Raw genomic sequence first — 57671 nt, 5'->3', positions numbered from 1 at the left:
GAACTAGAGTTCGACGTAGTGACCTCACGCATTGACGCAATGCCTGACCTACCGCTGAAAGTCATGATGAACGTGGGTAACCCCGATCGCGCATTTGATTTTGCTCGCTTGCCAAACGCAGGTGTTGGTCTTGCGCGTCTTGAGTTTATTATCAACCGCATGATTGGTGTGCACCCTAAAGCACTACTTAATTTCGACAGCCAGCCTGAAGAGTTGAAAGAAGAAATTAGCGATATGATTGCAGGCTACGAGTCGCCTACGGAATACTACATCGAGAAATTGGTGGAAGGTATTTCAACCATTGGCGCTGCATTCTCGCCAGAGAAAGTTATTGTTCGTATGTCAGATTTCAAATCGAACGAATACTTCAACTTAGTGGGCGGTTATCAATACGAGCCAGACGAAGAAAACCCAATGTTGGGTTTCCGTGGTGCAAGCCGCTACATCTCTGAAGATTTCCGCGATTGTTTTGCCCTTGAATGTGAAGCCATAAAGCGCGTTCGCAACAAAATGGGCTTGACCAATGTTGAGATCATGATCCCGTTTGTTCGTACATTAGAAGAAGGTCGTCAAGTTATCGAGCTTCTTGAAGAGCAGGGACTTAAGAAAGGTGAAAATGGCCTTCGCGTTATCATGATGTGTGAACTGCCATCAAACGCTTTGCTTGCTGATAAGTTCCTAGACATTTTCGACGGTTTCTCTATTGGGTCTAACGACTTAACGCAGTTAACCCTAGGTCTAGATCGCGACAGTGGTCTTATCGCGCACTTGTTTGATGAACGTGATGAAGCGGTCAAAGCATTGTTGTCAATGGCAATTCAGGCAGCGAAGAAGCGTGAAAAATACGTAGGCATTTGTGGTCAAGGTCCATCAGATCACGAAGACTTCGCCGCGTGGCTGGTACAAGAAGGGATTGATTCGGTATCACTTAATCCTGATACCGTGGTTGAAACCTGGCTTTACCTTGCTGAAAAGCACGGTTAATCACGCAGTTCGGATGTGAAGGCTAGAAAGCTTAAAGGCTATCTAGTTTTCCATCTAACGTCATGTTATTTCACGACGTTATCGCTTTGATATTATTGAAAAAGAGACCATAAGGTCTCTTTTTTTGTTAGGCAACTTAAAGTGATGGCCACTCATCTAGAAACAAATTTTTGCTCAAGTTTCATTCCTTAAAAAAACTGTGGTTATTTAGCAAAACTATGTATTTTTGCGTGTTGATAACATGACTTTTTGTAATTAAAAATGTAATATTACAAAGTGACTTTCACTTTGAATCTTTGATTAATAATTAACTTGGTTGAATTCTCATGGCACATAATGACAGCGCAGTTTCAGTAAATACTTCCGAAGAAAACGTTATGCAATCACGCTCTGTGGTAGAGCAGTTGGCGGAAGCGCAGAAAGAAATTAACGAGCTTAAAATGCAGTTAATGTGGATGGAACGCAACTACGAGTAAGAATAACCTATTAGAATAAGGCGGGAATTAACCGTCCAACAATGAAAGTATTTTCCTTTTAATTGAAAGGTTACAGGTTAATTTACAGTTTGGCTAAAAGGAGGTCATGTTGGCCTCCTTTTTTGTCTCTAATGGTTGTCTGCTGCTCTTAAGCAATGGCTTAGTTAGTTGGAAATGGTGAATATGCTAATGACTAGGTTTTTTCGCCTTTTTGATGTGCAACAAAGCTCAAGACCTTCTTATATTACTTGGTTAAATTATGTCCGGTTGGATTAGTGTGCTATTGTAAATAGCGTTAGGCTAGCAGTATGGATGAGGCAGGGGAGGGAAACTAAGATGGCTTATAAATTTAAGTTTTTTGCACAACCTGTAATCAGTAACATCAGAACGTTCTGTGAAGCTGCGCTGGTTGAATTCACTATTGGTCTGATATGTGCAGTTTTCGCCTATGCAAGTTATGGTGTTTTTATTCACCTTTTTGTTGCTTGCGTTGTTATCTCGATAGCGTGTTTTTGCCTAAGTATCTATAACTTATATAGTCTTTTCTATTGAACTAATCCGCGAAGATAATTGCCCCGCCACTATTGAGACACTACCGAATACATGCATAAAAAAAGGGTTAACACAGTGTGTGTTAACCCTTTTTGATATGATTGCCTGTCTTAAATAGCGTTAGTATTTAGTCATCAAACCAGCGATTAAGCCGAATCTATAGAATGCTTACGCTTTAAGCTGGTTACCAATAGGTAGCTGGCGAATACGCTTACCGCATGCAGCAAAAATGGCATTGCACAGCGCTGGCGCATACACGGGGGTTGCAGGTTCACCTACACCTGCTGGCGGCGCATCGCTTTCAATTACTTCAACTTCTACCTCTAGTGGTGAATCGCTCATGCGCGGTACACGGTAGTTGTGGAAGTTACTCTGCTGTACACGCCCTTTATCAAACGTTATACCGTCACTGATTGCTGTTGTTATACCGTAAACCGAGCCGCCTTGGGTTTGGTTTTTAACCGTATCGGTGTTAACTACAGTACCTGCATCAATCGCTACCCATGATTTAATCACGCTAAGATCGCCAGCGTCAGACACCTCAACTTCAACCACAGTAGCAACGTAAGTTAAAAAGCTACGGTGCGCAGCAATACCCAGTCCGCGGCCTTTAGGCATGTTGCGGCCCCAGCCTGCCATGTCAGATACTTTCTCAATTACATTGCGAAGACGACCTGTATCCAAAGGATAAACCGACTTATCACCCCAATAGTTTTGATATTCGGCTTTTTGACCCGTCACATCAATAATTCTATCAGGACCAATTACTTCCAATAGGTAATCTTTAGCGTCTTTGCCTGCTTTGTGGGCTGCTTCATTAATAAACGACTGTACAGCAAACGCGTGAAAGATGTTCGATACTGAACGCATCCATCCAATACGGGCTTTGGCTGGCGCTTCACCGCGCTCTAACTTCATGTTGGGCGTAAGAATAGGGTTATCCGTAAAGCCCAAATCTAACTCAAAGCTAAAGGGTGCGTTCGCGCCCTCTTGGAACGTAGAGGCAATAGGTGAAAACGCGGTTCTGTGAAGATAAGCGTCAATTTTACCGTTTTCATCAAGTGCAGCTTCAACATGTTGAGCGGAAACCGCGTGATAGAAACCGTGCTGAATATCATCTTCACGTGTCCATTGAACGCGAATTGGTTTGCCCGTTTTCATTGATAGGAATGCTGCTTCCGCTGAAAAGTCAGGCTTAGACTTACGCCCGAAAGCACCACCTAGCATGGTAACGTGAACATTGATTTTTTCTTTGTCCATGCCAACCATAGCACCCACGGTTTCCATATCAGCCTGCGGATTTTGTGTTGCTGCCCATACGTCAACGCGATCTTTATAGTACATGGCAGTAGCACATGGTGGCTCCATTGGGGCTTGTGCTAAATGCGGCACGTAATAGTCAGCAACCAGTTTGTCGCTGGCTTTTTCTAAAACGCTCAACGCATCGCCTTTTTCTCTAACAAGCGCTTGAGGTGCATTTACTGTGTTAAGCAACTGCTCTTTAAAGTTCGCTGAGTTATAGTCGCCATTTGCGCCATCGTCCCAGGTGACGTCTAATGCTTTGCGGCCTTGCCATGCTGCCCATGTGTTGTTAGCTATAATGGCTAGCCCACCTTTTGGTTGGAACTGAGGCGCACCTTTTGGCGCTGGAATTTCAATTACATCAACAACGCCATTAACCGCTTTTGCTTTATCTGCATTGAAGCTTTTCATCTTACCGCCCACTACAGGTGGGCGTTCGATTATAGCAACAAGTGCTTTTGGCTCGCGCACGTCGGCGGCGAAGGTTGCTTTACCGGTAACGATGTCTTGAAGGTCGATATGCGCCATACCGGTATTGATGTAACGCCATTCTTTCCTTTCTTTAAGCTTAAGCTTATCTGCTTCTGGCGGCGTAATGGTTAATGCATCGTCTATTAAGTCTTTATAAGCAAGCGTTTTACCTGAAGTGTGTGTTACCACATGCTGCTCGGCAACACAGGTACTTGGCTCAACACCCCAACGCTTAGCTGCTGCATGTTGCATCATATAACGCACGCTTGCGCCCATTTCTCGAAGACGCTGCATATTGAAGCGGATACTACGCGAGCCATCGGTGTTTTGGTCACCGTATTTGGGGTCGCCTTTGCCTTGAATAACAATGACTTTGTCCCACGCAGCTTCCATCTCGTCAGCTACAATTTGCGCAATGGCGGTTCGGATCTGTTGACCCATTTCGCTGCGGTGACACGTTACTTCAACCATGCCGTCAGGGCGAAGTGCAATGAACAAGTTTGCGCGCTTTGCGTTTTCCGCTGGCTTTGCTAATACGCCAGCCATGGCGCGAGGTGCACCACCCATAAAATAGGTACCAAGAACCAGTGCACCCGCCGCTGCTGTCGATTTTAAGAAACTGCGGCGATTCATATCAAAATAGGTATTCTCACTCATGCTTCTTCTCCCGCTTGGGTTGGGTCAAAGTAGCTAACGCCAGCGTTGCTGCTTATTGATTTCGACGCAGACTTAATGGCCTTGTGAATGCGAGGGTACGTGCCGCAACGACAGATGTTGCCCGACATATTCTGAACAATTTCTTCGTCACTTGGCGTTGGGTTGGTTGATAATAGACTGGCAGCTTGCATGATTTGCCCACATTGACAGAAACCACATTGTGGTACTTTGTGTTCTACCCACGCTTTTTGGACAGGGTGATCGCCATTTTCGCTTAGCCCTTCAATAGTGGTAATTTTTCTGCCTTGAACGGCTGATACAGGCAATACGCAAGAGCGTTGTGCCATGCCATCAATGTGAACAGTACAAGCGCCACATTGCGCCATACCACAGCCAAACTTAGGTCCTGTAAGATTTAATTCGTCACGAAGGTACCACAACACTGGTGTTGATGGGTCACCAGAAAATTCGTGTTTGTTACCATTAACGGTAAACGTGATCATGGTCTTGTCTCCATAGGTAAGCGAAAGATATGACTTGGACCAGATTGTTTAAACCTGGCCTACCCAAGCAGCGCAATGCGGGGTCAACGCATTGCACAAAATCATATCGATACGGTTACATTGCCTGATGATACGAACTATCTAAGATGCTGAGCATGCTCAGATAATTGCCACTATTATTATTGTTAAAGGCTTCGCAATTTATGCTTTAGATTACGTTAACACGCATTGCATCATTACGCATTTACATAAGTTTAATTGCTAACACTTTGCGACAAAGTGGTGAGAGATGAAGAGGGAGGCGAAACGCACTGTGCGTTATGGCGTGCTCAACTTTCTAAAAGCACACCTGTTAGAACAAAAACAATTAACGCAGCTTTCGCATAAGAAGAAAACGATCAATTCTACGGGCACCATTCGTCATTGTTTTTTGGCTGTATTTGAGCCAGCTTCGCGCTTTTGGCCAGTCGTAACTTAAGAGCACTAAACCGCCTATCACTAACAAGATAGAGCCCGGAAGTAATGTTAGAACAATACCGCCGATAAACAAGATTGCTCCAAGGGTAAGTCTTACTATTCGCATGTATAAACACTCGGCTTGGTGAAGTTTTCATCTCACAGTTTCGCCCAAAGATGCACATTTGCCAATATGAAAAATGTAAATGTTTGTGCCCGATCTTTGAATAACTGGGTGTTGGGTATTCTTAAAGATTGTCGAATAAGTAAGCGGTTAACACCTTCGGTGGGCACAATGCCCTAATTGCGGTGGAAAGCAGGGATGAAATAAAGTACAAAGATAAAAAAGGCGTACGCTACGAACTAGTGGCAAAACTGCCTAGAAGGTAACTGAGACATGGGTATCAAGTAGCAGTACTAGTAAGAACAGATAACGATAATAATGAGAGTAAAAATGGCAGAACAACCAGAAAACCAACCAATCAGTGATGAAGAACGCGCAACGTGGGTACGAGAACAGTTTCAAAAGGCAAACAAATTTTTAGCGGAAAATGGCGTGTTGTTTGATTCTGTTATTACCGAAGAAAGTCGTTATTTAATGCCGTACCTTGCAGTTTGGAAAATTAGAGCAATGGACAGTAAACGCTATTGGGTTATTAGTGGTGATTTACCTTCTGATTACACATCAGTCGATAACGCCAAAGACGCCAGGGACGTACTGCGTCACTTTGCTATGCATTGGCAGTTGAAAGCAGAAAACCTCATTAATGCAGAGGGCGCAGACGATACTCAAAAGGCGTTTGGTGCTTTACTAATTAATCGTGCTGAAAGCTTGTTTGCCATGCAGAACGCGCCAGATCTTTGGAACTAATTCCAGGCAATAGCCTGTATTAGTGAGACGTTTTGTAAATACATAGCTTAATGAAGTTGAGTCACGTCCGGAAGAGGAAATCGCTCTGCCGGACATTTTAGGCGCTGTCTTGGAACGCCTGCGTCCATAAATACTTGCCCGTCGGGAATAAAACCAATGGATTGGTGATAGGACACGCTTTCTAAATTGCAGACTACTTTGATAATGGGGACGTTGTTTTGCTTTGCCGTGTTAATCAGCGCTTCAAACAAAGCGCGATAAACAGGCAATGTTCTGTGGCAGCGCTTAACAGCAATTCGGCCTAGTTCGCCTCGTTTGGTTAAGCGCCCAGTGGCAATGGGTTCGTTTTCATCATTGACGATAAGCACATGGCACGCCGAACTGTCGTGTTCGTCGAACTCGCTTGCCTCGGGGACGCGCCACTCTAAAACAAATACATGTTCCCTTAGTGCTTTCAGTCGATGTTTATCCTTTTCCCAATCGACGTTTTGTATCGTAAACGCCATACTTACCTGTTAACCTTCGAACCATTCCCAGTAACCATTATTGATAAGTGTAGTTAAGGTTTCTAAAAATGTAAAAGAAGGCGCGTCTTGGCAACACGTTGCGTTCAAAACGCCTCCTGATGCCAGCACTTCAAACCATTCTTGGTCACTTTTGCCAAATTCGAACTGACTGCCATTTACAAAGAGTGCGCGAGGAAGACCACGCTTACCGTCACATAGTAATGCACGCACACCCGGTGCAGGAACAAAGCTAATGCCTGCGGCAAACTCATTTGAAATTTGCTCTAGCGATACTTCGTCTTCTAGCGGATATTCAGGAATGCCTTGTTCACTCATGGCTTCTAGAAGTGCCAAAGTAAAGTCTTCACCGTTTATCGCATCTATGAGCTGCTGCTTAAGAATGGCAACATCGCTTGGATTTACCCAAGCACGATTGCCTTGCATAGAGCGGCTTGCATCGGTAAAGCGATAATTATGTGCGCCTTTATCCAACATCATCGCCAGGCTTTCCGCTAGTTGCAGATTGTCCGGAGCACGATAACCCACAGAGTAAGTGAGGCTATCTTCAATTGTCGCTCCATCATGAGGCCAGCCCGGTGGTACGTACACCACATCGCCAGGCTCAACCACAACATCTATAACAGGGTCGAAGCCTTCAATTTGTCTTAATTTTGGATGTGGAAAAACTTCTTTATAGTCCGCCGGCTTGCCCACACGCCAGCGTCTTTGGCCCTTACCTTGAACTAAAAATACATCATATTGGTCGATGTGAGCACCAACGCCTGCACCATTGGTGGCGAAGCTCACCATCAGGTCGTCCAATCGCCAATTAGGGATAAAAGAAAAGGGATCTAGTAGAGGGGTTACGTCGGGCACATATTTATCTACGCCTTGAACTAGTAATGTCCATTTGCCCTGACATGCTTTGTCAAAATCGGTAATTGGCCCTTGTTCAACATGCCAGCTGCCTTTCACGTTGCTAATAATACGTGCATCCACTTCCGACTCTTGTGCTAGACCGGCAAGATCGTTCTCATCGATAGGATCTACAAAGTTGTCAAAGAAGTGTTTGATGACTACCGGCTTTTGCTGCCAGTAGTTTTTTAGAAAGGTTTCTGCATTAAAGCCGTTTCCAGATTGTGCATCAATAATGTACGAATTGTCGTTAGTGGGCATAGTGTCTCTTATAGTAAGCCAATTAAATGGGCTTAATCTGTTGATTTAAGTATTGTGCGTGGCGTTACAAATATGCGGTAAGCGTTAGCACTTTGTCAAAAGCGAGGTCGAAGTTTATGGGGGGCATTATCGATTATTGAAACATTTATTGCTACCTTGCATTTGCTTCACCTGATTCAACAGGGAAAGCCGTATTCATAATGGTTCGCATAGATAATTACCCACTCAGCGAAACTTAACATGTTCGTACTCGCGGCGAGTTACTGCAGGTGTAATTCATCTAACTTAGAAATCACGTGCTTTTTAGCTCAATGTTTACATGGCATGGGTAGTTATCAGATGCGCTAGACAGGAGTTAGCAAACGTATGCGCTCATTAGCATTGTTTTCGTATGCAGCTGTTTTGGTAGGAATGTGGTTTCTTTGCAATTTTCGCCACACATTTTTGACTCACTGAGTTTCCGCTTGTCGTGTTCACGCGTTGAGAGCTCAGTGTTAGCGTTTCTATTTGAACCACAAGTGAAGTACGTATTAAAGGAGCAAGGGTTATTCGCACTCGCGCTAGAGCGATGCATAATCTGTCGTTTAACCAGGCTGTAAGACTTCTCGCAAATAGCAATTGTATTAGGTGCTGTGTATTGCTCTAACATTGCAGCCCTATTTACCGTAGTCCCCCAAATATCAAAGCCTGCAAGCGGGCGAGCAGATTGGCCGGCAAGTAAAGATCCTGTCGCAATGCCAACTCGCAGTTGACTTGAAGATGATGCTAAAAGGTCGTTGCTATTTACAAGCTCGCGAGCGCGAAATGCGAATTCGATGGCGTTCACCAGAGCGTTCAAAAGCGAGTGTGTTGTACTGCTATGTTCGCCGCTAAAACCAACCGCAATATATTGATCGCCGTTGGTTTTTAATGGCGAAAGGTGTAAATCAGCGGCAAGCACATCGAATTCAGAAAACAGGCTATCTACAAGTCTGGCGCATGTAATGTCGCCATATTTAACTGAGAGTTGTTGGAAGCCTGATAGGTCACAAAAAATGACGACGGCATTTTTTATACAGCTTTTTAAATTCGCGGCACTACTTTTGGTTTCCAGCGTTGTACTTAACACCTTCGAAACCGTGGGGGAAAGTACAACACAGTGTTTTTCCTGCAATGAGAAAGGAGTGTGGTTCGTGTTGCGTAAATCCATTTGCTTGCTCCCACGGGTATGTGAAAATTCAATGTAGAGAAATTTAGGAATAAAAAAACGCGGTACTAATGACCGCGTTTTTCAGTGTAGTGGAAAGCGTAAGGGCTTATAACTGATCTACAAGCCTGATTGCATCACCAATGTATGTAGCAGGCGTTAATGCCTTAAGCTCTGCTTTGGCCGCTTCTGGCATATCTAGGTTATCAATAAATTCAGCAATGACCTCAGCGTTTACTTTCTTACCACGGGTCAGCTCTTTTAGCTTCTCGTATGGCTTTTCAATACCGTAACGACGCATAACAGTTTGAATAGGCTCTGCAAGCAGTTCCCAGTTGTTGTTTAGCTCGTTAAGTAAGCTTTGCTCATTAACTTCTAACTTGCTGATACCTTTCAAAGTAGCCTGATACGCAATAACCGCATAACCTACACCTACGCCAAGGTTACGTAGTACGGTTGAGTCAGTAAGGTCACGTTGCCAGCGAGAGATAGGAAGCTTAGCTGCTAAATGGTCAAAAATAGCGTTCGCCAGACCTAAGTTACCTTCTGAATTTTCGAAATCGATAGGGTTAACTTTGTGTGGCATGGTAGAAGAGCCGATTTCGCCAGCTACCGTTTTTTGCTTGAAGTGACCCAGTGCAATGTAACCCCAAACGTCACGGTCGAAATCGATAAGAATGGTGTTAAAGCGCGCAATGGCATCAAACATTTCTGCAATATAGTCATGCGGCTCTATTTGCGTAGTGAACGGGTTCCAGGTTAGACCTAGTGAGGTAACAAACTTCTCTGAAACTTCGTGCCAATCTACATCTTTATACGCTGACAAGTGTGCATTGTAGTTGCCCACTGCACCGTTAATCTTACCAAGTAACTCAACACCTGCGATTTGGCTACGCTGACGCTTTAGGCGAATAGCCACGTTTGCCATTTCTTTACCCATGGTGGTAGGTGAAGCAGGCTGACCGTGAGTACGTGCCATCATAGGTACGTTCTGGTAGCGCTTAGCAAGCTCTACTAGCGCTTCAATTAATTTGTCACAGTAAGGAAGAATAACGGTCTCGCGGGCTTCGCGAAGCATTAAGCCATGTGAAAGGTTGTTGATGTCTTCAGACGTACACGCAAAGTGGATAAACTCATTTACTGCTGAAAGCTCACTATTGTCGGCAACCTTCTCTTTAAGAAAGTATTCTACCGCTTTCACATCGTGGTTTGTTGTGCGCTCGATTTCTTTGATGCGCATGGCATCTTCAACACTAAATTCAGCTACTATTTTGTCTAGTAGTGCATTTGACGTGTCTGTAAAAGCAGGAACTTCTTCAATTTGTGGGTTAGTAGACAGCATTTGTAACCAACGTACTTCTACTTCTACACGGTATTTTAATAAGCCGTACTCACTGAAAATACTGCGTAATTCTACGCTTTTGCCAGCATATCGACCATCGACAGGGGAAATTGCAGTTAACTGACTCAGTTCCACCTTAAGCTCCTCACTAGTTTATTAATCGTAGTGCTTTAACAGCACTGTTAAGAATGTGTTTGCGTTTAAATAAAATGTTTCTTCGTTTTCCACCCATCTGACGCCACATTACTGCAGCCCTAACACCTGCAAGCAAAAGCGCACGCACTTTATGCTGAGTAGCAGGTTGGCTTAAATAATCTGGGTTACCAGCCACCTGAATACGCGGTGCTAGCGGACTGATGATATCGCTGTAAATGCTCGCTAAAGAGGAGACTATTTGTGGGTTTTGGAAATCGATGTGAGCAAGCTGGCGCTGAACATGGGAAATACGTTCGCCCAGTTCCTGCATTGCTTTAGGCTTTCTCGCTAGCTTTCTTTCAAGGCCTAGAATACTAGCTATATAGCGGGTTAATTCCGTATCTTTTGTTGCTTGTTTGTCAGATAGCTGTGCTGCGAGTGTGGTGTAACCGGTTTTTAAGTTAGCGAGCTGGCCGAAAACCTGTTGAGGTGTTTCTGGGTCAGTAACCAGTATGCTCGATAAGCTGGCCTCTATAGCCTCGTTATCGGCAGAACCTCGTCTGGCAAGCTGTTGAACCAGCGCAGCAGCTTGACATACACCTGCAAGTGCTAGGTTATTTTCTATGTCGGTATCTAACATCAGCGAATATAACTCTCAATAATACCGCCGCCAAGGCAAACTTCGTCACTATAGAACACCGCTGACTGCCCCGGCGTTACCGCCTTCTGCGGCTCATCAAACATCACTTCAATGGTGTCGTCTTGAGTTGGCGTTATTGTACATGGGATATCGGCCTGACGATAACGGGTTTTAACTACCGCGCGCACAGGTTCTGTAATTGTTTTTCTATCCACCCAGTGTAGCTGCTTTGCTACCAAGCCTTTCGAGTATAGGCGAGGGTGGTCGGCACCTTGGCCCACAATAAGCACGTTGCGAGCAACATCTTTATCTACCACATACCAAGGGTCGTCACCGTATTTGGCTAATCCACCAATGTGTAAGCCTTTACGTTGACCTAGCGTGTGATACATCAAGCCTTCGTGTTGGCCAATTTCTTCGCCTTCTGCTGTTTCAATAACGCCAGGCTGAGCTGGAAGGTAACGAGCAAGGAAGTCTTTAAATTTGCGTTCACCAATAAAGCAAATCCCGGTAGAGTCTTTCTTATCGTGAGTGATAAGACCTTGCTCCTCGGCAATTTTGCGAACTAATGGCTTTTCGATGTCGCCCACAGGGAAGAGCGTTTTTGCAACATGCTCTTCGCCTAACGTGTAAAGAAAGTAGCTCTGGTCTTTGTTGTTATCAAGACCGCGTAGCATTTGCCATTTACCGTCAACTTCTCGGCGACGAACATAGTGACCAGTAGCAATGTAGTCAGCGCCAAGGTCTTCTGCTGCAAATTCAAGAAACGCTTTAAACTTAATTTCTTTGTTGCACATAATATCTGGGTTTGGCGTACGGCCCGCTTTGTATTCCTCTAAGAAATACTCAAACACATTATCCCAGTATTCTGCTGCAAAGTTAATGGTGTGCAGTTCAATGCCTAGTTTGTCAGCAACCGCTTGTGCATCTTTTAAATCTTCCGCTGCGGCACAGTATTCATCGTTGTCGTCTTCTTCCCAGTTTTTCATGAAGAGACCTTCAACCTGATAACCCTGTTGTTGGAGTAGGTAGGCTGAAACAGACGAATCGACACCGCCGGACATTCCGACGATCACTTTTTTGCTGGCGTTAGATTCAATATCACTCACTATGGATTGCACACTCATTTGATTAATAAAAAGAAACCGTATTTGTTAAATCAGTCACCAATTAACATGTTGATAAATATGCTAAGGCGCTTACCCACTTAGTGGGCTGTACCACTAATCAGCCATTTACAAATCGGCCCGTTTTCGAGGTCGCGGATTTTATCAGATTCCGATAGCTAATTCACATTTAATCCTTATCTGATTAAGTAATTAAATATGTGCCAAGCGGCCGTTGGCCTTTGCTGTAAAAAATTGTCTATATGCAAAGATGAACAGCAACCTTTAACAGCGCTAAAAATCCGTGACGTTTCGGTGCCTCTTTTAGTGTGGTCAAGGAAGGTGATTTCAAGTATTAGAAATTGAATTGCCTTTAAAAGTGAACGTAGCTGCCATTATCAATACCATCAATGGTCCAATTACCCACGCGATATCTGATGAGCCGAAGGGTGGGGTAGCCGACGTGCGCTGTCATACGTCGCACTTGTCTGTTTCTGCCTTCTGTAATGGTAATTTCTACCCAGCTAGTAGGGATCGACTGTCTAAAGCGTACGGGCGGATTCCGCGGCCACACGCTAGGTGCTTCCATGGCCTTTACTTTAGCGGGGCGAGTCATTCCATCTTTTAATTCCACGCCGTCACGCAGCGCCTGCATTGCTTTTTCGTCCATAATACCTTCAACTTGCACCCAATAGGTTTTGCTGGTTTTAGCTTTTGGGTTAGCAAGTTTATGCTGAAGCTTTCCGTCATTGGTGAGTACGAGAAGACCTTCCGAATCTCTGTCGAGTCGTCCTGCGGCATACACACCGGGAACATCAATATAGTCCTTTAGGGTTTCTCTACCGTCTGCATCAGTAAATTGAGAAAGAACTTGAAAGGGCTTATTAAAAAGCACCACTTTAGCGTTTGAAGACATATTACTTCCGCTTGTTTAAATTCAAAATTTCGGGGGGGATTTTACGACAAATGACGATGCTTCGCATGGGAAAATCAACCGCAAATAGTGGTTTGCTCAATGAAGTTTGTCGATAAATTCGGTGATCTTATGAGTTAAGACAATGGTATGACTTGTAACTCAAACTTTCGACCCTATACTAATGGTCGCTCCCATTTTTATAAGAGAGCGCATCTGCATAATTATTAGACAGTTTTAGCAGTGATAAGCGGGCTTGCTTATACATCGTATCTCGAAATTGCGTACGACTAGGTAGTCGAGTGCAAAGCCATGAGATGCATATTGCTAACATAGGGAATTGAATAATATGTAGGGAAGAAAACAGCAAGTGACCTAGTGCTTAATAAAAGCAAAAGGTGGAAAACATCAAATACGTTTCGCAATGACTGTGGGCGTGACATGAACATGTTGCGGGTTGTTGCGACCTAATGGACTAAAGACGACAGTACCCTGTCGAAAAAATTGAGGTATATAATGACCAAGTCTAAGATCATCTACACGAAGACTGATGAAGCGCCAATGCTGGCGACTTACTCACTTCTTCCTATCATCCAGAAGTTTGTTGCGGCTGCAGATATCGACGTTGAGCTAAGCGATATTTCACTTGCTGCACGTGTTTTAGCAAATTTCCCTGAGTATCTTTCTGAAGAACAAAGAGTGCCAGACGCGCTAGCTGAACTGGGTGAGATGACCCAAGACCCGAACGCTAACATCATCAAGCTTCCAAACATCAGTGCCTCAATTCCACAGCTTCGTGCAACTATCAAAGAATTAAACGCAAAAGGCTTTAACGTACCAGCGTTCCCTGATTCACCAAAAACTGCTGAAGAAGAAGACATTCGCGAACGTTACGGTAAGGTGCTAGGTAGTGCAGTAAACCCTGTATTACGTGAAGGTAACTCAGATCGCCGTGCCCCAACTGCAGTTAAAAATTATGCACGCAAGCACCCGCATTCAATGGGTGAGTGGTCTCAAGCATCACGTTCTCACGTAGCTCACATGCGCGGCGGCGACTTCTACTCGGGTGAGAAGTCTGTAACCGTGGAAAAAGATGGTTATGTAAGCATTGAATTTACGGGTAAAGATGGTAGTAAGAAAACCCTTAAACCGCGTGTGGACTTGCTAGCTGGCGAAGTTATCGACGGCATGTTTATGAGCAAGAAAGCGCTGTGTGAATTCTTCGAAGAGCAAATTGAAGATGCGAAAAACACAGGCGTTCTTTTCTCACTACACGTAAAAGCGACCATGATGAAGGTGTCTCACCCAATCGTGTTCGGTCACTGCGTAAAAGTATTTTACAAAGATCTATTCAACAAATGGGGCGACCTGTTTGAAGAGCTAGGTGTTAACCCTAACAATGGTCTTGGTAGCGTTTACGACAAAATTGCGAGCTTACCTGAAAGCCAGCGCTCAGAAATTCAAAAAGATATCAACGCATGTTATGCCGACCGCCCTCCAATGGCGATGGTGAACTCTGACAAGGGTATCTCGAACCTTCACGTACCAAGTGACGTAATTGTTGATGCTTCTATGCCAGCCATGATTCGTAACTCTGGTCAAATGTGGGGACCAGATGGAAAGGCGCACGACACGAAAGCGGTAATTCCAGAAAGTACTTATGCAACCATTTACCAGGAAGTTATTAACTTCTGTAAAACGCATGGTGCATTCGACCCGACAACGATGGGTACAGTGCCTAACGTTGGTCTAATGGCGCAAAAAGCAGAAGAGTACGGTTCACACGACAAAACGTTTGAACTAGAAGCAGACGGTACTGTGTCGATTATTGACCAAGACGGCAATGTTCTTATCTCTCACGATGTTGAAGAAGGTGATATCTGGCGTATGTGTCAGGTGAAAGACGCACCTATTCAAGATTGGGTTAAGCTAGCAGTAACGCGTTCACGTCAATCTGGTATGCCTGCGGTATTCTGGCTAGATGACGAACGTGCTCACGATGCGCAACTTATCAAGAAAGTTGAAAAGTACCTACAAGACCATGATACCAACGGTCTAGACATTCAAATTATGTCTCCTGTACGCGCTATTCGCTACAGCATGGAACGTGCAATTCGCGGTCTGGATACCATTTCAGTAACGGGTAACGTACTTCGTGATTACCTTACTGATTTGTTTCCAATCCTAGAGCTTGGTACCAGTGCTAAAATGCTATCAATTGTTCCGTTGATGGCTGGTGGTGGCCTTTATGAAACGGGCGCGGGCGGTAGTGCACCTAAGCACGTGCAACAGTTCGTTGAAGAAGGTCACTTGCGTTGGGACTCACTCGGTGAATTCCTGGCACTTGCTGTATCGCTAGAAGATGTTGCTATTAAGCACAGCAACACTAAAGCAAAAGTTATTGCTACTGCACTTGATAAAGCAACGGAAAAACTACTAAACAATGGTAAGTCTCCGCTTCGTAAAGCAGGTCAGTTGGACAACCGTGGTAGCCATGTTTACCTAGGTCTATACTGGGCTGAAGAAGTAGCGAACCAAACGGAAGACGCAGATCTAGCTGCGCAATTTAAGCCAGTGTATGAAGAGTTGTCTGCGAAAATTGACGACATCTTGGCTGAGATTGATGCAACGCAAGGTAGCGCGCAAGAAATTGGTGGTTACTACTACCCTGACGAAGACAAGCTTTTCGCAACCATGTCTCCAAGTAAGACATTAAAAGCTATCTTAGGCGCATAGTATTTTGTGTATATGCGTTAGGCTTAAAGGTCTAGCGCATAGAATAGTATTCTCAAACCTGAGAAGCTATTTCAAAACAACGTTTAAAAGCCCTCTCTTCAAACGAGAGGGCTTTTTTTATGTAGAACCACTATACCTGCGCTAACACGCGGCGATTACGAACATTTTAAACCTAGCTGAGTAGGCAATGGTCTACGCGGACTAATGGTATGGACCCTCTCCTCCCATAAAGGCTTCAAATGAGCCAAGATAGGGTTGTTCAAATCACTATCAAGAAGGAGAAGGTCACATGAGTAAGGTAACAATAGGTCTCGATATCGCCAAGTCTGTTTTTCATTTAGTTTTTATGAATCAGTCAGGCAGAGTGCTCAGAAAGAAGAAATTAAGGCGTCACCAGATGTTGTCCTATTTTAGTCAACTGGAGCCATGCATTGTAGTGATGGAAGCCTGTGGAAGTTGCCATTACTGGTGTAGGGAATTGACGAAAGCCGGGCATGAAGTCAAAGCAATAGCACCGCAATACGTTGTAGCATACCGAAAAGGCAATAAACACGATTACAATGATGCAGAGGCGATAGCCGAGGCATCACAACGCGAAGGGATGCGATTTGTGCCGTTTAAGTCTCAGGACCAACAAGACATCCAGCTTATGCATCGGATTAGAGAGCGTATGATAGCGCAGCAAACGGCGTTGAGTAATCAGATAAGAGGCTTGTTGAGCGAATACGGTATTGTGTATGCACGGGGTGTAGCGACTTTGGTGAAAGAGCTGCCTTTAACCCTGGAAGAAGCTGACAATGGATTGAGTATGTTAGCTCGCCGACAGTTTCAAGGCTTACTCAATGATTTGCGGGAACTGCGAGAGCACATAAAAGAAATGGATAAGGAGTTGAAAGCGTTCTCACAAAGCCAGCCTGTATGCGAGCGTTTAATGAGCATGACAGGAATTGGGCCTTTGATTGCTACCGCCTTATATGCAGGCATTGGACAAGGTCAGACTTTTAATAGCGGCCGACATTTAGCCGCTTGGTTAGGTGTAGTGCCCAAACAACATACAACGGGAGATAACCCGAGATTGTTGGGTATTAGCAAGCGAGGGAACACGTATTTACGGACCCAGATAATTAACGGAGCCAGGGCCGCCTTGCGCCATATTGGTGATAAAACCGATAAGGTGAGCGAGTGGTGTCGGGCTTGTTTAGCACGCATGAGCTTTAACAAAGCGTGCGTCGCACTGGCTAATAAAATGGTAAGAATGGCCTGGGCTATGCTGCACTATCAACAGGACTACCAGCCAGGACTGATAAATAAAGCAGCGGCTTAGCCGATGAAACCCAAACCAAAGATAAGTAAATAAACTAAAACAGAAAGCCTATCAACATATTGCAAAAAGACAACGTACTGATGATTAACGGTTCATAACCATCTTGTTCAAATCAGTTTATACCAAGGGCCTTCGAGGCCGCCGGATTGATGAGACAACAAGATGCGAACAACCATCAAGGCTAGAAGTCAATTGACTTCACGAAAAAGCCGAATATATGGCAGCAGTGAATCACGTTATTAAATCAACACGGTGTCTTGCAATCGGAGAGGGTCCATATATGGTATAAGGGCTAATAAAGGGTAGGGCGATATACCTTATGTTTTGGAAAGGAATGTATAAGAGGGAGATAAAAGGAACAGGAAAAAAGCTCGTTGATTGTTTACTTTGTACTATTACGCAACTTTAATACACAACGTTAAGATAACGTAATGCTTATTTTTGTAGGGAAAATTAAAACGCAGTTATCCGCACAGGCGCTTTACTGCACCTACACATTTTGAATGGCAAGAAAAGCAAAAGCCCGACGTATAGGGTCAGGCTTTGAAAATTCTTTTCTTAACGCTCTGGTTCTTCTTTGAAGCCAATGTTCTCAGCGTGAAGACCTTTAGGCCCTTGCTGAACTTCGAACGTTACTTCTTGACCCGCTTTTAGCGAACGGTAGCCTTCCATTTGAATCGTAGAGTAATGCGCGAAAATATCTTCGCCGCCGTCCTCAGGAACGATAAATCCAAAACCCTTTGCGTTGTTAAACCATTTAACTTTGCCAACCGCCATACTTCGACTTCCTCTTAATCCTTGAACTCACGAGTATATGCCCCCATTATAGATCCGGAGACACGGTGGAAAGAGTATTGATTGTAGCTGCTACGCAGTAAGTTATGTCGTAGCTAACGTGCAATACTCAAAACCACTATACAAAATGTAGATTTTTTAACCATATTATGTCAAGGGCAAATGTGAATAAATTTATCCAAAAGTTTGTACACATATGTGCCATTAAACCACTATTATTAAGTTATGAGTAAAGACAACGCTATTAGTATCGAAAAGGAAAAACAGAAAGACGCGCAGCGACAGAAGCCGCAGCCGCCTCCCATGTATAAAGTGTTGTTGAACAATGACGACTATACACCGATGGATTTTGTCATTGAGGTACTCATGCAGTTTTTCAATATGGACGCTGAGAAAGCCAACCAACTTATGCTGACCGTTCATTATCAAGGAAAAGCCGTGTGTGGCATTTTTACTGCTGAGATAGCAGAGACAAAAGTGATGCAGGTTAATCAGTACGCACGCAAACATCAGCACCCGTTGATGTGCACGATGGAGCAGGCATAAGGTTTTTTGTAGAGGGCGAGCAATATGTTAAATAAAGAATTAGAACAAACGTTAAATAACGCGTTTGTATTTGCCAGAGAGCATCGTCATGAGTTTATGACGGTTGAGCACTTGTTGTTGGCATTGCTTGATAACTCAGCTGCTCGCGATGCGCTCAAAGCGTGTGGTGCCGATATTGAGGCAATTAAAAGCGAACTGTTAGCTTTTGTTAAAGATACTACGCCTCTCATTTTAGATGATCAGTTAAACGAACGCGAAACTCAGCCCACGCTCGGTTTCCAGCGCGTGCTGCAGCGTGCGGTATTCCACGTTCAGTCGTCTGGTAAGGACGAAGTTACTGGCGCCAACGTACTTGTTGCTATATTCAGCGAGCAAGAGTCTCAGGCCGTTTATATTCTCAAGAAGGCGGATGTAACGCGCTTGGATGTGGTGAACTTCATTAGCCATGGTGTAAGCAAAGCGGATGATGATGAGCCCGTAAACCCCGAAGCGTCGGAAGAGGCTGAAGCAGGCGAAGAAGGTGGCTCAGCATTAAGCAAATACGCAACTGACCTGAATCGTCACGCGAAAGACGGCAAAATAGACCCGTTGATTGGCCGCGATTCGGAAGTAGAGCGCACTATTCAAATTCTATGTCGTCGTCGCAAAAACAACCCGCTGCTAGTAGGTGAAGCGGGCGTAGGTAAAACGGCGATCGCAGAAGGTCTTGCATACAGAATCGTTAACGAAGACGTGCCTGATGTTATTGCTGAAAGTACCGTTTACTCACTGGATTTAGGTGGCCTTCTTGCTGGTACCAAATACCGTGGTGACTTTGAGAAGCGTTTGAAAGCAATTCTGAAAGAGCTTGGCAAAGACAAGAACGCCATTTTGTTTATTGATGAAATCCATACCATTATTGGTGCTGGCGCTGCGTCGGGCGGTGTAATGGATGCGTCAAATTTACTTAAACCTAAGCTATCAAGCGGTGAACTACGCTGTATCGGCTCAACCACATATCAAGAATATCAAGGTATTTTTGAAAAAGACCGCGCCCTTGCACGTCGTTTCCAGAAAGTTGACGTTACTGAACCTAGCGTCAGCGATACCACAAAGATACTGCTTGGCCTTAAGAGTCGCTACGAAGAGCACCACAATGTGCGTTTCACACAAAAAGCGATTCAAGCTGCGGCGGAATTGTCGGCTAAATACATCAACGAGCGTCACCTTCCAGATAAAGCCATTGATGTAATGGATGAGGCGGGTGCAAGCCAACGTCTGTTGCCGCCTTCCAAGCGCAAAAAAACGATAGGTGTGGGCGATATTGAGCAAATTATTGCAAAAATGGCGCGTATCCCTGAGAAGTCTGTATCGGCTTCTGACAAAGAGGTGCTTAAGAACCTTGGCCGCAACCTTAAAATGGTCGTGTTTGGTCAGGATAAGGCGATAGAGACGCTTAATGACGCTATATTGCTATCACGTTCTGGACTTGGAGCTGAAGCAAAACCAATTGGTAGCTTCTTATTCGCCGGTCCAACTGGTGTTGGTAAAACAGAAGTAACCCAACAGCTGGCTAAAATCATGGGTGTTGAGCTTGTACGTTTTGATATGTCTGAGTACATGGAACGTCATGCAGTTAGCCGCCTCATTGGTGCGCCTCCTGGTTACGTTGGTTTTGATCAAGGCGGTCTGTTAACAGATGCGGTAATCAAAAACCCGTACTCAGTAGTGCTGTTAGATGAAATTGAGAAAGCGCATAGCGATATCTACAATATTCTTCTTCAGGTTATGGACCACGGTACGCTGACTGATAACAATGGACGTAAGGTTGACTTTAGAAATGTAGTGTTAGTGATGACCACCAACGCAGGTGTTCAAGAAACGGTACGTAAATCTATTGGCTTTAAGCAGCAAGATCACAGTCACGATGCGATGTCTGAAATCAATAAGGTGTTTACACCTGAATTCAGAAACCGCCTAGATGGTATTATTTGGTTTAATCATCTTGATCCTGAAATTATCTTGCAGGTGGTAGATAAGTTTATTATTGAGCTTCAGGCACAGCTTGACGTTAAAGGCGTGTCGCTAGAGGTCACCAGTGCAGCCCGCGCTTACATGGCTGAGAAAGGCTATGATAAGGCAATGGGTGCACGTCCTATGGCGCGCGTCATTAAAGATGACCTGAAGAAAGAGTTAGCGAACGAGCTATTGTTTGGCGAGTTATCTAAAGGCGGAAACGTTAAAGTAGACTGCGTTGATGACAAACTTACCTTTGAGTACACAGGTGTAGGTGCAACGTCTGAAGAAGCAGAGCCAACCTAATGTAATAAAGCATGTAGCGCTAGGTAGAAAGACTAATGTCGTCTATCAAGCGCTATATCTTCGTTAGTAACTTTGTTTTTAGCGATAGTGCTTCGAGGATGAAATAGGACACCCAGATACGAAAAAGCCCGATCTTAATCGGGCTTTTTTTATGCGTTACCGCTTAAATGGCTCATTATCTTGCGCGATAAACGATACGACCTTTGGTCAAATCGTAAGGAGTCATCTCAACGGTGACCTTATCGCCAGTAAGAATACGGATATAGTTCTTACGCATTTTACCAGAGATGTGTGCAGTCACTACGTGACCGTTTTCTAGTTCAACGCGGAACATAGTGTTAGGTAGCGTGTCTAACACAGTACCTTCCATTTCAATACAATCTTCTTTTGCCATGTAAAGCAGTTACCTCAGTAATTCAAAATTTTTGCCGCGCAGACCTTACCCAATCTTGGGTTCGGTGTAAAGCAATTAAGTGGGTATTTTACTATTTTTGCTAAATAGATGCCATTCATTGTCACTAAACTGCTCAAATGGCAAAAATTTGTGTTTATAAGACATTTTTTGACAACCCTCTACGTAATAGCCCAAATAAACATAGTGGTGGCCTAAACGCCTCGCTTCCTCAATTTGCATGAGTATCATCCATGTACCTAAAGACGCAGAGCTATAGTCAGGGTCGAAAAACGTGTAGAGCGCAGAGAGTGCACCCATATATTCGTTAGCATCGACAACGTCAGTGACAGCCACTGCAATGAGCTTGTCGCCATCATAGGCCTCTAGGTAATGGGTTGTCATCCAATCACACAAAACGAAATTGTCGAACTGGGTTCGTGACGGGGGATACATACTACCGTCGGCATGTCGCTCCGTAATGTAGCGTTCATACAACGGGTAGTATGTGCTTTTAGTTTCACTAACTAGCTGAACGCGAAACCCTTGGTTGGCCTTTAACAGCCTTTTTTGACTGCGAGAGGGGGTATAAGCATTCACCGGAATTCGCACCGACTTACACGCTTTACAGGCTGGGCAGTGTGGACGGTAAATTTGTTCACCGCTTCGTCGAAATCCCACTTGAATAAGTTGCGAGTATCGCCACGCCTGAAAATCATTATTTTCGGCGTATACTAATAATTGCTCTTGCTCATCGGGCAAATAGCTACATGAAAATGATTGGGTTATACCAAACTTCACGGAGTAATCACTCTTGGCTTCCAACAATTAAGGTAATCTTCTGACAGCCTACCGTCTTCAGTTAAAGTGTGGTTGTTGTTTTCCAGTTTTTCAATAAAGTTTTCACGGGGTAACACATTCGCACCAAGGGATGTCAAATGATCGGTAGGAAGCTGGCAATCAATAAAGGCCATATCGTGAGACTTCATGTGCTCAACCAACGCCATCATAGCAAGTTTAGACGTATTACTTTCCCGGTGAAACATCGATTCACCGCAATATACCTTGCCAATTCCAACGCCATATAGTCCACCCACCAGTGTTTCGCCGTCCCAAACTTCCACAGAGTGTGCTAAACCTAAACCATTGAGCTGCCGGTAAGCCCCAATCATGTCATCGGTAATCCATGTTTCGCTATTGAGTTCACCTGTGTTTGGGTTTTTACGAGGGGTTGATGAACAGGCTTCAATGACACGGTCGAACGCGTAATTTAACGTTACCGTGTATTTTTGTTTTCGAGCAAGCTTCTTAAGGCTTTTCGATGCGACAAAATTGTCGAGTTCAATAATGGCTCTGGGGTCGGGTGACCACCACAACAGCGGTTCGTCATCACTGAACCAAGGGAAAATGCCCTGTGAGTAGGCAGAAAATAAACGTGCAGGGCTGAGGTCGCCACCAAATGCTAGCAGGCCGTTAGGTTCGTCTAATGCAGTGTCGACTGGAGGGAAGGGCGCGCCTTCTTCGATGTAATGTAACGCTATCATAATCGGGCCAGAAAAAAGCCCTACTGAATAGCAGGGCTTGGTAAACAGTATTAACCTTGTTCAGGCATAGTACCATCTAAGTATTTTTCAGCATCTAGCGCCGCCATACATCCAGTACCTGCTGATGTAATAGCCTGACGATAAATATGATCGCTCACGTCACCTGCAGCAAACACACCTTCAACACTGGTTTGCGTGGCATTGCCGTTTGTACCGCTGTTTACAACAATGTAGCCATCTTTCATTTCAAGCTGACCGTCGAAGATATCGGTATTCGGTTTGTGACCGATTGCAACGAAAAGACCCATTACATCAATCTCTTCTGTCGCATCACTGTTCGTATCTTTAATACGGACTTTGGTTACACCCATTTCGTCACCGAGCACTTCATCTAGTGTACGGTTTAAGTGTAAAACCACGTTACCGTTTTCTGCTTTATCACGAAGGCGTTGCTCAAGAATTTTTTCACTTCTAAAGCTATCTCTTCTGTGAATAACGTGTACTTCTGATGCAATGTTTGAAAGGTAAAGCGCCTCTTCAACAGCGGTGTTACCACCACCGATTACCGCTACTTTTTGATTGCGGTAGAAGAAACCGTCACAGGTTGCACAAGCAGATACACCTTTACCCATAAACGCTTGCTCTGATTCAAGACCAAGGTATTTAGCTGAAGCACCTGTAGCAATGATTAGTGCGTCACACGTATAAGTACCGCTATCTCCGTAAAGCGTGAAAGGGCGCTTCGAAAAGTCGGTCTTATTGATGTGATCGAAAATAATTTCAGTATCGAACTTTTCAGCATGCTTTTGCATACGAACCATTAGATCAGGACCAGTAAGGCCTTCAGGATCGCCCGGCCAGTTTTCTACTTCTGTCGTGGTAGTAAGCTGTCCGCCTTGTTGAATACCAGTTAACAGTACAGGTTTAAGGTTTGCACGTGCAGCATAAACCGCTGCTGAATAACCTGCAGGGCCTGAACCCAAGATAAGTAGACGGACGTGTCTGCTTTCTGCCATTTTCCTCTCCAAATAATTCACCCAATAGGGTTACTTATAAAATTTCTCTTAGAAAGCTAGGTAGGGGCGAAAATCTGTAAATCAAGCTCAACACCTAGTTACTTTTATTATAGTAATTTGCCAGCGCAACATCTGCAGGTCGTTATTCACTTGCTTTAACAAAAGTAACAACAAAGCCATGCAGCACAATGTTTAGGCTTAAGCGCTATATGATGCCTTTAAGCGAGAAAAATGTCACTTAAAGATAGATTGAACTTATACCTTTTAATTATTAACGTAGGGTGTATTAGTTCCACAACGCCGATCTTAACAGCAGACCAAAAGGCAGCCGCCACATCAACGAAACTTAATTAACTACAGTGCAATCGTATTTGATAAGATCGATGTTGATAGTTTATCGCTGTAATTACGTACTGATTTAGAAGAACCAGTTTGTATTAGCCAAAAAGCGGATTACAATTTAGTTATAACTATCGAATAATGACGTGAGTGATATCAGCATTAATGCTGATAGTAAGGTTTATCAAAGAGGTGAGGCATGTCTCAATCAATAATGACAATGTTGAAAAACGGTCAGCAGTACATGAAGACATGGCCTGTAAGAAAAGAACTCTATGCCTTTTTCCCAGAGTGTAGAGTTGTAGCAGCGACTAAGTTTGCAATTAAAACCATGCCGCCAGTGGCAATGGTTTCATGCGCGCTGCTCTATCAGAGTTTAGGCGCCGATTATCTACCTCAAACCATTACCATAGGTGCTTTCTTCTTAAGTCTGCCTATGCAAGGTTTGCTTTGGCTAGGACATCGCTCTGACCAATACCTTCCACCACAACTGAAAAGCTGGTATCAAGAAATCCACTCAAAAATGCGCTCGCAAGGTGTAGCTATGACCAATGCTAAATCAAAACCAAAATATAAAGAGCTAGCGCAACTTCTTAAGACAGCGTTTAAAGATTTAGACAACGCATTTACTAAACACTGGTTTAATTAACAGCACGTATCCTGTAAATACCGCTCGCCAGACAGCGTCTTGGGTCAATAGGCTTTTAGGCTGCCAACGTCTGGTGCGCGAAGCAAGGCCTGACACTTCCTACATTTGTATTGTGCCCCTTTTAAAATATTATTGTGTCTGCGTGTACTTAGTGCATAAGTGTCACAGTCACACACATAATGAAAAGTGCGGGCTACCCGTTTCACGTCAAATTGATGGGTAGCATTAGGCGTGCAGTTAAATACGCTGCGCATTATCGACTGCCATTCTATGCCGTGGGGCTGAACTCTGCCAAACAGAACCCAAACCAACAAATGGCTGACTTCGTGTGGTACCACGTCACTTAAAAAGGCATCAATATTATCTTTAAACAGAAGTGGGTGAAAATTCACGCGGTTTTGCTGTAAAAACGCAGTGCCCGCATTTTTCCCCGACCGTCTAAAAGTGATGGTAGGGCGCTTGAACGTTTGCTTGAAGTATTGCTCTGCTTGCTCATAGCAATAAAAAACAGCGTCGGTAATAACGCGACGCTGTTCTTGAGTTAAGTCATTTGAAGCGATGTTGCTGCCTCTGTCTTTTTACTGTTTCTACTTATTTGCTGCGCGTATTATTTAACGTCACAAGGTAAACATAGCACGTAGGTACCCTTAGGGTCGTTTAGTTGGTTTACTAAACTGAACTCTTTAAGTACGCGCTTAAATTCATTTACCAGTGCAGAGTCGGCATGGGCAAATTGCCATTTGCCCACAAACGTCATTGCCTGGCCAAAGAATTCCTTCCAGAAAATTTCCTGGGCACTCAGCGTACGTTGTACGTAGAACGTATCATAATTTTCTAGCTCGGCGAGCTCGGCCGCAGCAACTACAGCATCGTCAACCGTACCAAGCTGGTCTACCAAGCCAAGTTCAATGGCATCCTCGCCAATCCACACGCGTCCTTGGGCAACACTATCCACTTCTTCTACCGACATACCACGAGCATTTGAAACCAACGACAAGAAGTTTCCGTAAGTGTTTTCAACGTTGCGCTGAAGAATTTGACCGAATTCTGGTGCTAGTGGACGCACAGTAGAGAAGCCTGCAAGCTCTGTAGAGCCCACACCGTCACTGTGAATACCTAAATAATCTAGTGAATTCTCGTAGGTCATAAACATACCAAACACGCCAATCGAGCCTGTAATTGTGCTAGGGCTTGCAATTATTCTATCGGTACTTGCTGCAATCCAATAACCGCCTGAAGCTGCATAGGTGCTCATAGAAGCAATAACGGGCTTACCTGCTTGTTGAAGCTGCAACACTTCCTGACGGATAATTTCAGAGGCGAATGCGCTGCCTCCAGGAGAATCAATCTGAAGAACCACTGCTTTTACGTTGTCATCAAGACGAGCCTTACGCAGAAGACGCGCAGTGCTGTCGCCACCTATAGTACCGGCTTTTTGATTACCGTCTAAGATGGTGCCCTTGGCAACTACAATCGCCACTTTATCCATATCTGACTCGATAACCGGCATAGGCGGGTTAACAACTTTAAGATAGGTATTGAACGAAGTGAGGTTAACGCCGTGATTGTTTTCATCTTCACCGACTAACTCAGTGAGCTCCAATCTTACTTCTTCGCGGGTCTTCAATGCGTCTACCCAATTATTCTCAAGCGCATACTGTGCGAAATCGCCGCCTGCCGCTTCAAACTTTGCTAATAAACCTTCAAGGGTCTCGTCAAAGTTTGCTTCATCGATACCGCGAGCTGCTGCTACGTCCGCTTTGTATTGCGCCCAGTAACCATCTAACCACTGTTTCTCCGCTTCTTTTGCTTCTTCAGACATATCATTTCGCATGATAGGCTCAACAGCAGATTTATAAGTACCAACCCGGAAGATATGCGTGGTTACTTTTAACTTTTCTAGCATGTCTTTAAAGTACATGCCATAACGGCCGTAGCCTTCGAACATTAACCCGCCCATTGGGTTCAGATAGATGCTATCAGCGTGTGCTGCCAAGTAATATTGGTCTTGGGAAAAGTAATCGCCAATGGCATAAACGGGCTTTTCAGATTCTTTAAACGCGTCAATAGCATTAGCTACGGTGCGCAACTTGTCTAAACCACCGCCGGTAAGACCTTGAAGGTCAAGAACCAAAGCTTTAATACGGCGATCCTTTTGCGCATTTTCAAGCACTTTCACTACATCGCGTACCAGTACTTCTGGGTTTTCAGGTTCACTGCCTAGCGATTCTTGTAAGAACTGTTCGAAAGGATCAATGCTTTCTTTTTCTATAACTAGCTTGCCGTTAAGCGTAAGAAACAAAGCACTGTCTTTGTTTACGGTAAACTGTTCATCGTCCTGACCAGTTATTGCGATTATCAATCCAACAAAAATAACAATGAATATCAAATTAAAGAAAAGTTTGCGGGTGAAGTTAAGCACCGTCCACAAGCCAATAAACAAGGATTTAGTCCAATTTCCTTTGGCTGCCATTTTAATCACTACCTTTTTTTGAATTAACTAACCAGAGCAAGATAGATCAGGCATACCTTACTCACGTACTGCATTCTATTATGTTACCTAAATCGAGTAAGATCGCGAACTTAATTGTAATTTTTTGTGAGTGTCTTTGTTTTCGACGACTTACGATGACTTTTATTCTGCGTTCTTTTTTTCGTATTGTTCCAGCCACTTTCGAATGAGGGAGGCAATACGTTTGTGACTATCCTCGCTCATCGTCATAAGGAATTTTCCATTCTTTGCTTTATAGCCGGTTTTTCCATGGCCCTTTTTCATTAGCCGTAAAAACGGTGAGGGCTTATTTTCGCGCGATGAAATTTTTTTCATAAAGTGCCGTTCTTATTTCTTAATCACACAAAGTAGGCTAAACAATGACACACATTTACCAACAAATCGTAGCCCGACTGCAAGTGGCAGATGGCATTCCTTTACTTTTCTTGCGCTTGTATTTAGCACCAGTGATGATACAGGCTGGCTGGAATAAAGCATCCAGTTTCGACAGTATTGTAGATTGGTTTGGTAACGATGATTATGGGCTTGGTTTACCAATGCCTTTTGTAATGGCGTTCTTAGCTACAGCCGCAGAACTCGTGGGCGGTGTTCTATTGTTATTGGGTGCATTGACCCGCTTGGTGAGTATTCCATTAATGGTAACCATGATAGTCGCTATGGTGAGTGTTCACGCTAAGAATGGATGGCTCGCTATTGCTGATGCGTCTTCATGGTTGGCCGACGGTACAATCTTACTGAATGAAAACATTATGGCGGCGCCAGAAAAGCTTGCGGCAGCTAAATCATTGTTACAAGAGTATGGCCATTATGACTGGCTTACATCCAGCGGTAACTTTGTGGTACTTAACAACGGCATCGAATTCGCTGCGACCTATTTTATTATGCTTTTAGTTTTGTTTATCTATGGTGGTGGACGCTTCTTTAGTGTCGATTTCTATGTGAATAAAGCCATGCGTTCTAAAAGTAATTAGGGACGCTCCATTTCCTGTACGAAAGGCCGGAATTTTCTGGTCTTTTTCGTTTATGAACCGTAGGATCTAGCAATCAGGTTAGGTAAATTATTGTTGTTGGCACGCTTGTCTCGATTATGAAAATCGAAGCGTGATAACAGCAACGCGAAAAAATAAAGTAGGGACGTAAATGGACGCATTAACATTGTTACTCAACAGAAGTTCTCAGCCTCGATTGGAAGCGCCAGCACCTAGTGGAGATGCCTTAGAGAATATTATGCAGGCTGCACTACGTGCCCCAGACCATGCTTGTCTTACTCCGTGGCGTTTTATCGTGTGCACAGGAAAAGGGCTTGATAAGCTAGGTGCACTCTATGAGCAATCCGCTATTGAAAATGAAAAGTCGCAGAAAGAAATTGAACGTGCCGTGCAGCTTCCTCACCGCGCTCCTATGGTTATCGTAGCCATCGCAAAGCATGTGGAACATGAAAAGGTACCGCGTGTTGAGCAGATAGCGTCGGCAAGCTGTGGCGTTATGGCGATGCAAATGGCAGCAGTAGCACAAGGGTTTAACGGCATGTGGCGCACCGGTGGCTACGCACACTGTGAGACGGTAAGAAACGGATTAGGCTTAAGTGAAGAAGACGAGCTGGTAGGTTTCTTATATTTAGGAACACCAGCGTTTGAGCCTGCACCTAAACCGCAAAGAAATAGTAACGACTACTTTGAATTCTGGCAGTAGTTGATACCTATTCGAATAAACTGCCGCATTAGATAGCTAGCGGCGGGTAAGAAGGGTCTTATTTTTATAAGTAAGCTAAAATAAGACCCTAACATTTAACTTAGAAAGATAGGTCTACGTTATAACCAGCGAACTTCCTGATATTAATAACGCGATCGCCATCTAGCATCCAGTATTGCCCTTTGATACCTTGCAACACACCAGTAAATGACGGTGTCTTATCTAAGTTTAAAGATTTTATCTTTACCGGATAATCTTCAACAGGGTAATGAATATCATGGATAGGCGTAGTCACTTCTGATACTGCTTGAAGCCCTTTTTCTTGCTTCAGCGCTTCTAGCTCACTTTCAATTTTACCCATTAATTCGGTTTTGACCTGTTCTAAATCAACCTCGTCAGGTTTGCCCTTTAACATTGTTCGCCAATTGGTTTTATCTGCAATGTGATCTTTGCATAACGTTTCAACCAAACCACTGGTAAGCCTGTCAGGAACTCGCAGCATTACGGTAGCCTGCGTGGCACCTTGATCCATCCAACGGGTAGACACGCCTTCGGTGACTTGACGAGTGATGCCCACTTTTACCGTACCTGTGTTAGCCAAATAAACAAAATGCTCACTAAAGCAATGTTCTTCACCCCACTGAGGTTCTCTGCACGTCCCTTCGTGGTAATGGCACTTTTCTGGCTTAATAATGCAGCTATCGCATTGTGCCAGCGATATCAAACACGGGTAGCAGTATCCTTGGTTGAAGCTTTTTTTGGTTTTGCGGTTGCAGTGAACACAGTTGATCTCACCAGAGTAGGTTACCGTTACTTCCTTGCCGATAAGAGAATTGATATCTACCAACTCATCACCAATTGGAAGCGAGTAGTGCACGGTATTGTTTTCATCGGCGGAGGTACGCATTTTTTTAAGCATACCCGAATATGTTGTTGTCACTTGTTGAAACCTTTTTCTTAAAACTTTTTTTGTAACGCTGTTAGTCGCTTAATTCGCCGCGCAAGTTTTGCGTTAATAGATGGCTTATTTCCTCAAAAGGAAGCCCTTTACTTAATAAGTAGTGCAGTTTCGCGAGGGCAGCCTCTGGCGTCATATCGCTACCCGATAAAACTCCTACTTCTTGTAGGCCATGGCCGGTGGCATAGCCACCCATGTTTACGCGACCGCGCATACACTGGGTACAATTCAAAACAGGAATTTCTCTGGCTTTTGCGTATTTTAACTGTGCAATAAGTTCAGGGTTCTGAGGTGCATTGCCCACACCATAACTCAGTAAAATCAGTGCATTCACCGGTTGCTGCAGCGTGTTTTTAATGACCTCCGGCGCAATACCTGGATACAAACTAACCATGCCGATCGGTTGGGCTTTGACGTTCGATACCGTTAAGGTGTTATTTGGTGTCTTCGCTAATTCACCGGCTTTCAGACGAATGTTAATGCCAGCTTCTAACAGTGGAGGAAAGTTAGGGGAGTCAAAGGCACTGAATCCATCTGCATCTACTTTGCGGCTGCGGTTGCCACGAAGTAGTCTGTTGTTGAAGAACAGTCCGACTTCGGCAATGGGGAAGTTCGCGGCAACGTATAACGCGTTTAGAAGGTTGACTTGACCATCTGAGCGAAGCTCTGCCAGTGGAATTTGAGAACCGGTAACAATGACAGGTTTTGACAAATCCTCAAGCATGAAACTCAACGCCGAGGCGGTGTATGCCATGGTGTCTGTACCGTGCAAAATAATGAAGCCATCGTACTTGTCGTAGTTGTCGGCGATATCATCGGCAATACGCTGCCAGTCAGACGGATCCATGTCTGATGAATCAATAAGGTTATCGTATTCATGCAGGGTAAAAAGGGGCATTTCAGAACGGTGAAACTCCGGCATCTTTTTCAGTGTGTCTGACAAGAAGCCTGCAGCGGGTACGTAGCCTTGCTTAGACGGCTTCATACCAATAGTTCCACCTGTATAGGCAATATATATATGTTTGCGCATGAAATGACCTTACCCTTAATTTGGGAATACTTTTCAAAAGGGGATAGCGTAATTTGACGGGCATTCTAACAATACCCACGGGTTTGTCACCCTGAAATACGAAGGCACAAAAAAGCGGTGAAGATCACCGCTTTTATTCTGTATCAACTTTTTAGCAACGTTAGGCTGAGCCCTATGCTGGAGTTCGGTACTACTTAACTTCTTTACCCGCTGCTTGTTGGTCTGCATGGTAGCTCGAGCGAACCATAGGACCACATGCCGCATGGGTAAAGCCAATTTCTTTTGCGTAGTCACCAAGGGCGTCGAATTCCTTAGGGTGTACGTAGCGCTTAACCGGGTAGTGGTGACGGCTTGGCTGAAGGTATTGACCCAGCGTAAGCATGTCCACATTGTGAGCGCGCAGATCATCAAGTACGCCTTGAATTTCTTCGTTCTCTTCGCCCATACCCATCATCAGACCAGATTTGGTCATCACGTCAGGGTGTTGCGCTTTAAACTTCTTAAGCAAATCCAACGACCATTGGTAATTCGCGCCAGGGCGACATTCACGGTATAAACGCGGGATCGTCTCTAAGTTGTGGTTGAACACATCAGGCACGCCGTTTTTGAAAATCTCAAGTGCACGATCCATACGTCCACGAAAATCGGGTACTAATACTTCGATTGTCGTTGTTGGACTGTGTTCGCGAATGGCGTTAATACAATCTACGAAATGCTGAGCGCCACCGTCGCGAAGGTCATCGCGGTCAACAGAAGTAATAACCACATAGCGCAAATTCATTTCTGCAATGGTTTTAGCCAGCTTCTCTGGCTCTTCTGCGCTCGGAGGCAGTGGCTTACCGTGGGCTACGTCACAGAAAGGACAACGACGGGTACAAATATCACCAAGAATCATGAAGGTGGCTGTACCGTGGTTGAAACACTCGGCAAGGTTAGGACAACTGGCTTCTTCACACACGGAGTGAAGGTTGTTTTTGCGAAGTGTCTGTTTGATGTGATCAATTTTCTCGGTAGTACGAGGAAGCTTGATTTTAATCCACTCCGGCTTGCGCAGCATTTCTTCCTTTTCAGTAGGAATAATAGTGACGGGAATGTGTTTTACTTTTTCATCATCACGGAGTTTTATCCCCGCTTGAGGTCGTGCATTACTCATCAAAACCTTCTTTGTATGTTGGCTGTGCAATGGAAAGCGCTTCTAGCAACAAATGCGTTAATTCATTACCAGCGGTCTCAAGCGTAGTTGGACCATTGAGGCGCGCGGTATCGATCATTTCCATACCGGCATAACCGCAAGGATTAATACGCTGAAACGGTGATAAGTCCATATTAACATTTAAAGCTAAGCCATGAAACGAGCAGCCATTACGTATTCTTAAACCTAATGAACAAACTTTCTTCTCATCGACGTATACGCCAGGCGCATCGGGCTTTGGATACGCGGTTACGCCGTATTTTCCAAGTAGTCCGACCACCGCTTCTTCCATAGCAGTGACTAAATGGCGAACACCTAGCTTTCTGCGCTTTATGTTTAGCATCAGATAAATTACTTGTTGGCCTGGACCGTGATAGGTCACCTGGCCGCCTCGGTCAACCTGAACAACAGGAATATCACCAGGCATAAGTATGTGTTCAGCTTTGCCTGCTTGTCCTTGCGTAAAGACTGCATCGTGTTCAACAAGCCAAATTTCATCTTGGGTGTTTTGGTCTCGCTCATCGGTGAAGCGTTTCATTGCTTCGAAGATAGGCTCATACGGCTGACGCCCTAACTGGCGCACTATAACGCCGTTTGCGTCAGACGCTATCGACTGCTCATTCACTTAAAGTACAACCCTAACCAGCTCTAATTTGGCAAGTTCAGTGTAAATGGTTTCCATGTGCTCTTTACTGGTTACACGCACACTGATAGACACCGAGTGGTAAGTACCTTTACTACTTGGTTTTACGTTAGGCGAGTAATCACCTGGCGCGTGTTGCTGAAGGCAGCTCACTACCTGTTGAGGTAGGTCTTCATGAGCAACGCCCATGACTTTAAACGTTTGGTTTGTTGGAAAATCTAGTAATTCGTCGAAACGGGTATCCATGCGATATCCTTGGTACTTAAAATATCATATAAAAAAACGGCCAGATTGTAACAAATCTGGCCGCTTCACAACTAGCTTTTTAACGTATTCAGTAAAGGTGTTTACTCGTCGTCAAATCCTAGCTGAAGCATAATGTAGTCTTTCATGCGATTAAAGAAGCTGCCTTCTTTTACTTCTTGAAGGGTAACTAGGGGATAACTAGCCACATCTTCACCGTCTAGTTGTAGATAAAGTTTTCCAACAACCTGACCTTTTGCAAGTGGTGCTTCAAGCTTGTCATCAAGTTCGAAGTTAGCTTCTAAATTAGCCGCCTGACCGCGTGGAATAGTAATGGGGGTAGATTGATTAATTCCAAGGTCTACTGTCTCTCTATCACCCATATAGATGCGGTGAGCAACGAAACTATGACCAGCTTGGTATGGCGTAAGTGTCTCGTAAAAACGGAAGCCATACTTAAGTAGCTTTTTGTTTTCAACTTTACGTGCACGTTCGCTATCAGTCCCCATAACTACAGAGATTAGACGCATACCGCCTTGCTCTGCAGAAGTGATTAGGCTGTAGCCCGCATCAGACGTGTGGCCAGTTTTAATGCCATCAACGTTTAAGCTTTTGTCCCACAACAGGCTATTGCGGTTGTATTGCTTAATGCCGTTGTAGGTGAATTCCTTCTCGCTATAAATCTTGTACATTTCTGGCGTTTCTGCGATAAGCGCGCGAGACAGAATCGCCATGTCACGAGGGGTAGTGTAGTGGTCAGGGTCGTGAAGACCGTGAGCATTAACCCAGTGAGAACCACTCATGCCAAGTGATGCCGTGTGTGCATTCATCATGCTGGCAAAAGCAGATTCTGAACCTGCTACGTGTTCTGCCATAGCAACACAGGCGTCGTTACCTGACTGCACAACAATGCCACGTAGTAAGTCACGTACTGAAACTTGTGTACCTACTTCAATAAACATTTTTGACGAGTCAGGGAATTTCTTCGCCCATGCGTTTTCCGAGATAGTCACTTCGTCGTCTAAGCTGATGTTACCGGCCTGTAATTCTTTGCCAATAACATAAATAGTCATTATTTTCGTTAAGCTCGCAGGAGCAAGCTGCATGTCCGCATTTTTAGATGCAATCACATGACCCGTTTCAAAGTCGGTTAGAAGAAAACCTTCTGCGGCAACTGAAGGAGCAGGCGGAGTGACTACGGCAGCATTTGCTGTGTGTAGTAAAGTGCCTATCACCAAAAAGGCAAATGAAAGTAATGACGGTTTAGCGCGTTGAATTATTCTGAGCATGGTTCTAATTTCTTTGACCGTTTTATCCGTGTGAGTTAAAGCTTACCCTATTGTTGCGATGACCGCGAAACGATGACCGCAAAACATGGCTACCCAATTTTAGCTTTTGTCCAGTTCGTAACCGAATTCTGTTGTTTCACCTACTTATTATCTGAGGTGACGAGAGATCTTAACGAAAGGCTGCTTATAAGACTAGGTTTTATCAAAAAAGTTTACGCGATTGTAGGTATTAGGCGAAGAAACCGTGATATTGCCTGCTGAATGACACAATGCTGCCACAATGTCGTTGTTTTTATGAGCGTGCGACAACCCAACCAACTACATGGTCTGCGTAATCGCGTAAGCGTTGGGATAGCCATTTTGCTTTAATTGTTCAAGAACCTCCGCGACGACTGCTTCATCGTGGATAGGGCCTAACTGTAGTTTATAAATGTTATCTGCTACTGGCAGGTGAGCGGGAATTTGATATAACGCCGATAGCACGTTAGAGATAGATTTTGCTTTCTCGGCGTTTGAAAGCGCAGCAACTTGAATATAAATCGCATCACTTACCGCGTTGCTACTTTTCTCACTGCTGCTTGTGTTGGTATCCGCGGTGTTCGAAGAGGGGGCTAATGGCGGGGTGGGTGAAGTTGCTGCCAAGGCCGGTGCGGGTACTACCGCAATACCCAAGTATTCATCGTAAGTAACGGTTGGACTGTTTCCCACCGTCACATTGTTTTGTTCGTCAAAGTGGATAACTTCAAGTTTGACTCGCGCTGTGCCTTTGCTGTGGTAGCCTAGTTTTACTGCGGCTGCATACGACAAATCGATAATTCTATCATCGTGAAAAGGGCCGCGGTCGTTAACGCGGACGATCGCTTGTTTGTTATTTTCCAAGTTAGTAACACGCACGTAAGAGGGCAGTGGCAATGTTTTGTGAGCCGCGCTCATGGCAAACATATTGTAAGTTTCGCCATTTGAGGTTAAGTGACCGTGAAACTTCTGACCATACCAACTGGCATAGCCGACCTCTTCATAGCCTTTGCCACTATCCATTGGCGTGTAGTGCTTGCCCAGTACCTTGTAAGGCCTGCTGTTAAACATGCGGTAGGCTTCGTATTTTGGTACAGCATCAAGTGTTTCTGGTTTCTTGGCTACGTGCTTAGGCGCTGAGTCTTGCTTTTGGGTATAGCGACCAGATTGTGTAGGTGCACTTTGGCATCCCACTAATGCCAAAACTATAAAAACAGCTGAGCCATAGCGAAAGAACTGCCCGTTTGCCAGATTCTGGTTAACAAGACCCGCATTAACTAAACCCGCTTTTACAAAATCAAGTACCGAAAAAAGGCGCTGCAACATACAAGTTATCTAGACATTAAACGTTTCTGAGTGGCAATGGCCATAAGAATGCCAAAACCTGCCATTAAAGTCACCATAGATGTTCCTCCAAAGCTCACCAGAGGAAGGGGAACACCCACCACGGGAAGTAATCCGGACACCATGCCCATGTTTACAAATACATAAACAAAAAAGGTAAGGGTAATACTGCCACCAAGCAATTTTGCATAGGCGTCTTGTGCCCGGCTAGAAATTATAAGGCCGCGCATAATTATAAAAATGTATATTGCCATTAAACACATTACACCGGTAAGACCAAACTCTTCGCTGAATACTGAAAAGATAAAATCGGTGTGACGTTCGGGTAAAAACTCGAGTTGTGATTGCGTGCCTTGCAGCCAGCCTTTGCCGTCTACACCACCAGAACCAATGGCAATTTTAGATTGGATTATGTGGTAGCCAGAACCTAGTGGATCGCTTTCCGGGTTCAAAAAAGTAAGAACCCGCTGCTTTTGATAATCCTTCATTAAAAAGAACCACATCACAGGCGCAAACGCGCCAATGAGGCCGCCCACTACTGAAATAAGCCGCCAGCTCATACCTGCCAGGAATATGGCAAAGATACCTGAACTGGCGATGAGTAACGAGGTCCCTAAATCAGGCTGCTTTGCAATGAGAATGGTGGGCACGACCACCAAACCAAATCCAACGATAATGTGGGTCGTGCGTGGCGGCATAGTGAATTTACTGATATACCATGCAACCATCATAGGCACGGCAAGCTTCATCAGTTCAGAGGGCTGAAAACGGATAAAGCCCAGATCTAGCCAGCGCTGTGCGCCTTTGCCCATATCACCAAATAATAATACGGCAATTAGCATGAGCAGACCTGCACCATAGGCATAGGTAGAGAAAAACCTAAACACGCCCAAAGGGGCTTGGGCTAATCCGAACATAACGATAAAGCTAAACCCCAGCCTGATAAACTGGCGCTCCATTTGCTCCATATCCTGACCTGACGCCGAGTACAGAGTAAATAGCCCAACACAACTTAGCACGAGTAGCCCGACTAACAGCCAGCCATCGATATGAATGCGCTGAAGAAAACTTATTTTATTAGGGTTTATGGTGGTTCTCTTCACTAGTTCGTCCCTAATTCATTATCACTGTTTGCCGAGTCAGCTTCGGCAGTTTCAAAAACACGGTCTCTGAAATAGAAATCCATGATTTGACGGGCGACGGGGGCTGCGTTCTTACTACCACCGCCTACGTTTTCAAGGACCACGGTTACCGATATCTCTGGATCATTGAACGGTGCAAAGCCAACATACATGGCATTGTCTCGAAGACGCTCATCAATTTTAGTAGCGTCATATTTTTCATTCTGACCAACGGTAAATAACTGTGCTGTTCCTGTCTTACCCGCAGAGTCGTAAGGGGTATCTGCAAATGCATGACGCGCGCCGCCTTCTTCGCCACTCACAACATCGCGCATGGCGTTTAACACCACATCTAAATTGTTACGGTTCTTAATTTCTATAGGCCGCAGCGACTTAAGCGGGATAAGGTCGACAGAACTATCGGTGTTCATATAACCGCGAATGATTTGTGGAATATAGCGTTCCCCAGCATTGATCAGCGTGTTGACCGATGTATTTAACTGTACCGGCGTGGTGGTCCAATAGCTCTGTCCTATACCAACGGGGATGGTGTCACCAATATACCAAGGTTGATTAAAGCGAGCGCGTTTCCAGCCTCGGCTAGGCATGTTGGCATCTGACTCTTCGTAAAGATCGATACCCGTGAAATCTCCGAATCCGAATTCGTACATAGATTCACTGATTTTATCGATACCCAATTTATACGCTAGCTCGTAATAATAAGTATCGCACGACACTTCTATTGCTTTTGATACGTTAACTTTTCCATGTCCCCATCGACGCCAATCGCGCCACACGTGCGACACATTTGGCAATTGATAGCGACCTGTATCGTTAATGGTGTAGTCTTTGGTGATAATGCCTTCTTCTAGTCCAACAAAACCAAGGTGCGGTTTAATGGTAGAAGCGGGAGGGTATTGTCCTTGTGTCGCCCTGTTAATTAGCGGGCGGTCTGGCGAATTCAGTAGCGCAGAGTAATTCTTGCTGCTGATACCGTGCACGAATAAATTGGGGTCGTAACTAGGGTTAGAGTAAAGTGCCAGTACGCCACCTGTTTTAACATCGGTGACCACAACAGCGCCGCGCATGCCTTCTATTATTCGCTGAGCCTCTAACTGAAGCTCTAAATCTAAGTTAAGTACGATGTCTTTGCCTGGTGTTGGTGGCTCAACACTAAGTACACGAATAATTCGGCCTTGGTTGTTTACTTCGACCTGCTGATAACCCACTTTTCCATGAAGCAGCTCTTCGTGGTATTTTTCTATGCCTAGCTTACCGATATCGTGGGTTGCGGCATAATTATCTTCTTGGCCTGCTTCAACGAGTTTTTGTAAGTCTCGCTTGTTAATGCGTGCAACATAACCCAGTGCATGGGTAAGCGTTTCTTTATAAGGGTAATGACGAGCTAAACGCGCTTCAATTTGAACACCTGGAAACTTGTGTTTGCTGGCAGAGAACAGAGCAACTTCTTCTTCACTTAGCTGAGTGCGAAGCGCAACGGGTTTAAATCTCCGCGTTCCTTTTAGCGTAGATTGAAAGCGATCAATTTCATCGCTGGTGATGCTCATTAATTCGGTCAGATCTGCAAGGGTTTGTTCAATATCATCCACTTGCTCTGGAATAACTTCCAAACTGAAAACCGGACGGTTCTCGGCTAAAAGCACGCCGTTACGGTCATAAATGAGACCGCGGTTAGGCGCTACGGGCAGCACTTTAATTCGGTTACCGTTAGACCGGGTTTGATAATCTTCAAACTGGGTGACCTGCAAAGAATAGAGGTTGTTAAGTACAATGCCCAACATGGCCACAACAATAATAAAAGCAATGGTCGCTCGGCGCGCGAACAAGTTCGCTTCAGCGGAGTGGTCCCGTATTGCTTGACGTTTTCGTTGCATTGACTTCCTTTGCATTAATAAAGCGACCAATTACTCACGGTGATAAGGGTGATTTTGCGTCACCGACCACGCGCGGTATAAGCTTTCTGTAAGAATGATCCTAACAAGTGGATGGGGTAGGGTTAGGGCTGATAAGGACCACTTTTGTTCCGACGCAGCAATACATTCTGGTGCTAGCCCTTCTGGACCACCAATAAGCAGACTTACGTCGCGGCCGTCCATTTTCCAATTGTCGAGTTGTTTAGCAAGCGTGGGAGTGTCCCAGGGTTTACCCGTTACTTCTAACGTAACAATGCGATTTCCTTTGGGAATAGCGGCTAGCATTTGCTCGCCTTCTTTTTCCAAAATGCGCTTAATATCCGCGTTTTTGCCTCGCTTTCCGGCGGGTATTTCAGTAAAGGACACTGGCATGTCGCTAGGGAAACGACGAATAAACTCATCCACGCCTGTACTTACCCAGCTTGGCATTTTTGTTCCGACCGCGACGATTTGTATACGCACTTCTTTTACCCTTACCGCAGGAATTAGTATTTCACTTATACAATAAAGGCCATACGCATTTGAGTATGGCCTTTATTGACCGTGTTACTGCATGTTTATAGCAGGCGTTTACGCCACTACGACCACAGTTTCTCTAGCTGGTAGAAATCACGGGTTTCATCTTGCATAACGTGCAAAATAACATCACCAAAATCAACCAGAACCCATTCGCCGGTTTCCTTACCTTCCACGCTTCCAGGTGTGTGGCCCGCTTTCTTCGCTTCTACCATGACATTTTCTGCAATAGATGAAACGTGGCGCTTTGAGTTACCTGAACAAATGATCATGGTATCTGTAATACTTGATTTGCCGCGAACGTCTAGTTCAATAACATCACGGCCTTTCATATCGTCAATTTTGTCTTTAACAAACTGTTTGAGCTGTTGACTCTCCAAGAGTTTTCCTCACTTACTTAACTTTTATATAACTGATGTTCGTTTATGTAATCTAAAACGCTTTCTTCTAACCACAAGTTAGATAGGTCAGCATTTGAACTGTTTGGCGTACCCGATTTCTCGGACGTGGCAGCACTTGCTAGTACGTCACGAATTTCAGTAGATGAAACACTAAAAAGCGGTGTGTTGGTTAACACTACATGGCCTGCAGGCTTTGCGTGAATAACATTTTTATCGTTAGCCACATGACAATCTAACCAAGCTTGTATTGCGGGAGGAGGCGAAAATTTATCATCGTCTCTGCGCATAACCACTAAGTGACAATAATCGAGCAGGTGTTCCCACTCGTACCATTTGTTCAGATTATACAGTGAATCTGCGCCAATGAAAAAACAGATTGTGTCATCGCTTTTCTCTTTAAGTGCACGCAGTGTTTTAACTGTATAAGAGGGTGACGGAAGCGCCAGTTCAATTAACTCTGGAATAAGTCTGTCATTGTTTTGGGCGCAAAGTTCAATCATTTTTACCCGATGGCTTTCTGACACACCTACTGACTTATGCGGAGCTAATTTACAAGGCATGAGATGAACGTGGTTTACCCCAATTTCATCTGCCGCTTTTAGTGCCGCACCAATATGGCCTTTATGCGGCGGATTAAAAGTACCACCAAGAATGGCTTTCACCGTTGGGTTTGCTCGAGAAGCGCCGGAAAGACTCACTTAGAATTGCCCATTATGCCTGTAACAAAGGAATTTCGCGAAGGTCCATACCCATGAACATCATGCACAGGTGACACATTTCAACGTAAGGGCGGGCAATGACATTTTGTTTGAATGCATGATCTGACTGAGTCAACGCTTTTTGGATGTCTTCTAGCTGCGCGACGCTCAGACGATTCAATGCACTTTGATAAAAGCCTTGTCTATTACGCCAAATACCGAATTTTTGCCACTGAATGGGGGCACCGCTTTGCTGAGCTAGTTTTAGTTTCCATAACTGCTCCCACTCTCGAATCAGCGCCCAAATAATGATGTTAGGCTCCAGACCCTCGCTCTCTAATCGGTATAGCATTTTTATGCAGCGGGTACTGTCGCCGCTAAGCATAACGTCAACTAGTTGAAACACGTTAAAACGCGACTGGTCAACCATCGCCTTTTCAATTTGTTCGTCTGAAATAGACTGGTGTGGATAGAGTAGGGCGAGCTTATCAATTTCTTGCTTAGCAGCAAGCATGTTGCCTTCGCAGAAATCAGCAATCATCTTAGCACCCGACGCTGATACGGAGAGTTGGTGGGCATTTAACTGCTGGTTTAGCCATGCATTGAGCTGCTTGCCTTCCAACGGGTAACACAATACCGACGCGCCCAAATCATCAAGCACTTTAAACCATTTGCCGCGCTGCACGTCTTTGCCAATTTTGGGGCCGTGAACCAGCAACAAAATATCGGGGTTTAATGATGCCGCGACTTCTTGCAGCATTTTACTGCCTTCAGTGCCCGGTTTTCCCGTAGGTAGCTCTAGTTCAATAAACTGTTGGCTTGAGAAAAGCGACATGCTTTGCGTGGCTTCAATCAACTGATTCCAGTTAAAGCCCGTTTCAGCAACAAGTACTGTACGCTCTTCAAAGCCATTGGCTTTTGCTTTAGCGCGTATTTGCTCAATGACATCAAACTTCTGCTGGGGTTCATCTCCAAACACCAGATAGCACGGGCGAAGTGCCTTGGTGATATCTTGGCTAAATTGGTTTGGATAAATCTGCATGAAAAATTCTGATGTTTACTGACTAACGGAAGTTGATGCATTTGGTGCAGCGGCTGCCTGACTGGAAAGGCGTCTGATCATGATATCAGCGGCTTCATCGCGCATTTCACTTAGCATCAATTCAAGTTCGCGAGACTTTGCTAACACTTGGTCAGGGTCGTCTTGATAGTCACGTACTACTTCAAATTGCACCATTACCGCTTCCTTACCGGGAAACTGCACGCGGTAACGCACAACATATATCAGTTCATATTCAGCAACTTGACCCGAAGGGTAAACCGACAGCAGCTGACGTTCTAATTTTTCTGGAAGCAAATAGATGTTTATGTTTTGGTTAGAGCGCGATGTTTTATCTACGCTAACACTGGATAAACCGTAAACGTTTAAGCGTTTATCAAGCGCACGCGCCAACGGCGCGTGTGCTCGTGCACTTTCAATAGCAACGGTGTTTATGTCGTCGGGTAGGCTAGGGCTACTTCGTAAATGAAAGCCACAGCCAGTAACCAATACGGTTCCCAACACAGCGACTGCGAATTGTAAGTGCTTTTTCATCAGTACCTGACCTAGTTAGCTACAATGTTTACAAGCTTGCCAGGCACAACAATCACTTTACGAATGGTTTTACCTTCGATGAATTGCTGAACGTTAGGCTGTTCTTTCGCAGATGCTTCAATGCTCTCTTTGCTAGCATCAGCAGCAATTGTCATCTTAGCGCGCACCTTACCGTTAACCTGAACAATGATAAGCTTCTCGTCTTCAACCAATGCGGCTTTATCAGCCTGTGGCCATGACGCTAAATCGATATCTTCACTGTGACCCAACACTTTCCAAAGCTCGTGAGCGATGTGCGGCGTAATAGGGTTTAGAAGCAACAAGATAGATTCACAGGCTTCGCGCATAATTGCGATGTCCTGCGCGTTTTCTTGTGGTGCTTTTTGAAGGTGGTTTAACAATTCCATCACCGCTGCAACCGCAGTGTTAAAGGTTTGACGACGGCCTAGGTCATCAGACACCTTTTCAATGGTCTTATGTACTTCACGGCGAAGAGCCTGTTGGTCTTTCGACAGTGCCTTAACATCAATCGCTTCTGGCGCGCCTTTTTCAACGTGTTCGGTCACTAATTTCCAGATACGACGTAAGAAGCGGTTTGCTCCTTCAACACCAGAATCTACCCATTCAAGGGTTTGCTCCGGTGGCGCAGCAAACATGGTAAACAAACGCACTGTATCGGCACCGTATTGGTCAATAACTTCTTGCGGGTCGATACCGTTATTCTTCGACTTAGACATTTTTGTCATACCGCCGTGAATAACTTCTTCACCGTCAGCGGTTAGCCATGCTTTAACAATACGGCCTTTATCGTCTTTTTCAGTGCTTACTTCGGTAGGCGAGAACCAGGTTTTCTTACCCGACGCGTCTTCACGATAGTAAGAGTCGGCTAATACCATACCTTGACACAGCAAACGCTTAAACGGCTCATCAGAGTTTACCAAGCCTTCATCGCGTAATAATTTGTGGAAGAAACGCGAGTAAAGTAAGTGCAAGATAGCGTGCTCAATACCACCAATGTACTGATCTACTGGTAACCAATAGTTAGCTGATGTTGGATCAAGCATGGCGTCGTTGTTAGTAGCACAGGCATAGCGCGCGTAGTACCACGATGACTCCATAAAGGTGTCGAAGGTATCCGTTTCACGTAACGCGGCTTCGCCATTGTATGTGGTTTTTGCCCACTCAGGGTCAGCTTTAATTGGCGAGGTTACGCCATTCATTTCTACGTCTTCAGGCAAAACAACCGGTAGTTGGTCAGCAGGAACCGGAACAGATTCACCGTTTTCCAAATTTAGCATTGGAATAGGTGCGCCCCAGTAGCGCTGACGGCTTACGCCCCAGTCACGAAGACGGTAATTTACTTTGCGCTTTCCACAGCCTTTGCTTTCAAGTTCATCAGCAATACCATTAAATGCGGCATCGAACTCAAGACCGTCGAACTTAGCTGAATTGATCAAGCTACCTTTTTCAGTAAATGCAGAGGCGGTAAGGTCGCACTTATCTTCATCACCTGCGTTTGGCGCAATGACTTGTTGAATAGGTAGGTTGTATTTAGTCGCAAATTCCCAATCGCGCTGGTCGTGGCCAGGAACAGCCATTACCGCGCCTGAACCGTAGTCCATCAACACGAAGTTAGCGACCCAAATTGGAAGCCTTTCACCGGTTAGTGGGTGAACAACCTCAAAACCCGTGGCGAAACCTTTCTTCTCCATGGTTGCTAATTCAGCTTCAGCAACTTTGGTGTTTTTACATTCGTCGATAAAGGCCGCTAAATCTGGGTTCGATTTTGCTGCGAATTCGGCAAGAGGGTGCTGCGCAGCCACTGCGACGTAAGTAACGCCGTAGAAGGTATCTGGACGCGTGGTATATACCGTCAAATCGGCAATGTCGTTAACCGCTGACGCTAAATCGAAGGTAATTTCAACACCTTCAGAGCGGCCAATCCAGTTTGCCTGCATTGCGCGTACTTGGTCTGGCCATTCTTCAAGCTGTTCTAAGTCTTGTAAAAGTTCTTCGGCGTAGTCAGTAATTTTAATAAACCACTGAGGGATCTCTTTTTGCTCAACCAGCGCACCAGAGCGCCATCCGCGACCGTCGATTACCTGCTCGTTAGCCAAAACAGTTTGGTCTACAGGGTCCCAGTTGACAGTAGAGTTTTTCTTGTAAACAAGACCTTTTTCGTAAAGGCGTGTGAAGAACCACTGTTCCCAGCGATAGTAATCTGATTTACATGTGGTTACTTCGCGATCCCAGTCGTAACCGAAACCCAACGAGCGAAGTTGGTTTTTCATGTAATCAATATTTGAGTATGTCCATTTCGCAGGTGCAGTGTTGTTGTTAATTGCTGCGTTTTCAGCCGGAAGACCAAAAGCATCCCAACCCATAGGCTGCAATACATTTTTACCCTGCATGCGCTGGAAACGGCTGATCACGTCACCAATGGTGTAGTTGCGCACGTGGCCCATGTGAAGTCGGCCACTAGGGTATGGGAACATAGACAGGCAGTAGAACTTTTCTTTTTCTACGTCGTCATTTGCTTTAAACGATTGGTTTTCTTCCCAGTATTGCTGAACGCGTTGTTCAATGTCTTTCGGATTGTACTGATTATCGGCCATGAAACTTAGGCTTCCGCATTAAAAGTTAAAACGTTTATGGGGCGGCATAAGGCGAGTTTGTAGCAACGCCAACTAACCGCGCGTGGGATTCACCCACTTAACATACATATAGCCCAATAGAATAACCCAGCGCTAAGCCATGCCTCAATAGCTTAACACCGAACTTGGCAATATTTATTGTTGCTTGCTTGAAAAGTGAGCATTAATGACACAGTTTACGTCGATTGAACACCGGAACTCGCCCCATTTGCTCATCTTACTTTCTCTTGGCGCCATCTTATCTTGTCGATAAACAGGCCCCGGTGTCACATCTAATTATTGTCACTAAACGCGGTTAGCGCATTTAGTTGTTGCGCCTGCACTTTGTCTACTACTCGAACTAAATTGGCGGCGTCTTCGTTAGATGCTTTTTGGCCATTAAAATGAATATTGCCTGAGGCGTGGTAGGTAAGGGTGACTTTAGTTTTCGGTATGCGACCTTCTTGTGTGTTTGCATCCGATGAAGTGCTCGATGCTATTGTGCTGAATTCCCATGTCAGTGCACCTGACATACCCATCGCTTGAAGCGGGCCTAAGCCACCTGTCATCACCACTTTTTTGTTCGGTTCAACATAGCTTACCTGCATGTGTGCTGCACTCACCGTGTCTGTCGTTTCACAGAAACAGCCACCAGCCTGCTCATCTATGCGCAAAGCACCTTTCCACCATGTGTGTTCTTTCGGCCACCACATATCCACATGTTGAATAAAATGAGAGTACACGACTTCAACTGGCGCATAGCTTTCACTCTCATTGGTAATAGAAAACCCTGAGTTATCTGCATAGTTTACGTTAGCGATACTCATTGAAGAAAATGCCGTACCCAGAAAGGTAGCAAGGAAAGAGGAGGTGAGCAGAAGGGGTGAGCGAGAATTCAATTTTTTTGTCATTGTTATTACCCTGTTTTTGTTCATTGGTTATTGCGCGCGAAACCTGGTCTCGTCGCCAAAACGAATTTCGGTTTTGTGTTTTCTAAGGTAATTGAAAGCAGCTTGCGTTGCTACCTACTTTAAAGCCTTGCTGTTACAGGACTCTTCAGAGCTTTGTCTTGACCACATTGTCCTTACGGCTCTGACCTTGGCGCGCTTTTCTTAACGCTGTGATTTTAATGCTCCGATCCAAATTATGTGGCAGAAATAAATGCAGCAGTTAAATTGAAGTAAGTTCTTTCGTATTTAACTCCTTTTCGGCTTAATTAAACGCTACACCTTGTGCCTCAAGGTATCAGTTCTAATGAAGGCCGCAAAAAGCTCGTAGTGCTTGTCAATTCCTCTCTAAAATCATGAAGGTGGTTGTTTGTTGTGCAATTAGCGATGCAAAGCTGCCTTATTCAGGATAAGCGTTTGACACTAATGTTAATTAGGGTTTCACTTAAGTAAAGAAACAAAGATAGAACAGACATGTCTGTAGACAGTAAATTATATGCGTTAGATGTAGACGCGCTTTCACCTACCATAAATCGCCGAGCGATAAACAGTGCCTTAAAAGATGATGAAGCGCTAAATGCGACCTTCATTGGGCAAGAGCGTGCGCGTGAAGCACTTACGTTTGGGTTAGGTATTAACACCAAAGGCTATAATCTTTATGTGATGGGTGAGCCCGCTACGGGGCGCTTCACTCTAGTGAAGGATTACATTGAACGCCAAGTTGCCCAGCTACCGGCGCCTGATGATTGTTGTTATATCAACAATTTTGACGAAGAGCGCGAACCTGTTGCGCTAAAATTTCCTCCCGGTGGTGGAAAAGCATTCCACAAGGACATGGCTGCGCTTATTGACGATGTCTTAGACTCACTGCCCATTGCCTTTGATAACCCGGGATATCAGCGCCGTTGCGCGTCAATTTCCAGAGAGTTCGAGCAAAAGTACGATGCGGCTATCGATGCGGTAGAGCGTTACGCACAAGCGAATGATGTTGCGCTGTACGAAGAGGGTGGCTCTATTACGTTTTCACCTATCGTTAACGGCAAGCCAATAAGTGACACAGAGTTTGCGTCATTAACTGACGCACAACGGGAAGGGTTTTATACTCTTATTGACGAACTAGAAAATAGGTTAAGCGAAGGCCTGTTAAGCCTGCCTACGTGGAAACGCGAAAACTCTGAGCGTCTGCGTGAGCTTGACAAAAAGACCGCAGAGCAGGGGATTAAGCCGCTGCTAAAAGTGCTTGAGCACAAATACGCGTCTGAGCTAGGGGTAATGAAGTACCTCAAGCAGCTTAAAACTGCATTGGTCAACGCTATCTTAGTCATTCATAGTGAAGAGCAGAAAGAAGAGAAGAGTGATGACTTCGACAAGAAGATATTTTTAGAAGAGCAATTTCTTCCTAACGTTTTGGTGTCGAATAAACTCGATGACGCAGCCCCTGTTATTTATGAGCCGAACCCTACTTATCAAAATTTGTTTGGCAAAATAGAGTACACCAACATTCACGGCAGCGTGTTTACCAACTATCGCATGATTCAGCCCGGTGCGCTCCATCGTGCAAATGGCGGTTATTTGTTGTTGGATGTCGACCAACTTATTGAACAACCTTTCGTGTGGGATACCCTTAAGCTTGCCATCAAGTCGCAGCGCTTGCGCATGGACTTACCCCAGCAAGATGTGGGTATGGTGAACAACATTACGCTCAATCCACAGCCCATCGACTTAAATGTGAAAATCGTTCTGTTAGGCTCGCGTGATTTATACTACACGCTGCAAGATTACGATGACGAGTTTGATGAACTGTTTAGAGTGTTGGTGGATTTTGATTTGGAAATTCCCGTCACCAGACAGGCGCTTTTTGATTTCGTGGGCAAAGTACGTGCGCACCTTATCCAGTTAGGACTTAAAGGCATTACCGCTAACGCGATGTGCAGGCTAGTTGAGTACTCGTTAAGAATGGCTGAACACAAGGAAAAGCTATCTGCGCACTTTGCTGAAGTTATCGAGCTAGTTAACGAAGCCTATTATTTCTGTCAGAAATCTAATGCTGACACGCTAGAATTTGATCATTTAAAAACAGCATTAAGTGCCAAGAAGCGTCGCACCGGCCGCGTCAGTCAAACACTATTAAACGATATTAAAGAAGGGCACGTACTTATTGCCACTGAAGGAAAAGCGGTAGGCAAAGTAAATGGATTAACAGTATTGGATATTGGTGACACCGCATTTGGTACGCCTGCACGCATTACGTCTACTGTGTTTGCTGGGGCAAGCGGTGTTGTTGATATTGAGCGTGAGGTAGAGCTTGGACAGCCTATTCACTCAAAGGGCGTTATGTTGCTAAACGGCTACTTGGGCAACAAGTATGCCCAGCATTTCCCGTTAACCCTATCGGCAAATATAGCGCTAGAGCAGTCATACGGACATATTGATGGCGATAGTGCATCCCTTGGTGAACTGGTTGCGCTTATCTCTGCGTTGACTGAAATCCCTTGCTTACAAACCTTGGCTATCACGGGTTCCATAAACCAGTATGGTGAAGTGCAAGCGGTTGGCGGTGTGAACGAAAAGATAGAAGGCTTTTTCGACTTGTGTCAACACCGCGGCCTTACCGGTACGCAGGGCGTGATTATTCCTAAATCAAATGCGATTAATTTGGTATTAGACGCCACCGTTATCGACGCAGTGAAAAAAGGGCTGTTCCATATTTACACTGTAGAGACTGTTGATGATGCGCTATCTATTTTGATGGAACAGGAAGCGGGTAAAATAAGCAGCAAGGGTCGTTACCCCAAAAATTCAATCAACTACCATGCCGTAAACCGTCTATACAATATTGCGCTTATTGTTAATGGTGGCGATGGCGAATAGATAAAAACGAAGCGCGTACTTGCAGTGTCGAGACGCGCTTCTTGATTTTTGCATTAATCTTGGTTGATGCGCTAATAAAGATGCGCTTTTTCAGTAGAACGTGCACACAGCCATTCAATGCTAAACGCAAGTACCAGAGCGCGCTAATCGCGGGTGCTGATGACCAGAGTCTCTGAAATTTTATCTTGGATAGCTTGTCGGTTAGGATCCCAGTAAATTTGCACAAATCCCAACAAGCCAGTTGCTAAACCCGCACCATAACCGCCATAACGACCAAAGCTCTCCCATAGCGACAGTCCAGAACCATCGAGTTTGAGTACTTGTATATTTAGCAGTCGTTTACCTGGAGTTTTTCCGTTAAACCAAGCGGTAAACACGCTGTAATAAAGCGCGGCCCAACCAAAGCCTAAGCCAAGCTCAGTAATTAACCCTTTGAACCACGCGACAATGCTGTATGTGTTTGCTGAGGGCTCTGAAGTTGCGTCATCGAAATCTGCTAGGTCACTTTCAATACCTTCAGCTTCCTGTAGGCCATTTTCATGCACACCTTTATTTTGAGCTTGCTCATTTACTCCAATATCATCATTCGCACCATTTTTCTCACTTGGGCGATTAGGCGAGTCGATCACGTTGCTGACAGTTGCATCGTCACGAAAGTAATTAGCCTCATTGGCAGCATCTAACGTAAGCAACACTGTCCAAAAGAGCATGAACGCTCCACCTATTCGAAGAAATGAACGCGTAGTTTTTTTATGGCTTTGATTGGCTACGTTGCGGCTAGCTTTATAAAACGTCACTGTAGCAATAATCGCCAAAAACAGTGCATCCAGTGAGCTCAAAATGGCGACAAATAGTAGGTCAATACACTGAGCCAACCCTCGTTGAAAAGGTGTAGCCAGACGCTTGCCCAACAGCGAGCTAGCCACGCCAAACGCATAGGGCGTGACTATATCCTTTGTTTCAACGGTTTCTAATTTATCTGCAGTATTATTTTCGACATCACTACTAATAGGTGGCGTATCAATATGTTGATGAGGGTGAGACATTTGCCGTCCACTGTGCTTAACCTAATTCCATAACACTACTTTACACAGTAAGGCGTATTATTTTAACTCTTTTATCTGAAGGGTAAGCACCTCACAAATACGCATGCAAGATACATTGTAATCTCTTCAATAGTCGGAATATTTTTCTTTTTAGCAAATAGATAATTTAAGTGTGTTTCACTTAAGTTATTGATTTATATGCGCGGCATTGGGTTTGCATCAGAGATTATCGAATGGATAACAATGATGCCTTTAAGGAGGTTACGATGTTTAACTCAAAACGAACGATTACAGCAACACTGGTTTCATTCGCTATGATGGGCTCATCTGCAATGGCACAAGCTAACGTTGACGAGATGAAAACTGCGCAAATGCAAGCAGCTTCAGCGTCAGTGCAACCTGAGTCCAGAACATCTGAGTCTGGTGATACGTGGATTACGTTGACCGGTGAGGTGTCTGCTGTAGATTCAAAATTCTTCACGTTAGATTACGGCGACGGGAACATTTTTGTTGAGTTAAGAGACACCGACCTTGACAGTAATGCCTATGCAAAAATGAAAGGCGAAGAAGTCATGGTAACGGCGCGTCTTGATGATGGCATGTTTTCGAGCGAAAGGTTAGTTGCTCAGAGTGTGATTGTTGATGGTATGGATACTGTTTACTTAGCTGAGTCGGTTAATCAGGCTTCGGCAGACCTTTATTTAAGTACAGCAAGTAACATTGAGTTTGACGATGAAGAAATGGTGCTTGTAGGTACCGTTAAATCAATTGGCAAAGAAGCGTTACAAATTGACGTGGGCGATACCACCGTCACGGTAGAGCTTGATGAGTTAGAGGACGCACCTGTGGATGCGGATGGTTACCTAACGCTAATGAAAGGCGAGCGCGTACGCATCACTGGCGAACTAGAAGACGATTTCTTTAATCGTTTCACCGTAGAAGCTGATACGCTAATCAAAATGAAAAGTTAACTATTACTGATAGATAACGCTTTAAAAAAACCGCCGAAAGGCGGTTTTTTTGATTAAATTATTAATGTACTTATTCACTACTTTGGAGGCATGCGCAGCCCGCCATCTAAGCGGATTGTCTCACCATTTAGGTAGCTATTGTTCGCCATATGGATAACCAACTTAGCAAATTCTTCAGGTAGCCCAAGGCGCTTAGGAAACTGAACGTTAGCAGAAAGGGCGTCTTGCACCTTTTCTGGCATAGCAAGTAGCATTGGCGTGCCCATTACACCCGGCGCAATGGTGTTAACACGAATACCCAACGTGGCTAAGTCTCGAGCCATTGGAAGAGTTAGGCCGATAATACCACCTTTACTCGCAGCATAAGCGGTTTGCCCTATTTGACCTTCGTAGCCAGCAACTGAAGCAGTGTTTACGATAAGACCGCGTTCGCCTTCCTCGCTAATTGGCGATTGCTTTGCCATCGTCGCTGCAACTAAGCGAGAAACATTAAAGCTTCCTACTAAGTTAATATCGATAGTTTTCTGGAAGTCACCCAACGGCGCCGGATTGCCTTCTTTGTCGAGCAGTCGCTTAGCTGGTGCGATGCCTGCACAGTTAACCACTAAAGAAATGGCGCCAAACCTTTCGGTTGTCGCGTCTATAGCTGCTTGAACAGAAGTTTCATCGCGTACATCGACTTTGGTGAAAAGTGTGTTGTTTTTGCCTAATTCTTTTACGCGCTGTGCGCCAAGCTCTTCATTTAAGTCGAAAAGGCTGACGTTAGCACCTGCATCTCGAAGTGCGATAGCAGTGGCGTGACCAAGTCCGGAACAACCGCCAGTAACAATGGCAGTAAGATTATTTAGCGTCATAGATTTCCCTTAAACCCTAGTTTTTCACTATTATTAAAGTGATGTTAACGGGAAGTAAGAAGAAAAACTACGGTGCCGACGGGGATCGGCACCTTATATTCGGTTATTTTGCAGCTATTTTGGCAACTGAATTTTACAGTCTTCGCTTTGACGGTAGATAATTAGCGTGTGGCCGATTACCTGTAGCTTAACTGAGTTTGTTTCACGAACAATGGCATCCATGATTAGCGCTTTTTCTTCGCGATCGTCTGTTGGCACCTTAACTTTAATTAATTCGTGATGGCTAAGGGCGTTGTCAATTTCGGCAACCACACCTTCTGTCAGGCCGTTCCCACCTAGCTGCACAACAGGTTTTAAAGGGTGTGCAAGGCCTTTTAGGAATTGTTTCTGTTTATTTGAAAGTTTCATGAAGTAATATTTCTTACAATTAATCTGTTAGTTTATGCTTGAAATAACGTATTCTAACGCCATCTTCTCTACAATCCTAATGACATTGTATTGGAATGACAAAAAAGAAACACTCCGCCAGCAGTAAACGCTGGCTACAAGAACACGTTAACGACCATTATGTGCAAAAAGCAAATAAGGAAGGTTGGCGCTCGCGAGCTATCTATAAACTGGAAGAAATTCAGAAAAAAGATAAGCTTATTAAACCAGGAATGACACTTGTAGACCTTGGTGCTGCACCGGGGGGCTGGTCACAGCTAGCCGCACAGCTCGTTGGCGACAATGGTCAAGTTATCGCGTGCGATATTTTGCCCATGGACCCAATCGTGGGCGTAGACTTTTTACAAGGTGATTTCAGAGAGGACGCTGTTCTCGACGCACTATTGAACAGAATCGGTGGGAACACCGTAGATATTGTGTTGTCTGATATGGCACCGAACCTTGCAGGTAACGCGTCGGTTGACCAGTCTCGCTCCATGTATCTTTGCGAACTAGCGCTTGATATGTGTCACCAAGTGTTAAAACCGGGCGGTTCGTTTGTCATAAAGGTGTTCCAAGGTGAGGGGTTTGTTGAGTTCATGAACGCACTTAAACAATCTTTCACAACCATAAAGACGCGTAAGCCTGACTCGTCCAGATCACGTTCGCGAGAGGTGTATTTGGTGGCTTGTGGGTATAAAGTGTAGTACGCTTTGAGATAAGCGGTTTTCGTTGCGAGTTGTGTCGTTTATTCAATAAACAACTTGTTGAATATACAAGCAATTCGGGTTTATAGAGGTTAGTAGCATTGAGCGATATGGCAAAAAATTTAATCTTATGGTTAGTCATCGCCGTTGTTTTAATGTCGGTTTTCCAGAGCTTTTCACCGAGTGAATCGTCTCGTTCGCAAACTGACTACACAACGTTTTTGAGAGAAGCAGAACAGGGAAATATTCGAGAAGTTCGCATCAATAATAGTGGCGAAATTCGAGGTACTAAGCGTTCAGGCGAAACTTTCCAAACATTCGTACCTTACTTCGATGACAAGTTAGTATCTGACTTGGTTAAGAACGACGTAAGAGTGTACGGTGAACCACCAGAAGAGCAGTCTCTTCTGACGTCTATTTTCATCTCATGGTTCCCCATGTTACTGCTTATTGGTGTATGGATTTTCTTCATGCGTCAAATGCAGGGTGGCGGCGGCCGTGGCGCTATGTCATTCGGTAAAAGCAAAGCTCGCTTGCTTGGTGAAGACCAAATTAAGACAACATTTGCTGACGTAGCAGGCTGTGACGAAGCGAAAGAAGATGTATCTGAATTGGTAGACTTCCTGCGCGACCCGTCTAAGTTCCAAAAGCTTGGTGGTAAAATTCCGAAGGGCGTACTTATGGTAGGTCCTCCTGGTACAGGTAAAACGTTGCTTGCAAAAGCCATTGCCGGTGAAGCGAAAGTACCATTCTTTACGATCTCTGGTTCTGATTTCGTTGAAATGTTCGTGGGTGTAGGTGCATCTCGTGTACGTGACATGTTTGAGCAAGCGAAAAAAGCGGCGCCTTGTATCATCTTCATCGATGAAATCGATGCGGTAGGCCGTCAACGTGGTGCTGGTCTAGGTGGTGGTCACGACGAACGTGAGCAAACCCTTAACCAGATGCTTGTTGAAATGGACGGCTTTGAAGGTCATGAAGGTATTATCGTTATTGCGGCAACTAACCGTCCTGACGTACTAGACCCTGCGCTTCTTCGTCCTGGTCGTTTTGACCGTCAAGTAGTGGTTGGTCTTCCTGACATCCGCGGCCGTGAACAAATTCTTAAGGTTCATATTCGCAAAGTGCCAGTGGCTGATAACGTAGAGCCGTCAGTTATTGCTCGCGGTACACCTGGTTTCTCAGGTGCTGACCTTGCTAACCTAGTAAACGAAGCTGCATTGTTTGCTGCTCGCGGCAACAAGCGCCTTGTTTCTATGGAAGAGTTTGAGAAAGCGAAAGACAAAATCATGATGGGCTCTGAGCGTAAGTCTATGGTGATGTCTGAGCCTGAAAAAGAAATGACAGCGTATCACGAAGCGGGTCACGCTATCGTAGGTCGCTTAGTGCCAGAGCACGATCCGGTATACAAAGTGTCAATCATTCCACGCGGTCGAGCGCTGGGTGTGACCATGTACTTACCAGAGCAAGACCGAGTGAGCCACTCTAAACAGCACTTAGAAAGTATGATTTCTAGCTTGTTTGGTGGGCGTATTGCTGAAGCCATTATTTATGGTGACGACAAAGTAACCACGGGTGCATCTAACGACATCGAACGCGCAACTGAAATTGCACGTAAGATGGTTACCCAATGGGGCTTGTCGAGCAAAATGGGCCCAATGCTTTACGCTGAAGACGAAGGTGAAGTGTTCCTAGGCAAGTCTATGTCTAAGGCAACAAACATGTCTGATGACACAGCACGTGCCATTGATGCGGAAATTAAGTCACTGATTGACCGCAACTACGAGCGCGCTCAAAAGATCCTTGAAGACAACATCGATATTTTACATTCAATGAAAGACGCACTGATGAAGTACGAAACCATTGATGCTAAGCAAATTGATGATCTGATGAACCGTACTGACGTTCGTCCTCCTGCTGACTGGGATGACAGCAAGCCATCGGGTGGCGACAAGCCAAGTGGTGGTGCACCGGTTCGCGAAGGTGAAATCAAAAATGACGGTGTAGACAAACCGTCGGTAGGTAAGCCGGGCGATATTCCAAGCTAACCTTCTACATCCATTGAAAAACGCCAGGTTAACTGGCGTTTTTTGTTAGAGCTGATTGATTTTAACCTGGGAATTTGACTTACAGTTTATGTCACTGTGTTAGCTGAGTTATTTATTTCGTTACGCTTTTCATTGTTCTTTGCAAAGAACAATGAAAAAACACGGCGAAGAACAAACCAAAGAATTCAGCAAGCAACAAGGCAAAGAGCATGCATTTTTAAGTAGGTTTCATTGCTAACACAGCGGGTCAAAATCAGTTTGCTTTATAGCTTCATTTCTCAACATATTTTCTGTCTAAGAAATACGGTAATTTTAAAACAAAGGTAATGCAGGTAATTCATGCAGTTTGGTAAGTACTTCATAGATCTGTCACAGCCTCAGGTAATGGGCATTTTAAATGTTACTCCTGATTCATTTTCTGACGGCGGCAAGCACACAAATGTATCTCAAGCCCTTGACCATGCGCTTCGCATGATTGATGAAGGGGCAACTTTTATTGATATAGGTGGTGAATCGACAAGGCCAGGCGCGCCCGACGTATCGCTGCAGGAAGAGCTTGACCGCACAATACCCGTTATTGAAGCCGTAGCTAAAAATACCGCATGTGTTATTTCTATTGATACCAGCAAGGCTGACGTTATGCGGGAAGCGGTGAAAGCTGGCGCGGGGCTAATCAACGATGTACGCGCGTTACAAGAGCCTGGTGCATTGCAAGTAGCAGCTGAAGCACAAGTACCTGTTTGTTTAATGCATATGCAGGGGCAACCCAGAACCATGCAGCAAAGCCCTGAGTATGATGATGTAGTGAATGATGTGGGGCAGTTTCTACTCGCGCGTACCAAAGTGTGTGAAGAAGCGGGCATTGCTAAAGATAAGATTTTGTTCGACCCAGGCTACGGTTTCGGAAAGTCACTGGAACACAATTATACGCTGGTGAAACACTTGCCATCGCTTATGAAGCTGGGTTACCCAGTGTTAGTAGGCATGTCTCGCAAGTCGATGATTGGCAATTTGCTAAATAGAAAAGTGGATGAGCGCTTGGCGGGAAGCATAAGCCTCGCTACAATTGTCGCCCAAATGGGCGCACAGATAATTCGCGTTCACGACGTGAAAGAAACAGCTGATGCTGTCAATATCGTGAAAATGCTGAATTCAGTAAAATAAGGAATAATAATGACGCAGCGCAAATATTTCGGCACCGACGGTATCCGCGGAAAGGTAGGCGAGAGCAATATCAACCCAGAGTTTGTTACAAAACTCGGGTGGGCAGCAGGTAAGGTCCTTGCCGGACGAGGGACGAACAAAGTACTTATTGGTAAAGACACGCGTATTTCTGGCTACATGCTAGAGTCGTCTTTAGAGGCGGGTTTATCAGCTGCTGGTATCAATATCGGCTTGCTAGGCCCCATGCCAACGCCAGCCATTGCTTATCTCACCAAAACATTTCGCTCAGAAGCAGGGATAGTGATTAGTGCGTCACATAATCCGTTTTATGACAACGGCATTAAATTTTTCTCAGCGCAAGGCTTTAAGCTTGATGATGATATCGAGTTAGCGATTGAAGATATGCTTGAGCGTCCAATGACATGTGTGGCATCTGATAAGCTGGGTAAGGCTACGCGTATAAACGACGCTGCGGGTCGTTATATTGAATTTTGTAAGGGGACATTCCCTTCAGAATTATCGCTGACAGATCTTAAAATTGTTGTGGACTGCGCACATGGCGCAACGTACCACATTGCCCCCAATGTATTGAGAGAGTTAGGTGCTACGGTTATCGAACTTGGTACAGCGCCCAATGGTTTAAACATTAACGACGGTGTGGGCGCAACCTCAATGGATGCGATTGTTGAAAAGGTTAAGGAGACCGGTGCTGATCTTGGCTTTGCCCTAGACGGCGATGGTGATCGCATTATGATGGTAGACCACCTTGGTAATGTGCTTGATGGTGACCAGATTGTTTACATCATTGCCCGCGACGCGCTTAAGAACGGCAAAATGCAGGGTGGTGTCGTTGGCACGTTGATGAGCAATTTAGGCCTTGAAAATGCGTTGTCAAAGCTTGGTGTTCCTTTCGCAAGAAGTAATGTTGGCGACCGTTATGTGATGGAGCTGCTACAGCAGAAAGGCTGGTCTATTGGCGGTGAAAACTCGGGTCATGTGCTCAATCTTAATATGAGCTCTACGGGTGACGGTATTGTAGCTGGGCTTCAAGTGCTTGCTGCAATGCTTCGTTCGCACATGGACTTACACGACTTAGCAAGTGGGTTTGAAATGTACCCGCAAACGCTAGTTAACGTGAGGTACGCTAACCAAGAAGTGGATTATTTAGCACACAGCAATGTACAAAATGCTAAGAAAGAGGCTGAGTCTGCGTTAGGTAAAACGGGCAGGGTACTTCTACGTAAAAGTGGTACTGAGCCGTTAATTCGTGTGATGGTTGAGTCGAATGACGAAAGCCAATCTCACAAATGGGCAGAGCATATTGCTGAAACTGTTCGTAATCTCGCCAATTAGTTGGCGTAGCAGGAAATTTTGCTTTTTGTGCTTGTATCTTCTCAATTAAATAGTTAATATCACGCCCGCTTTGAAGACAGGGCTAAGGTCTGCGTTGTGAGTAAAAATCTTAGAAAGCCATTCGTGGCTGGCAACTGGAAAATGAACGGAAATTTGGCATTAGTTGCTGAATTTAATCAAAAACTGGCGAATGTAAAAGCTGATTCGGAAATCGTAATTTGCGCTCCTTCACTTCTTTTACACGCATTTGAAACCCATTCGTTTGCCATTGGTGCTCAAAACGTAAGTCATCTAAATAACGGCGCTCACACTGGTGAGTTGTCAGTTGAAATGCTTAAAGAAGCAGGTTGCGGTTACGCAATTGTTGGGCATTCAGAAAGACGAGAAGACCAAGGCGAGTCAAGCGAACTTGTTGCATTAAAGGCAAAGCAATGTGTTTCTTCAGGTGTCGTACCCATCATTTGTGTAGGTGAGCCACTTGAAGTGAGAGAAGCAGGTGATGTTGAATCGTTTGTTGGCGAGCAACTAGATGCACTAGTTAGCGCCATGTCG

At 44.8% G+C, this 57671-nt stretch carries 53 protein-coding genes and 1 pseudogene (2 of these 54 cut by a window edge); 17 read left to right on the top strand and 37 right to left on the bottom strand.

Going from position 1 to position 57671, the window contains the following annotated elements; translation table 11 throughout:
• Together ppsA and MHM87_RS01805 are read left to right on the top strand one after the other, a co-directional pair.
• Nucleotides 1–984: the end of a phosphoenolpyruvate synthase gene (ppsA, locus tag MHM87_RS01810; RefSeq protein WP_187447248.1), read on the top strand. 1389 nt of this gene lie to the left of the window's left edge; 984 of the gene's 2373 nt are visible here — the last part of the coding sequence; its start codon lies beyond the left edge, outside the window; the stop codon is at nt 982–984.
• Between the two features lie 326 nt (nt 985–1310).
• On the top strand, nt 1311–1460 hold the full coding sequence (locus MHM87_RS01805) for a hypothetical protein (protein ID WP_155279892.1): 150 nt from the start codon (nt 1311–1313) through the stop codon (nt 1458–1460).
• Nucleotides 1461–2180: 720 nt separating this feature from the next.
• On the opposite strand, the gene MHM87_RS01800 is transcribed toward MHM87_RS01805, so the two are convergent.
• The 3 genes from MHM87_RS01800 to MHM87_RS01790 form a co-directional block, all read right to left on the bottom strand.
• Nucleotides 2181–4442, bottom strand: a complete 2262-nt coding sequence (locus MHM87_RS01800; protein WP_239239950.1) for a molybdopterin cofactor-binding domain-containing protein — start codon at nt 4440–4442, stop codon at nt 2181–2183.
• A complete protein-coding gene (locus MHM87_RS01795; protein ID WP_014976393.1) occupies nt 4439–4945 on the bottom strand; it encodes a (2Fe-2S)-binding protein in 507 nt (168 codons plus the stop codon). The genes MHM87_RS01800 and MHM87_RS01795 overlap by 4 nt, the downstream gene beginning before the upstream one ends.
• A gap of 367 nt (nt 4946–5312) precedes the next feature.
• The gene (locus tag MHM87_RS01790; protein ID WP_014949320.1) at nt 5313–5528 is read right to left on the bottom strand and encodes a PGPGW domain-containing protein; all 216 of its coding nucleotides are present in this window, start codon (nt 5526–5528) and stop codon (nt 5313–5315) included.
• Between the two features lie 327 nt (nt 5529–5855).
• Here MHM87_RS01790 and MHM87_RS01785 point away from each other — a divergent pair, with 327 nt between their 5' ends.
• Complete coding sequence (locus MHM87_RS01785; protein ID WP_239257599.1) at nt 5856–6272, top strand: DUF4826 family protein; 417 nt, start codon at nt 5856–5858, stop codon at nt 6270–6272.
• A gap of 47 nt (nt 6273–6319) precedes the next feature.
• On the opposite strand, the gene MHM87_RS01780 is transcribed toward MHM87_RS01785, so the two are convergent.
• From MHM87_RS01780 to MHM87_RS01750, 7 genes and pseudogenes are all read right to left on the bottom strand, one after another.
• Nucleotides 6320–6778, bottom strand: coding sequence for a GNAT family N-acetyltransferase (locus MHM87_RS01780; RefSeq protein WP_014949322.1), 459 nt, complete (start codon nt 6776–6778; stop codon nt 6320–6322).
• A 9-nt stretch (nt 6779–6787) separates the two neighbouring features.
• The gene (locus MHM87_RS01775; protein ID WP_168463328.1) at nt 6788–7954 is read right to left on the bottom strand and encodes a cupin domain-containing protein; all 1167 of its coding nucleotides are present in this window, start codon (nt 7952–7954) and stop codon (nt 6788–6790) included.
• Between the two features lie 355 nt (nt 7955–8309).
• A complete protein-coding gene (locus MHM87_RS01770) occupies nt 8310–9143 on the bottom strand; it encodes an adenylate/guanylate cyclase domain-containing protein (protein ID WP_239257598.1) in 834 nt (277 codons plus the stop codon).
• Between the two features lie 106 nt (nt 9144–9249).
• Nucleotides 9250–10617 (bottom strand): adenylosuccinate lyase, encoded by a 1368-nt coding sequence (gene purB / locus MHM87_RS01765; protein WP_039229483.1) that lies wholly within the window; start codon nt 10615–10617, stop codon nt 9250–9252.
• Between the two features lie 13 nt (nt 10618–10630).
• Entirely contained in the window at nt 10631–11257 is a 627-nt protein-coding gene (gene hflD / locus MHM87_RS01760; RefSeq protein WP_014949326.1) for a high frequency lysogenization protein HflD, read from the bottom strand.
• A gap of 2 nt (nt 11258–11259) precedes the next feature.
• A pseudogene (gene mnmA, locus MHM87_RS01755) lies at nt 11260–12366 on the bottom strand (tRNA 2-thiouridine(34) synthase MnmA); the annotation flags it as partial.
• A 370-nt stretch (nt 12367–12736) separates the two neighbouring features.
• The gene (locus MHM87_RS01750) at nt 12737–13279 is read right to left on the bottom strand and encodes an rRNA large subunit pseudouridine synthase E (RefSeq protein ID WP_014976399.1); all 543 of its coding nucleotides are present in this window, start codon (nt 13277–13279) and stop codon (nt 12737–12739) included.
• A 513-nt stretch (nt 13280–13792) separates the two neighbouring features.
• Between MHM87_RS01750 and MHM87_RS01745 the strand changes: the two genes are divergently transcribed.
• Both MHM87_RS01745 and MHM87_RS01740 read left to right on the top strand, forming a co-directional pair.
• Complete coding sequence (locus MHM87_RS01745; RefSeq protein WP_239257597.1) at nt 13793–16012, top strand: NADP-dependent isocitrate dehydrogenase; 2220 nt, start codon at nt 13793–13795, stop codon at nt 16010–16012.
• A gap of 289 nt (nt 16013–16301) precedes the next feature.
• Nucleotides 16302–17336, top strand: a complete 1035-nt coding sequence (locus MHM87_RS01740; RefSeq protein ID WP_156080642.1) for an IS110 family transposase — start codon at nt 16302–16304, stop codon at nt 17334–17336.
• Nucleotides 17337–17894: 558 nt separating this feature from the next.
• On the opposite strand, the gene cspD is transcribed toward MHM87_RS01740, so the two are convergent.
• Nucleotides 17895–18113 carry a cold shock domain-containing protein CspD gene (cspD, locus tag MHM87_RS01735; protein ID WP_014949330.1) on the bottom strand — a complete coding sequence of 73 codons (219 nt, stop codon included), beginning with the start codon at nt 18111–18113 and terminating at the stop codon, nt 17895–17897.
• Nucleotides 18114–18356: 243 nt separating this feature from the next.
• Between cspD and clpS the strand changes: the two genes are divergently transcribed.
• Nucleotides 18357–18677 carry an ATP-dependent Clp protease adapter ClpS gene (gene clpS, locus MHM87_RS01730; RefSeq protein WP_014949331.1) on the top strand — a complete coding sequence of 107 codons (321 nt, stop codon included), beginning with the start codon at nt 18357–18359 and terminating at the stop codon, nt 18675–18677.
• A gap of 24 nt (nt 18678–18701) precedes the next feature.
• Entirely contained in the window at nt 18702–20978 is a 2277-nt protein-coding gene (gene clpA, locus MHM87_RS01725) for an ATP-dependent Clp protease ATP-binding subunit ClpA (protein WP_014949332.1), read from the top strand.
• Between the two features lie 175 nt (nt 20979–21153).
• Here the strand turns inward: clpA and infA are convergent, their stop codons facing one another.
• The 4 genes from infA to trxB form a co-directional block, all read right to left on the bottom strand.
• Nucleotides 21154–21372: a translation initiation factor IF-1 gene (gene infA / locus MHM87_RS01720; protein WP_014949333.1), complete on the bottom strand. Its 219-nt coding sequence runs from the start codon at nt 21370–21372 to the stop codon at nt 21154–21156.
• 75 nt (nt 21373–21447) lie between these two features.
• Complete coding sequence (locus MHM87_RS01715; protein WP_239257596.1) at nt 21448–22170, bottom strand: arginyltransferase; 723 nt, start codon at nt 22168–22170, stop codon at nt 21448–21450.
• The gene (aat, locus tag MHM87_RS01710; RefSeq protein WP_239257595.1) at nt 22167–22913 is read right to left on the bottom strand and encodes a leucyl/phenylalanyl-tRNA--protein transferase; all 747 of its coding nucleotides are present in this window, start codon (nt 22911–22913) and stop codon (nt 22167–22169) included. The genes MHM87_RS01715 and aat overlap by 4 nt, the downstream gene beginning before the upstream one ends.
• 50 nt (nt 22914–22963) lie before the next feature.
• Nucleotides 22964–23929 carry a thioredoxin-disulfide reductase gene (gene trxB / locus MHM87_RS01705; RefSeq protein WP_239257594.1) on the bottom strand — a complete coding sequence of 322 codons (966 nt, stop codon included), beginning with the start codon at nt 23927–23929 and terminating at the stop codon, nt 22964–22966.
• Between the two features lie 538 nt (nt 23930–24467).
• Between trxB and yfbV the strand changes: the two genes are divergently transcribed.
• Nucleotides 24468–24917: a terminus macrodomain insulation protein YfbV gene (gene yfbV / locus MHM87_RS01700; protein ID WP_168533510.1), complete on the top strand. Its 450-nt coding sequence runs from the start codon at nt 24468–24470 to the stop codon at nt 24915–24917.
• Between the two features lie 44 nt (nt 24918–24961).
• On the opposite strand, the gene MHM87_RS01695 is transcribed toward yfbV, so the two are convergent.
• The 3 genes from MHM87_RS01695 to MHM87_RS01685 form a co-directional block, all read right to left on the bottom strand.
• Nucleotides 24962–25438: a SprT family zinc-dependent metalloprotease gene (locus tag MHM87_RS01695; protein WP_168533518.1), complete on the bottom strand. Its 477-nt coding sequence runs from the start codon at nt 25436–25438 to the stop codon at nt 24962–24964.
• An 86-nt stretch (nt 25439–25524) separates the two neighbouring features.
• On the bottom strand, nt 25525–27390 hold the full coding sequence (gene sppA / locus MHM87_RS01690; RefSeq protein ID WP_014949339.1) for a signal peptide peptidase SppA: 1866 nt from the start codon (nt 27388–27390) through the stop codon (nt 25525–25527).
• A gap of 162 nt (nt 27391–27552) precedes the next feature.
• Nucleotides 27553–27744, bottom strand: a complete 192-nt coding sequence (locus tag MHM87_RS01685) for a hypothetical protein (RefSeq protein WP_239257593.1) — start codon at nt 27742–27744, stop codon at nt 27553–27555.
• A 44-nt stretch (nt 27745–27788) separates the two neighbouring features.
• On the opposite strand from MHM87_RS01685, the gene MHM87_RS01680 reads away from it, so the two are divergent.
• On the top strand, nt 27789–28400 hold the full coding sequence (locus MHM87_RS01680; RefSeq protein WP_239257592.1) for a DoxX family protein: 612 nt from the start codon (nt 27789–27791) through the stop codon (nt 28398–28400).
• Nucleotides 28401–28569: 169 nt separating this feature from the next.
• On the top strand, nt 28570–29121 hold the full coding sequence (locus MHM87_RS01675) for an NAD(P)H nitroreductase (protein WP_014949342.1): 552 nt from the start codon (nt 28570–28572) through the stop codon (nt 29119–29121).
• A 100-nt stretch (nt 29122–29221) separates the two neighbouring features.
• On the opposite strand, the gene MHM87_RS01670 is transcribed toward MHM87_RS01675, so the two are convergent.
• The 16 genes from MHM87_RS01670 to MHM87_RS01595 form a co-directional block, all read right to left on the bottom strand.
• The gene (locus MHM87_RS01670; RefSeq protein WP_014976406.1) at nt 29222–30061 is read right to left on the bottom strand and encodes a DUF2797 domain-containing protein; all 840 of its coding nucleotides are present in this window, start codon (nt 30059–30061) and stop codon (nt 29222–29224) included.
• Nucleotides 30062–30101: 40 nt separating this feature from the next.
• Nucleotides 30102–31109: an asparaginase gene (gene ansA, locus MHM87_RS01665; RefSeq protein ID WP_014976407.1), complete on the bottom strand. Its 1008-nt coding sequence runs from the start codon at nt 31107–31109 to the stop codon at nt 30102–30104.
• A 190-nt stretch (nt 31110–31299) separates the two neighbouring features.
• Nucleotides 31300–32262, bottom strand: a complete 963-nt coding sequence (gene lipA, locus MHM87_RS01660) for a lipoyl synthase (protein ID WP_014949345.1) — start codon at nt 32260–32262, stop codon at nt 31300–31302.
• Entirely contained in the window at nt 32255–32926 is a 672-nt protein-coding gene (gene lipB / locus MHM87_RS01655; protein ID WP_014949346.1) for a lipoyl(octanoyl) transferase LipB, read from the bottom strand. The genes lipA and lipB overlap by 8 nt, the downstream gene beginning before the upstream one ends.
• On the bottom strand, nt 32927–33190 hold the full coding sequence (gene ybeD / locus MHM87_RS01650; protein ID WP_014949347.1) for a DUF493 family protein YbeD: 264 nt from the start codon (nt 33188–33190) through the stop codon (nt 32927–32929).
• Nucleotides 33191–33291: 101 nt separating this feature from the next.
• A complete protein-coding gene (locus MHM87_RS01645) occupies nt 33292–34476 on the bottom strand; it encodes a D-alanyl-D-alanine carboxypeptidase family protein (protein WP_014949348.1) in 1185 nt (394 codons plus the stop codon).
• 318 nt (nt 34477–34794) lie between these two features.
• A complete protein-coding gene (locus tag MHM87_RS01640; protein ID WP_110288063.1) occupies nt 34795–35817 on the bottom strand; it encodes a septal ring lytic transglycosylase RlpA family protein in 1023 nt (340 codons plus the stop codon).
• 5 nt (nt 35818–35822) lie between these two features.
• Nucleotides 35823–36938 carry a rod shape-determining protein RodA gene (rodA, locus tag MHM87_RS01635; RefSeq protein ID WP_039232696.1) on the bottom strand — a complete coding sequence of 372 codons (1116 nt, stop codon included), beginning with the start codon at nt 36936–36938 and terminating at the stop codon, nt 35823–35825.
• Nucleotides 36938–38851 (bottom strand): penicillin-binding protein 2, encoded by a 1914-nt coding sequence (gene mrdA, locus MHM87_RS01630; protein WP_239257591.1) that lies wholly within the window; start codon nt 38849–38851, stop codon nt 36938–36940. Before mrdA ends, rodA begins: the two co-directional genes overlap by 1 nt.
• Nucleotides 38852–38881: 30 nt before the next feature.
• On the bottom strand, nt 38882–39352 hold the full coding sequence (gene rlmH / locus MHM87_RS01625) for a 23S rRNA (pseudouridine(1915)-N(3))-methyltransferase RlmH (RefSeq protein ID WP_014949352.1): 471 nt from the start codon (nt 39350–39352) through the stop codon (nt 38882–38884).
• A gap of 116 nt (nt 39353–39468) precedes the next feature.
• Nucleotides 39469–39786, bottom strand: a complete 318-nt coding sequence (rsfS, locus tag MHM87_RS01620; protein WP_239257590.1) for a ribosome silencing factor — start codon at nt 39784–39786, stop codon at nt 39469–39471.
• Between the two features lie 17 nt (nt 39787–39803).
• The gene (nadD, locus tag MHM87_RS01615; RefSeq protein WP_239257589.1) at nt 39804–40505 is read right to left on the bottom strand and encodes a nicotinate (nicotinamide) nucleotide adenylyltransferase; all 702 of its coding nucleotides are present in this window, start codon (nt 40503–40505) and stop codon (nt 39804–39806) included.
• 13 nt (nt 40506–40518) lie between these two features.
• The gene (gene holA / locus MHM87_RS01610) at nt 40519–41547 is read right to left on the bottom strand and encodes a DNA polymerase III subunit delta (protein ID WP_014949355.1); all 1029 of its coding nucleotides are present in this window, start codon (nt 41545–41547) and stop codon (nt 40519–40521) included.
• A 15-nt stretch (nt 41548–41562) separates the two neighbouring features.
• On the bottom strand, nt 41563–42099 hold the full coding sequence (gene lptE, locus MHM87_RS01605; protein ID WP_239257588.1) for an LPS assembly lipoprotein LptE: 537 nt from the start codon (nt 42097–42099) through the stop codon (nt 41563–41565).
• 11 nt (nt 42100–42110) lie between these two features.
• On the bottom strand, nt 42111–44714 hold the full coding sequence (gene leuS / locus MHM87_RS01600; RefSeq protein ID WP_239257587.1) for a leucine--tRNA ligase: 2604 nt from the start codon (nt 44712–44714) through the stop codon (nt 42111–42113).
• Between the two features lie 311 nt (nt 44715–45025).
• Complete coding sequence (locus MHM87_RS01595) at nt 45026–45643, bottom strand: SRPBCC domain-containing protein (RefSeq protein ID WP_239257586.1); 618 nt, start codon at nt 45641–45643, stop codon at nt 45026–45028.
• Nucleotides 45644–46153: 510 nt separating this feature from the next.
• On the opposite strand from MHM87_RS01595, the gene MHM87_RS01590 reads away from it, so the two are divergent.
• Nucleotides 46154–48550 carry an ATP-binding protein gene (locus tag MHM87_RS01590; RefSeq protein ID WP_239257585.1) on the top strand — a complete coding sequence of 799 codons (2397 nt, stop codon included), beginning with the start codon at nt 46154–46156 and terminating at the stop codon, nt 48548–48550.
• A gap of 143 nt (nt 48551–48693) precedes the next feature.
• Here MHM87_RS01590 and MHM87_RS01585 read toward each other — a convergent pair whose 3' ends face one another.
• Nucleotides 48694–49596 carry an RDD family protein gene (locus MHM87_RS01585; protein ID WP_239220441.1) on the bottom strand — a complete coding sequence of 301 codons (903 nt, stop codon included), beginning with the start codon at nt 49594–49596 and terminating at the stop codon, nt 48694–48696.
• A gap of 266 nt (nt 49597–49862) precedes the next feature.
• On the opposite strand from MHM87_RS01585, the gene MHM87_RS01580 reads away from it, so the two are divergent.
• Nucleotides 49863–50567, top strand: a complete 705-nt coding sequence (locus tag MHM87_RS01580; RefSeq protein ID WP_239257584.1) for a hypothetical protein — start codon at nt 49863–49865, stop codon at nt 50565–50567.
• Nucleotides 50568–50644: 77 nt separating this feature from the next.
• Here the strand turns inward: MHM87_RS01580 and MHM87_RS01575 are convergent, their stop codons facing one another.
• Nucleotides 50645–51421 carry a 3-hydroxyacyl-CoA dehydrogenase gene (locus MHM87_RS01575; RefSeq protein ID WP_239257583.1) on the bottom strand — a complete coding sequence of 259 codons (777 nt, stop codon included), beginning with the start codon at nt 51419–51421 and terminating at the stop codon, nt 50645–50647.
• A 114-nt stretch (nt 51422–51535) separates the two neighbouring features.
• Nucleotides 51536–51829 carry a ribosome assembly RNA-binding protein YhbY gene (gene yhbY / locus MHM87_RS01570; RefSeq protein WP_014949363.1) on the bottom strand — a complete coding sequence of 98 codons (294 nt, stop codon included), beginning with the start codon at nt 51827–51829 and terminating at the stop codon, nt 51536–51538.
• A gap of 95 nt (nt 51830–51924) precedes the next feature.
• Between yhbY and rlmE the strand changes: the two genes are divergently transcribed.
• From rlmE to tpiA, 5 genes are all read left to right on the top strand, one after another.
• A complete protein-coding gene (rlmE, locus tag MHM87_RS01565; protein WP_014949364.1) occupies nt 51925–52554 on the top strand; it encodes a 23S rRNA (uridine(2552)-2'-O)-methyltransferase RlmE in 630 nt (209 codons plus the stop codon).
• A gap of 101 nt (nt 52555–52655) precedes the next feature.
• Entirely contained in the window at nt 52656–54602 is a 1947-nt protein-coding gene (gene ftsH, locus MHM87_RS01560) for an ATP-dependent zinc metalloprotease FtsH (protein ID WP_014949365.1), read from the top strand.
• Between the two features lie 339 nt (nt 54603–54941).
• On the top strand, nt 54942–55766 hold the full coding sequence (gene folP / locus MHM87_RS01555) for a dihydropteroate synthase (RefSeq protein WP_239257582.1): 825 nt from the start codon (nt 54942–54944) through the stop codon (nt 55764–55766).
• A 9-nt stretch (nt 55767–55775) separates the two neighbouring features.
• Nucleotides 55776–57119, top strand: coding sequence for a phosphoglucosamine mutase (gene glmM / locus MHM87_RS01550; RefSeq protein ID WP_014949367.1), 1344 nt, complete (start codon nt 55776–55778; stop codon nt 57117–57119).
• A gap of 96 nt (nt 57120–57215) precedes the next feature.
• Nucleotides 57216–57671 carry the 5' portion of a triose-phosphate isomerase gene (tpiA, locus tag MHM87_RS01545; RefSeq protein WP_039229431.1) on the top strand. Its footprint extends 288 nt past the window's final position, so the window shows 456 of its 744 coding nt (coding positions 1–456); it begins with the start codon at nt 57216–57218; the stop codon falls past the right edge of the window.

This window comes from Alteromonas sp. Cnat3-28 (assembly GCF_022348265.1).
In the GTDB taxonomy this organism is placed as follows: domain Bacteria; phylum Pseudomonadota; class Gammaproteobacteria; order Enterobacterales; family Alteromonadaceae; genus Alteromonas; species Alteromonas macleodii.
Note: the sequence above shows the minus strand (reverse complement) of the source record. Positions and strands in the feature narration are given on the sequence as shown.

What these genes read in the sequence shown, in the direction of transcription:
- MHM87_RS01645 (WP_014949348.1), bottom strand. Translation starts at nt 34,476, where the DNA reads ATGCTCAGAATAATTCAACGCGCTAAACCGTCATTACTTTCATTTGCC.
- cspD (WP_014949330.1), bottom strand. Translation starts at nt 18,113, where the DNA reads ATGGCGGTTGGCAAAGTTAAATGGTTTAACAACGCAAAGGGTTTTGGA.
- MHM87_RS01740 (WP_156080642.1), top strand. Translation starts at nt 16,302, where the DNA reads ATGAGTAAGGTAACAATAGGTCTCGATATCGCCAAGTCTGTTTTTCAT.
- MHM87_RS01800 (WP_239239950.1), bottom strand. Translation starts at nt 4,442, where the DNA reads ATGAGTGAGAATACCTATTTTGATATGAATCGCCGCAGTTTCTTAAAA.
- hflD (WP_014949326.1), bottom strand. Translation starts at nt 11,257, where the DNA reads ATGTTAGATACCGACATAGAAAATAACCTAGCACTTGCAGGTGTATGT.
- MHM87_RS01595 (WP_239257586.1), bottom strand. Translation starts at nt 45,643, where the DNA reads ATGACAAAAAAATTGAATTCTCGCTCACCCCTTCTGCTCACCTCCTCT.
- mrdA (WP_239257591.1), bottom strand. Translation starts at nt 38,851, where the DNA reads ATGCAACGAAAACGTCAAGCAATACGGGACCACTCCGCTGAAGCGAAC.
- MHM87_RS01750 (WP_014976399.1), bottom strand. Translation starts at nt 13,279, where the DNA reads ATGTCTTCAAACGCTAAAGTGGTGCTTTTTAATAAGCCCTTTCAAGTT.
- lipA (WP_014949345.1), bottom strand. Translation starts at nt 32,262, where the DNA reads ATGAGTAATGCACGACCTCAAGCGGGGATAAAACTCCGTGATGATGAA.
- MHM87_RS01640 (WP_110288063.1), bottom strand. Translation starts at nt 35,817, where the DNA reads ATGTTGCAGCGCCTTTTTTCGGTACTTGATTTTGTAAAAGCGGGTTTA.
- glmM (WP_014949367.1), top strand. Translation starts at nt 55,776, where the DNA reads ATGACGCAGCGCAAATATTTCGGCACCGACGGTATCCGCGGAAAGGTA.
- rlmE (WP_014949364.1), top strand. Translation starts at nt 51,925, where the DNA reads ATGACAAAAAAGAAACACTCCGCCAGCAGTAAACGCTGGCTACAAGAA.
- MHM87_RS01580 (WP_239257584.1), top strand. Translation starts at nt 49,863, where the DNA reads ATGTTTAACTCAAAACGAACGATTACAGCAACACTGGTTTCATTCGCT.
- MHM87_RS01780 (WP_014949322.1), bottom strand. Translation starts at nt 6,778, where the DNA reads ATGGCGTTTACGATACAAAACGTCGATTGGGAAAAGGATAAACATCGA.
- sppA (WP_014949339.1), bottom strand. Translation starts at nt 27,390, where the DNA reads ATGGCAGCCAAAGGAAATTGGACTAAATCCTTGTTTATTGGCTTGTGG.
- MHM87_RS01575 (WP_239257583.1), bottom strand. Translation starts at nt 51,421, where the DNA reads ATGACGCTAAATAATCTTACTGCCATTGTTACTGGCGGTTGTTCCGGA.
- MHM87_RS01795 (WP_014976393.1), bottom strand. Translation starts at nt 4,945, where the DNA reads ATGATCACGTTTACCGTTAATGGTAACAAACACGAATTTTCTGGTGAC.
- MHM87_RS01590 (WP_239257585.1), top strand. Translation starts at nt 46,154, where the DNA reads ATGTCTGTAGACAGTAAATTATATGCGTTAGATGTAGACGCGCTTTCA.
- MHM87_RS01805 (WP_155279892.1), top strand. Translation starts at nt 1,311, where the DNA reads ATGGCACATAATGACAGCGCAGTTTCAGTAAATACTTCCGAAGAAAAC.
- folP (WP_239257582.1), top strand. Translation starts at nt 54,942, where the DNA reads ATGCAGTTTGGTAAGTACTTCATAGATCTGTCACAGCCTCAGGTAATG.
- yhbY (WP_014949363.1), bottom strand. Translation starts at nt 51,829, where the DNA reads ATGAAACTTTCAAATAAACAGAAACAATTCCTAAAAGGCCTTGCACAC.
- leuS (WP_239257587.1), bottom strand. Translation starts at nt 44,714, where the DNA reads ATGGCCGATAATCAGTACAATCCGAAAGACATTGAACAACGCGTTCAG.
- MHM87_RS01745 (WP_239257597.1), top strand. Translation starts at nt 13,793, where the DNA reads ATGACCAAGTCTAAGATCATCTACACGAAGACTGATGAAGCGCCAATG.
- ansA (WP_014976407.1), bottom strand. Translation starts at nt 31,109, where the DNA reads ATGCGCAAACATATATATATTGCCTATACAGGTGGAACTATTGGTATG.
- MHM87_RS01585 (WP_239220441.1), bottom strand. Translation starts at nt 49,596, where the DNA reads ATGTCTCACCCTCATCAACATATTGATACGCCACCTATTAGTAGTGAT.
- MHM87_RS01775 (WP_168463328.1), bottom strand. Translation starts at nt 7,954, where the DNA reads ATGCCCACTAACGACAATTCGTACATTATTGATGCACAATCTGGAAAC.
- MHM87_RS01685 (WP_239257593.1), bottom strand. Translation starts at nt 27,744, where the DNA reads ATGAAAAAAATTTCATCGCGCGAAAATAAGCCCTCACCGTTTTTACGG.
- aat (WP_239257595.1), bottom strand. Translation starts at nt 22,913, where the DNA reads ATGATAGCGTTACATTACATCGAAGAAGGCGCGCCCTTCCCTCCAGTC.
- ybeD (WP_014949347.1), bottom strand. Translation starts at nt 33,190, where the DNA reads ATGGATACCCGTTTCGACGAATTACTAGATTTTCCAACAAACCAAACG.
- MHM87_RS01790 (WP_014949320.1), bottom strand. Translation starts at nt 5,528, where the DNA reads ATGCGAATAGTAAGACTTACCCTTGGAGCAATCTTGTTTATCGGCGGT.
- holA (WP_014949355.1), bottom strand. Translation starts at nt 41,547, where the DNA reads ATGCAGATTTATCCAAACCAATTTAGCCAAGATATCACCAAGGCACTT.
- clpA (WP_014949332.1), top strand. Translation starts at nt 18,702, where the DNA reads ATGTTAAATAAAGAATTAGAACAAACGTTAAATAACGCGTTTGTATTT.
- clpS (WP_014949331.1), top strand. Translation starts at nt 18,357, where the DNA reads ATGAGTAAAGACAACGCTATTAGTATCGAAAAGGAAAAACAGAAAGAC.
- MHM87_RS01675 (WP_014949342.1), top strand. Translation starts at nt 28,570, where the DNA reads ATGGACGCATTAACATTGTTACTCAACAGAAGTTCTCAGCCTCGATTG.
- infA (WP_014949333.1), bottom strand. Translation starts at nt 21,372, where the DNA reads ATGGCAAAAGAAGATTGTATTGAAATGGAAGGTACTGTGTTAGACACG.
- trxB (WP_239257594.1), bottom strand. Translation starts at nt 23,929, where the DNA reads ATGGCAGAAAGCAGACACGTCCGTCTACTTATCTTGGGTTCAGGCCCT.
- MHM87_RS01680 (WP_239257592.1), top strand. Translation starts at nt 27,789, where the DNA reads ATGACACACATTTACCAACAAATCGTAGCCCGACTGCAAGTGGCAGAT.
- MHM87_RS01770 (WP_239257598.1), bottom strand. Translation starts at nt 9,143, where the DNA reads ATGGATTTACGCAACACGAACCACACTCCTTTCTCATTGCAGGAAAAA.
- lptE (WP_239257588.1), bottom strand. Translation starts at nt 42,099, where the DNA reads ATGAAAAAGCACTTACAATTCGCAGTCGCTGTGTTGGGAACCGTATTG.
- MHM87_RS01785 (WP_239257599.1), top strand. Translation starts at nt 5,856, where the DNA reads ATGGCAGAACAACCAGAAAACCAACCAATCAGTGATGAAGAACGCGCA.
- yfbV (WP_168533510.1), top strand. Translation starts at nt 24,468, where the DNA reads ATGTCTCAATCAATAATGACAATGTTGAAAAACGGTCAGCAGTACATG.